General features: G+C 73.3%; 56 protein-coding genes, 1 rRNA gene and 1 riboswitch (1 of these 58 cut by a window edge). Of the genes, 39 read left to right on the top strand and 18 right to left on the bottom strand.

Annotation, left to right across the window (positions count from 1 at the left end; genetic code table 11):
- The 8 genes from ligD to ribH all read left to right on the top strand — a co-directional run.
- Positions 1 to 864 carry the 3' portion of a non-homologous end-joining DNA ligase gene (gene ligD / locus QWY29_RS09305; RefSeq protein ID WP_300960451.1) on the top strand. 114 nt of this gene lie to the left of the window's left edge, so 864 of the gene's 978 nt are visible here — the last part of the coding sequence; its start codon lies off the left edge, out of view; its stop codon occupies positions 862 to 864.
- Positions 865 to 920: 56 nt separating this feature from the next.
- Positions 921 to 2540 (top strand): RecQ family ATP-dependent DNA helicase, encoded by a 1620-nt coding sequence (locus QWY29_RS09300; protein ID WP_300960450.1) that lies wholly within the window; start codon positions 921 to 923, stop codon positions 2538 to 2540.
- A 22-nt stretch (positions 2541 to 2562) separates the two neighbouring features.
- Positions 2563 to 3234, top strand: a complete 672-nt coding sequence (gene rpe / locus QWY29_RS09295; RefSeq protein ID WP_300960449.1) for a ribulose-phosphate 3-epimerase — start codon at positions 2563 to 2565, stop codon at positions 3232 to 3234.
- A gap of 207 nt (positions 3235 to 3441) precedes the next feature.
- A riboswitch (FMN riboswitch) is annotated at positions 3442 to 3585 on the top strand.
- A gap of 82 nt (positions 3586 to 3667) precedes the next feature.
- Positions 3668 to 4741, top strand: coding sequence for a bifunctional diaminohydroxyphosphoribosylaminopyrimidine deaminase/5-amino-6-(5-phosphoribosylamino)uracil reductase RibD (ribD, locus tag QWY29_RS09290; RefSeq protein WP_300960448.1), 1074 nt, complete (start codon positions 3668 to 3670; stop codon positions 4739 to 4741).
- Positions 4742 to 4744: 3 nt separating this feature from the next.
- Positions 4745 to 5362 (top strand): riboflavin synthase, encoded by a 618-nt coding sequence (locus QWY29_RS09285; RefSeq protein WP_300960447.1) that lies wholly within the window; start codon positions 4745 to 4747, stop codon positions 5360 to 5362.
- Positions 5362 to 6045 (top strand): nicotinamide mononucleotide transporter family protein, encoded by a 684-nt coding sequence (locus tag QWY29_RS09280; protein WP_300960446.1) that lies wholly within the window; start codon positions 5362 to 5364, stop codon positions 6043 to 6045. The genes QWY29_RS09285 and QWY29_RS09280 overlap by 1 nt, the downstream gene beginning before the upstream one ends.
- Positions 6042 to 7427 carry a bifunctional 3,4-dihydroxy-2-butanone-4-phosphate synthase/GTP cyclohydrolase II gene (locus QWY29_RS09275; protein WP_300960445.1) on the top strand — a complete coding sequence of 462 codons (1386 nt, stop codon included), beginning with the start codon at positions 6042 to 6044 and terminating at the stop codon, positions 7425 to 7427. Before QWY29_RS09280 ends, QWY29_RS09275 begins: the two co-directional genes overlap by 4 nt.
- Entirely contained in the window at positions 7424 to 7903 is a 480-nt protein-coding gene (gene ribH, locus QWY29_RS09270) for a 6,7-dimethyl-8-ribityllumazine synthase (protein ID WP_300960444.1), read from the top strand. The genes QWY29_RS09275 and ribH overlap by 4 nt, the downstream gene beginning before the upstream one ends.
- Here ribH and QWY29_RS09265 read toward each other — a convergent pair whose 3' ends face one another.
- Genes QWY29_RS09265 through QWY29_RS09250 form a run of 4 tightly spaced genes read right to left on the bottom strand, consistent with a single transcriptional unit; the run spans position 7904 to position 11598 of the window.
- On the bottom strand, positions 7904 to 8275 hold the full coding sequence (locus QWY29_RS09265) for a response regulator (RefSeq protein ID WP_300960443.1): 372 nt from the start codon (positions 8273 to 8275) through the stop codon (positions 7904 to 7906).
- Positions 8275 to 8850: a hypothetical protein gene (locus QWY29_RS09260; protein WP_300960442.1), complete on the bottom strand. Its 576-nt coding sequence runs from the start codon at positions 8848 to 8850 to the stop codon at positions 8275 to 8277. The genes QWY29_RS09265 and QWY29_RS09260 overlap by 1 nt, the downstream gene beginning before the upstream one ends.
- Positions 8843 to 9352, bottom strand: a complete 510-nt coding sequence (locus tag QWY29_RS09255; protein WP_300960441.1) for a pyruvoyl-dependent arginine decarboxylase — start codon at positions 9350 to 9352, stop codon at positions 8843 to 8845. Before QWY29_RS09255 ends, QWY29_RS09260 begins: the two co-directional genes overlap by 8 nt.
- Positions 9349 to 11598 carry a sensor histidine kinase gene (locus tag QWY29_RS09250; protein ID WP_300960440.1) on the bottom strand — a complete coding sequence of 750 codons (2250 nt, stop codon included), beginning with the start codon at positions 11596 to 11598 and terminating at the stop codon, positions 9349 to 9351. Before QWY29_RS09250 ends, QWY29_RS09255 begins: the two co-directional genes overlap by 4 nt.
- Positions 11599 to 11685: 87 nt before the next feature.
- Between QWY29_RS09250 and QWY29_RS09245 the strand changes: the two genes are divergently transcribed.
- Genes QWY29_RS09245 through QWY29_RS09235 form a run of 3 tightly spaced genes read left to right on the top strand, consistent with a single transcriptional unit; the run spans position 11686 to position 13271 of the window.
- Entirely contained in the window at positions 11686 to 11949 is a 264-nt protein-coding gene (locus QWY29_RS09245) for a phosphoribosyl-ATP diphosphatase (protein ID WP_300960439.1), read from the top strand.
- A gap of 16 nt (positions 11950 to 11965) precedes the next feature.
- Complete coding sequence (gene hisG, locus QWY29_RS09240) at positions 11966 to 12817, top strand: ATP phosphoribosyltransferase (RefSeq protein WP_300960438.1); 852 nt, start codon at positions 11966 to 11968, stop codon at positions 12815 to 12817.
- A complete protein-coding gene (locus tag QWY29_RS09235) occupies positions 12801 to 13271 on the top strand; it encodes a PH domain-containing protein (protein WP_300960437.1) in 471 nt (156 codons plus the stop codon). Before hisG ends, QWY29_RS09235 begins: the two co-directional genes overlap by 17 nt.
- Positions 13272 to 13407: 136 nt before the next feature.
- Here the strand turns inward: QWY29_RS09235 and QWY29_RS09230 are convergent, their stop codons facing one another.
- Genes QWY29_RS09230 through QWY29_RS09195 form a run of 8 tightly spaced genes read right to left on the bottom strand, consistent with a single transcriptional unit; the run spans position 13408 to position 20585 of the window.
- Positions 13408 to 14325 (bottom strand): aldose 1-epimerase family protein, encoded by a 918-nt coding sequence (locus QWY29_RS09230; RefSeq protein WP_300960436.1) that lies wholly within the window; start codon positions 14323 to 14325, stop codon positions 13408 to 13410.
- A gap of 4 nt (positions 14326 to 14329) precedes the next feature.
- Positions 14330 to 14911: a uridine kinase family protein gene (locus QWY29_RS09225; RefSeq protein WP_300960435.1), complete on the bottom strand. Its 582-nt coding sequence runs from the start codon at positions 14909 to 14911 to the stop codon at positions 14330 to 14332.
- Complete coding sequence (locus tag QWY29_RS09220) at positions 14889 to 16109, bottom strand: amino acid deaminase/aldolase (protein WP_300960434.1); 1221 nt, start codon at positions 16107 to 16109, stop codon at positions 14889 to 14891. Before QWY29_RS09220 ends, QWY29_RS09225 begins: the two co-directional genes overlap by 23 nt.
- A gap of 54 nt (positions 16110 to 16163) precedes the next feature.
- Positions 16164 to 16628 (bottom strand): hypothetical protein, encoded by a 465-nt coding sequence (locus QWY29_RS09215; protein ID WP_300960433.1) that lies wholly within the window; start codon positions 16626 to 16628, stop codon positions 16164 to 16166.
- A 30-nt stretch (positions 16629 to 16658) separates the two neighbouring features.
- Positions 16659 to 17852: an LLM class flavin-dependent oxidoreductase gene (locus tag QWY29_RS09210; RefSeq protein ID WP_300960432.1), complete on the bottom strand. Its 1194-nt coding sequence runs from the start codon at positions 17850 to 17852 to the stop codon at positions 16659 to 16661.
- Entirely contained in the window at positions 17849 to 18901 is a 1053-nt protein-coding gene (locus QWY29_RS09205) for an ABC transporter substrate-binding protein (protein WP_300960431.1), read from the bottom strand. The genes QWY29_RS09210 and QWY29_RS09205 overlap by 4 nt, the downstream gene beginning before the upstream one ends.
- On the bottom strand, positions 18898 to 19746 hold the full coding sequence (locus QWY29_RS09200) for an ABC transporter ATP-binding protein (protein WP_300960430.1): 849 nt from the start codon (positions 19744 to 19746) through the stop codon (positions 18898 to 18900). The genes QWY29_RS09205 and QWY29_RS09200 overlap by 4 nt, the downstream gene beginning before the upstream one ends.
- Complete coding sequence (locus tag QWY29_RS09195; RefSeq protein WP_300960429.1) at positions 19734 to 20585, bottom strand: ABC transporter permease; 852 nt, start codon at positions 20583 to 20585, stop codon at positions 19734 to 19736. The genes QWY29_RS09200 and QWY29_RS09195 overlap by 13 nt, the downstream gene beginning before the upstream one ends.
- Before the next feature lie 99 nt (positions 20586 to 20684).
- Between QWY29_RS09195 and QWY29_RS09190 the strand changes: the two genes are divergently transcribed.
- From QWY29_RS09190 to QWY29_RS09170, 5 genes are all read left to right on the top strand, one after another.
- On the top strand, positions 20685 to 21221 hold the full coding sequence (locus tag QWY29_RS09190) for an SseB family protein (RefSeq protein ID WP_300960428.1): 537 nt from the start codon (positions 20685 to 20687) through the stop codon (positions 21219 to 21221).
- Between the two features lie 290 nt (positions 21222 to 21511).
- On the top strand, positions 21512 to 22195 hold the full coding sequence (gene infC, locus QWY29_RS09185; RefSeq protein WP_336621839.1) for a translation initiation factor IF-3: 684 nt from the start codon (positions 21512 to 21514) through the stop codon (positions 22193 to 22195).
- 94 nt (positions 22196 to 22289) lie between these two features.
- Positions 22290 to 22484 carry a 50S ribosomal protein L35 gene (gene rpmI / locus QWY29_RS09180; RefSeq protein ID WP_166195813.1) on the top strand — a complete coding sequence of 65 codons (195 nt, stop codon included), beginning with the start codon at positions 22290 to 22292 and terminating at the stop codon, positions 22482 to 22484.
- An 83-nt stretch (positions 22485 to 22567) separates the two neighbouring features.
- Entirely contained in the window at positions 22568 to 22960 is a 393-nt protein-coding gene (gene rplT, locus QWY29_RS09175; RefSeq protein ID WP_300960427.1) for a 50S ribosomal protein L20, read from the top strand.
- On the top strand, positions 22957 to 23775 hold the full coding sequence (locus QWY29_RS09170) for a TrmH family RNA methyltransferase (protein ID WP_300960775.1): 819 nt from the start codon (positions 22957 to 22959) through the stop codon (positions 23773 to 23775). Before rplT ends, QWY29_RS09170 begins: the two co-directional genes overlap by 4 nt.
- 99 nt (positions 23776 to 23874) lie before the next feature.
- Here QWY29_RS09170 and QWY29_RS09165 read toward each other — a convergent pair whose 3' ends face one another.
- Positions 23875 to 25509 carry a hypothetical protein gene (locus QWY29_RS09165; protein ID WP_300960426.1) on the bottom strand — a complete coding sequence of 545 codons (1635 nt, stop codon included), beginning with the start codon at positions 25507 to 25509 and terminating at the stop codon, positions 23875 to 23877.
- Positions 25510 to 25615: 106 nt separating this feature from the next.
- Between QWY29_RS09165 and QWY29_RS09160 the strand changes: the two genes are divergently transcribed.
- Genes QWY29_RS09160 through QWY29_RS09150 form a run of 3 tightly spaced genes read left to right on the top strand, consistent with a single transcriptional unit; the run spans position 25616 to position 28106 of the window.
- Positions 25616 to 26689, top strand: a complete 1074-nt coding sequence (locus QWY29_RS09160; protein WP_300960425.1) for a hypothetical protein — start codon at positions 25616 to 25618, stop codon at positions 26687 to 26689.
- 51 nt (positions 26690 to 26740) lie between these two features.
- Complete coding sequence (locus tag QWY29_RS09155; protein ID WP_300960424.1) at positions 26741 to 27025, top strand: hypothetical protein; 285 nt, start codon at positions 26741 to 26743, stop codon at positions 27023 to 27025.
- Positions 27026 to 27053: 28 nt separating this feature from the next.
- Complete coding sequence (locus tag QWY29_RS09150) at positions 27054 to 28106, top strand: ATP-binding protein (RefSeq protein ID WP_300960423.1); 1053 nt, start codon at positions 27054 to 27056, stop codon at positions 28104 to 28106.
- Positions 28107 to 28131: 25 nt separating this feature from the next.
- On the opposite strand, the gene QWY29_RS09145 is transcribed toward QWY29_RS09150, so the two are convergent.
- Positions 28132 to 29052 carry an aldose 1-epimerase family protein gene (locus tag QWY29_RS09145; RefSeq protein WP_300960422.1) on the bottom strand — a complete coding sequence of 307 codons (921 nt, stop codon included), beginning with the start codon at positions 29050 to 29052 and terminating at the stop codon, positions 28132 to 28134.
- A complete protein-coding gene (locus tag QWY29_RS09140; protein WP_300960421.1) occupies positions 29049 to 29873 on the bottom strand; it encodes a DeoR/GlpR family DNA-binding transcription regulator in 825 nt (274 codons plus the stop codon). The genes QWY29_RS09145 and QWY29_RS09140 overlap by 4 nt, the downstream gene beginning before the upstream one ends.
- A gap of 315 nt (positions 29874 to 30188) precedes the next feature.
- Between QWY29_RS09140 and QWY29_RS09135 the strand changes: the two genes are divergently transcribed.
- The 6 genes from QWY29_RS09135 (at position 30189) to QWY29_RS09110 (ending at position 37136) form a co-directional block, all read left to right on the top strand.
- A complete protein-coding gene (locus tag QWY29_RS09135; protein WP_300960420.1) occupies positions 30189 to 31268 on the top strand; it encodes an ABC transporter substrate-binding protein in 1080 nt (359 codons plus the stop codon).
- A 7-nt stretch (positions 31269 to 31275) separates the two neighbouring features.
- Positions 31276 to 32871 (top strand): sugar ABC transporter ATP-binding protein, encoded by a 1596-nt coding sequence (locus QWY29_RS09130; RefSeq protein ID WP_300960419.1) that lies wholly within the window; start codon positions 31276 to 31278, stop codon positions 32869 to 32871.
- The gene (locus tag QWY29_RS09125) at positions 32868 to 33857 is read left to right on the top strand and encodes an ABC transporter permease (protein ID WP_300960418.1); all 990 of its coding nucleotides are present in this window, start codon (positions 32868 to 32870) and stop codon (positions 33855 to 33857) included. The genes QWY29_RS09130 and QWY29_RS09125 overlap by 4 nt, the downstream gene beginning before the upstream one ends.
- On the top strand, positions 33854 to 34861 hold the full coding sequence (locus tag QWY29_RS09120; RefSeq protein WP_300960417.1) for an ABC transporter permease: 1008 nt from the start codon (positions 33854 to 33856) through the stop codon (positions 34859 to 34861). Before QWY29_RS09125 ends, QWY29_RS09120 begins: the two co-directional genes overlap by 4 nt.
- A 104-nt stretch (positions 34862 to 34965) precedes the next feature.
- On the top strand, positions 34966 to 35931 hold the full coding sequence (locus tag QWY29_RS09115; protein WP_300960416.1) for a TolB family protein: 966 nt from the start codon (positions 34966 to 34968) through the stop codon (positions 35929 to 35931).
- Entirely contained in the window at positions 35928 to 37136 is a 1209-nt protein-coding gene (locus tag QWY29_RS09110) for a hypothetical protein (RefSeq protein ID WP_300960415.1), read from the top strand. The genes QWY29_RS09115 and QWY29_RS09110 overlap by 4 nt, the downstream gene beginning before the upstream one ends.
- Before the next feature lie 160 nt (positions 37137 to 37296).
- Here QWY29_RS09110 and QWY29_RS09105 read toward each other — a convergent pair whose 3' ends face one another.
- A complete protein-coding gene (locus QWY29_RS09105) occupies positions 37297 to 38130 on the bottom strand; it encodes a phytanoyl-CoA dioxygenase family protein (RefSeq protein WP_300960414.1) in 834 nt (277 codons plus the stop codon).
- A 136-nt stretch (positions 38131 to 38266) separates the two neighbouring features.
- Here QWY29_RS09105 and QWY29_RS09100 point away from each other — a divergent pair, with 136 nt between their 5' ends.
- The 3 genes from QWY29_RS09100 to pheT all read left to right on the top strand — a co-directional run bounded on the left by QWY29_RS09100 (position 38267) and on the right by pheT (position 42997).
- Positions 38267 to 39274 (top strand): LacI family DNA-binding transcriptional regulator, encoded by a 1008-nt coding sequence (locus QWY29_RS09100; protein ID WP_300960413.1) that lies wholly within the window; start codon positions 38267 to 38269, stop codon positions 39272 to 39274.
- A 125-nt stretch (positions 39275 to 39399) separates the two neighbouring features.
- The gene (gene pheS / locus QWY29_RS09095) at positions 39400 to 40506 is read left to right on the top strand and encodes a phenylalanine--tRNA ligase subunit alpha (RefSeq protein ID WP_300960412.1); all 1107 of its coding nucleotides are present in this window, start codon (positions 39400 to 39402) and stop codon (positions 40504 to 40506) included.
- A gap of 7 nt (positions 40507 to 40513) precedes the next feature.
- Entirely contained in the window at positions 40514 to 42997 is a 2484-nt protein-coding gene (pheT, locus tag QWY29_RS09090; protein ID WP_300960411.1) for a phenylalanine--tRNA ligase subunit beta, read from the top strand.
- Between the two features lie 221 nt (positions 42998 to 43218).
- On the opposite strand, the gene QWY29_RS09085 is transcribed toward pheT, so the two are convergent.
- Together QWY29_RS09085 and QWY29_RS09080 are read right to left on the bottom strand one after the other, a co-directional pair.
- The gene (locus tag QWY29_RS09085) at positions 43219 to 44379 is read right to left on the bottom strand and encodes an HNH endonuclease signature motif containing protein (RefSeq protein WP_300960410.1); all 1161 of its coding nucleotides are present in this window, start codon (positions 44377 to 44379) and stop codon (positions 43219 to 43221) included.
- A 351-nt stretch (positions 44380 to 44730) separates the two neighbouring features.
- Positions 44731 to 45540, bottom strand: coding sequence for a maleylpyruvate isomerase family mycothiol-dependent enzyme (locus QWY29_RS09080; RefSeq protein WP_300960409.1), 810 nt, complete (start codon positions 45538 to 45540; stop codon positions 44731 to 44733).
- A gap of 169 nt (positions 45541 to 45709) precedes the next feature.
- Between QWY29_RS09080 and argC the strand changes: the two genes are divergently transcribed.
- The 11 genes from argC to QWY29_RS09025 all read left to right on the top strand — a co-directional run.
- Positions 45710 to 46768 (top strand): N-acetyl-gamma-glutamyl-phosphate reductase, encoded by a 1059-nt coding sequence (argC, locus tag QWY29_RS09075; protein WP_439117415.1) that lies wholly within the window; start codon positions 45710 to 45712, stop codon positions 46766 to 46768.
- On the top strand, positions 46765 to 47916 hold the full coding sequence (gene argJ, locus QWY29_RS09070) for a bifunctional glutamate N-acetyltransferase/amino-acid acetyltransferase ArgJ (protein ID WP_300960407.1): 1152 nt from the start codon (positions 46765 to 46767) through the stop codon (positions 47914 to 47916). The genes argC and argJ overlap by 4 nt, the downstream gene beginning before the upstream one ends.
- Positions 47913 to 48857 (top strand): acetylglutamate kinase, encoded by a 945-nt coding sequence (gene argB / locus QWY29_RS09065; RefSeq protein ID WP_300960406.1) that lies wholly within the window; start codon positions 47913 to 47915, stop codon positions 48855 to 48857. The genes argJ and argB overlap by 4 nt, the downstream gene beginning before the upstream one ends.
- Positions 48854 to 50080 carry an acetylornithine transaminase gene (locus QWY29_RS09060; protein ID WP_300960405.1) on the top strand — a complete coding sequence of 409 codons (1227 nt, stop codon included), beginning with the start codon at positions 48854 to 48856 and terminating at the stop codon, positions 50078 to 50080. Before argB ends, QWY29_RS09060 begins: the two co-directional genes overlap by 4 nt.
- Positions 50077 to 51015 (top strand): ornithine carbamoyltransferase, encoded by a 939-nt coding sequence (gene argF / locus QWY29_RS09055; RefSeq protein ID WP_300960774.1) that lies wholly within the window; start codon positions 50077 to 50079, stop codon positions 51013 to 51015. Before QWY29_RS09060 ends, argF begins: the two co-directional genes overlap by 4 nt.
- Entirely contained in the window at positions 51015 to 51554 is a 540-nt protein-coding gene (locus QWY29_RS09050) for an arginine repressor (RefSeq protein ID WP_186345075.1), read from the top strand. The genes argF and QWY29_RS09050 overlap by 1 nt, the downstream gene beginning before the upstream one ends.
- 3 nt (positions 51555 to 51557) lie before the next feature.
- Positions 51558 to 52991: an argininosuccinate synthase gene (gene argG, locus QWY29_RS09045; protein WP_300960404.1), complete on the top strand. Its 1434-nt coding sequence runs from the start codon at positions 51558 to 51560 to the stop codon at positions 52989 to 52991.
- On the top strand, positions 52991 to 53503 hold the full coding sequence (locus QWY29_RS09040; RefSeq protein ID WP_300960403.1) for an NUDIX hydrolase: 513 nt from the start codon (positions 52991 to 52993) through the stop codon (positions 53501 to 53503). Before argG ends, QWY29_RS09040 begins: the two co-directional genes overlap by 1 nt.
- Positions 53504 to 54928 (top strand): argininosuccinate lyase, encoded by a 1425-nt coding sequence (gene argH / locus QWY29_RS09035; protein ID WP_300960402.1) that lies wholly within the window; start codon positions 53504 to 53506, stop codon positions 54926 to 54928.
- Positions 54912 to 55508, top strand: coding sequence for a DNA-3-methyladenine glycosylase (locus tag QWY29_RS09030; protein ID WP_300960401.1), 597 nt, complete (start codon positions 54912 to 54914; stop codon positions 55506 to 55508). The genes argH and QWY29_RS09030 overlap by 17 nt, the downstream gene beginning before the upstream one ends.
- Positions 55509 to 55942: 434 nt before the next feature.
- Positions 55943 to 56035, top strand: a 16S ribosomal RNA gene (locus QWY29_RS09025); the annotation flags it as partial.

The following is a 56035-nucleotide window of genomic DNA, read 5'->3' as shown; positions in this document are numbered from 1 at the left end:
GTCGAGTACTACCTCGCCGTCGGCCCGGGCATCGTCACCGCGCTGGAGGAGCGGCCGTGCATGCTGCACCGCTTCCCCAAGGGCCTGGCCGGCGACAAGGTCCACCAGAAGCGGCTGCCCCAGGGTGCGCCGCCGTGGGTGGAGACCGTGCGGCTGCACTTCCCGCGGTGGGACCGCACCGCCGACGAGCTCTGCGTCACCGAGCTGGCCAGCGTCATCTGGGCGGTGCAGATGTCGACGGTCGAGTTCCACCCCTGGAACAGCCGCCGCGCCGACACCGAGAAGCCCGACGAGTGGCGCATCGACCTCGACCCGGGGCCGGACTGCGACTTCGACCGCGTACGCCGCGTGGCCGGCGTCGTCCACGAGGTGCTCGACGAGCTCGGCGTGACCGGCTACCCGAAGACGAGCGGCAGCAAGGGCATCCACGTCTACGTGCGGATCCGTCCCGACCACGGATTCAAGGAGGTGCGCAGGGCCGCGCTGGCGTTCGCCCGCGAGGTCGAGCGGCGCGCGCCCGACGAGGTCGACCTGACGTGGTGGCGCAAGGACCGCGACCCGGCCACGGTCTTCGTCGACTACAACCAGAACGCGCGCGACCACACCATCGCCGCGGCGTACTCCGTGCGCGGCCTGCCCGACGCCCGCGTCTCCACCCCGATCCGCTGGGACGAGGTCGCCGACGTCGACCCGCGCGACTTCACGATCTTCACCGTCCCGCAGCGCTTCGCCGAGCTCGGTGACCTGCACGCCGACATCGACGCCGACCCGTGGGACATCGCGCCGCTGCTGGAGTGGGCCGAGCGCGACGAGGCCGAGGGCGCCGAGGGCCCGGCGGACCCCGACGACGCACCGGAGGCGTGACGAGCGTCCCCCGGAGGGGTGAGGTCCCGGCCGGGACGGCTGGGTAACGGCTCGCGGTGACCTCGCGCGAGCAGCTCCTGACCAGGGTCGAGAAGGCCGCCCGTGGGGTCTTCGGCCACGAGCACCTGCTGGGTGGGCAGGCCGAGGCGATGACCGCGCTGCTCGACGGGCACGACGTGCTGCTGGTCTCGCCGACCGGCTCGGGCAAGTCGCTGGTCTACCAGGTGGCCGGGGTGCTGACCGAGGGCTGCACGCTCGTGATCTCGCCGCTGCTCGCGCTCCAGCAGGACCAGGTCGAGAGCATCCGTTCGGCGCCGGGCGGCCTCACCGCGTGCCGGATCAGCTCCGCGGAGTCCGACGCGGAGAAGCGCGAGGTCGTCGAGCGGGCCACCGCCGGCGAGGTCGACTTCCTCTTCTGCTCGCCCGAGCAGCTGGCCAACGACGAGGTCCGCGCGGCCATCGGCGCCGCCGGCATCCGGCTGGTGGCGGTCGACGAGGCGCACTGCGTCTCGGCCTGGGGCCACGACTTCCGCCCCGACTACTTCCGCCTCGGCGACCTGCTCGCCGACCTGGCCGACGAGCAGGGCGCCGCGCCGCGGGTGGTCGCGATGACCGCGACCGCAGCGCCGCCGGTGCAGGAGGACATCGTCGACCGCCTCGACCTGCGCGAGCCGCGCACGGTGCTGACCGGCTTCGCCCGCGACAACCTCGCCCTCGACGTGGTCCGCGTCAACGAGGAGCCCGACCAGCACCTCACGGTCGTCGAGCTGGTCGCCGCTGAGCAGGGCTCGGGCATCGTCTACTGTCGCACCCGCCCCAAGGCCGAGGAGTACGCCGCCGCGCTGGCCGAGGCGGGTCGGCGCACCGCGGTCTACCACGCGGGCCTGTCCCACCGCCGCCGCGAGCAGACCCACGAGGCGTTCATGGCCGACGAGGTCGACGTGGTCGTGGCGACCTCCGCCTTCGGCATGGGGATCGACAAGCCCGACGTGCGCTTCGTGGTGCACGCGCAGATCCCCGAGTCGCCGGACACCTACTACCAGGAGGTCGGCCGCGCCGGCCGCGACGGCGAGCCCGCCACGGCGACCCTGGTCTACCGGCCCGAGGACCTCGCGTTGGGTAAGTTCTTCTCCGGCGGCATCCCGAAGAAGAAGGACGTGCACGCCGTGCTCCGGGCCGCCGGCGAGGTGGGCACCGAGCCCAAGGACGTCGCCGGGGCGGCCGGTTTCGGGCCGCGCAAGACCGGCCGGATCCTCAACCTGCTGGCGCTGGTCCACGAGACCCGGCCCGAGGCCAACGAGGCCGGCGCCGCGGTCGACGCGGTGGTGGAGGTGGCCGAGTCGCACCGCCAGCTGGAGCGGTCGCGCGTGGACATGATGCGCGGCTACGCCGAGACCGACCGGTGCCGCGCGGCGTACCTCCAGGGCTACTTCGGCGAGCAGGCCGAGCACCGCTGCGGCCGGTGCGACAACTGCCGCGACGGGCTCGCGGAGGACCCGGCGGTCGAGCAGGACGCGGCGTACCCGGTGCAGTCCGACGTCGTCCACGTCGAGTTCGGCCCGGGCGTCGTCACCGACGTCGAGGACGACCGGGTGACGGTGCTCTTCGAGTCGGTGGGCTACCGGACGCTGTCGCTGGTCGTGGTCGAGGAGCAGGACCTGCTCGCGCTCACCTGAGGCGTCCCTAGACTGACGGCCCGTGGGCCACCTCCAGATCACGCCGAGCATCCTCAACGCCGACTTCGCGAACCTCGGGGCGGAGGTGGCGCGCATCCCGGGCGCGGACTGGGTCCACGTCGACGTGATGGACAACCACTTCGTCCCCAACCTCACCTTCGGCCCGACGATGGTCGAGGCGCTCGCCCGCAGCACCGACACCCCGCTCGACGCGCACCTGATGATCGAGGACCCCGACCGCAACGCCGTGACGTACGTCGAGGCCGGCTGCGGCTCGGTCACCTTCCACGCCGAGGCCGCTCGGGCACCGGTGCGGCTCGCCCGCGAGATCCGCTCGCACGGCGCCCGCGCGTCGATGGCGCTGCGCCCGGCGACGCCGATCGAGCCCTACGCCGACCTGCTGCCCGAGCTCGACATGGTGCTGCTGATGACCGTCGAGCCGGGCTTCGGCGGCCAGAAGTTCCTCGACCTCGTGCTGCCCAAGATCCGTCGCACCCGCGCCCTCCTCGACGCCCACGGCGTCGAGACCTGGCTCCAGGTCGACGGCGGCGTCTCGCTGGAGACCATCGGCCGCTGCGCCGAGGCCGGAGCCGACGTCTTCGTCGCCGGGTCGGCCGTCTACTCCGCCGACGACCCCGACGCCATGGTCGCCTCACTGCGGGAGGCCGCAGCAGCTGCCGGGGGCCGTGACTGATCCACCGGTCAACCGGTGAACCCGTCGGCTTGACCGACGGAACTCGCACGTGACCGACGAAGGTTCGTCGGTCAAGCAGGAGGTTCATCGGTCACGTCGTGTCCGGTGGCCACCGGCCGGCCGCCGACGACCGTCCCACCCTGTGGGCCGCCTCACGGCGCCCGCGGGGTGCCCCTGTGGCAGACTCGGCCGCAGACGAGCAGATGCTCGCGTGCTCTGGGGTCGGTGTAATTCCGAGCCGGCGGTGACTGGAGGAATCCAGAAGTCCGCGACCCGGTCACAGCCAGTGACCGGTTGACCAGGTGAGAGTCCTGGACCGACGGTGAAAGTCCGGATGGGAAGCGCACGCAGGCGGCTCGGCACGCCACGCACGTGCCCGCGCCGCCGTCAGGCCCCGGAGTCCGCGACGACAACGGACACGAGGGGCCGAGCGATGAGCACCACCGACGCGGAACGGCGCGCGATGCGCCGCGCGCTCGAGCTCGCCGCGAGCCCCGGCGTACCGCTCGGGCCGAACCCGCGCGTCGGGTGCGTGCTGCTGGCCGACGACGGCACCACCGTGGCCGAGGGGTTCCACCGCGGCGCTGGCACCGCCCACGCCGAGGCCGACGCGCTGGCGCAGGCGGGGGAGCGGGCCCGCGGCACGACCGCGGTCGTCACCCTCGAGCCCTGCAACCACACCGGCCGGACCGGCCCGTGCGTCCGCGCCCTCCTCGAGGCGGGGGTACGCCGCGTGGTGTTCGCCCAGTCCGACACCAACCCGGTGGCCGTCGGCGGCGCGCAGACGCTCCGCGAGGCCGGGGTCGAGGTGGAGCCCGGGCTGCTGGTCGACGAGGCCCGCGAGCTGAACCGGACCTGGACCTTCGCCGTCGAGCACGGCCGGCCGTTCGTCACCTGGAAGCTCGCCACCACCCTCGACGGGCGCAGCGCGGCGGCTGACGGCACGAGCCGCTGGGTCTCCAGCCGCGCCGCCCGGCTCGACACCCACCGCCTGCGCGGGCTGGCCGACACGATGCTCGTCGGCACCGGCACGGTGGCCGTCGACGACCCGGCGCTGACCGTCCGCGACGAGCACGACGTGCCGCTGCCCCGGCAGCCGCTGCGGGCGGTCATGGGCCTGCGCGACCTCGACCCCGGCCGCCGCGTGCTCGACGACCGGGCCGAGACCGTGCTGCTGCGCACGCGCGACCCGCACGAGGCGCTCGCCGAGCTGCGGGCACGCGACCGGCAGCACGTCTTCCTCGAGGGCGGACCGACGCTGGCGGCGGCGTTCCTGCGCGCGGGCGTGGTCGACGAGGTCGTCGCCTACGTCGCCCCCATGTTCCTCGGTGCCGGCCTCGCAGCCGTCGCCGACCTCGGAATCACCACGATCGCCGACGCGTTCCGGCCCACGGTCACCGACGTGGCCGTGCTCGACCCGGTCGAGGCCGGTGAGCAGCCCAACGTGCGGCTGACCATGACCCCGGCGCCCACCACGGCAACGGTGCAGCACAACGAGGAGAGCTGAGGAATGTTCACAGGGATCGTCGAGGAGCTCGGCACCGTCGCGGCCGTCGAGGACCAGGGCGACGCCATCCGGCTCACCATCCGCGCCGCGACCGTGCTGGAGGACGCCGCGCTCGGTGACTCGATCGCCGTCAACGGCTGCTGCCTGACCGTCGCCGCGCGCCAGGACGACACCTGGACCGCCGACGTCATGCAGGAGACGCTCGACAAGACCAGCCTGCGCGGCGTGCAGCCGGGCGACGTGGTCAACCTCGAGCGCGCGGTCACCGCGGCGACCCGGCTCGGCGGCCACATCGTCCAGGGCCACGTCGACGGCGTCGGCGAGGTGCTCGGCCGCACGCCGAGCGAGCACTGGGAGGTCGTCGAGGTCTCGCTGCCGGCCGAGCTGGCGCGCTACCTCGTCGACAAGGGCTCGATCACCGTCGACGGGGTCAGCCTGACCGTCGTGGAGGCGGGGGAGACCTCGTTCACCGTCAGCCTCATCCCCGAGACCCTCGCCCGCACCACGCTCGGCACCCGCCAAGTGGGCGACCGGGTCAACCTCGAGGCCGACGTCATCGCCAAGCACGTGGAGAAGCTGCTCGCCGGCCACCTGCCGAGCAGCACCGGCGGGGAGGCCTGATGCTCGACTGGCTCCTGCACGGCACGATCGCCGTCGGTGACGGCTCGCTGGCGGTCCGCGAGGTCGTCGGCAACGGCTTCGGCCTGGCGAGCGCGCTGCTCGGCATGCGCCGGCTGGTGTGGGCGTGGCCGATCGGCCTGGTCGGCAACGTCCTGCTCTTCACGGTCTTCGTCAGCGGCGAGCTCAGCGGCGCCACGTCCGAACCGCTGTGGGGCCAGGCCGGCCGGCAGATCATGTTCGCCACGGTCGGCCTCTACGGCTGGTGGCGCTGGCGCGCGGCCGGCCGCACGCCCGACGCCGAGCCGGTCACGCCACGCTGGGCGACCGGCCGGGAACGGCTGGCGCTGCTCGCCCTGGCCGCGGTCGGGTACGCCGCGGCGTACGCGCTGCTCGTCCGGATCGGCTCGTGGGGCCCCGCCACCGAGGCCTGGATCCTCGCCGGCTCGCTCATCGCGACCTACGGCATGGCGCGCGGCTGGGTGGAGTTCTGGCTGGTGTGGATCGCCGTCGACGTCGTCGGCGTGACCACCCTGGTGCGGGCGGGCTACTACCCGACCGCCGGCATGTACCTGTTCTACGGCGCGTTCTGCGTCCTCGGCCTGATCACCTGGTGGCGCGTCGAGCGCGCCTCCCACCAGCCGGCGGCGGCCCCGCTGCCGGTCGACGAAGGAGTCCCCGCATGAGCGCCCCGCGCCCGCCCGCCCAGCAGCCCGCCGGCCAGCCAGCCGGCCGGCCCGGCAGCCAGCACGACAAGGTCCGCCTCGACGACGTCGAGCGCGCGATCGCCGACATCGCGGCGGGCAAGGCCGTCATCGTCGTCGACGACGAGGACCGCGAGAACGAGGGCGACATCATCTTCGCCGCCAGCAGGGCGACCCCGGAGCTGATGGCCTGGACGATCCGGCACAGCAGCGGGGTGATCTGCGTGCCGATGCCGGCCGACATGCTCGACCGGCTCGAGATCCCGCTGATGACGCCGCACAACAAGGACAAGCTGCGCACGGCGTACACGATCTCCGTCGACGCCCGCGACGGCGTCAGCACCGGCATCTCCGCCGCCGACCGGGCCCACACCGTCCGCGTCCTGGCCGACTCCGCGACCGAGCCGTGGGAGGTCACCCGGCCCGGCCACGTCTTCCCGCTGCGCTACCGCGAGGGCGGGGTGCTCGTGCGTCGCGGCCACACCGAGGCCGCCGTCGACCTGGCCCGGCTCGCCGGGCTCACCCCGGCCGGCGTGCTCGTGGAGGTCGTCAACGACGACGGCACGATGAAGCGGGCGCCCGAGCTGCGCGCGTTCGCCGACGAGCACGGCCTGGCGATGATCTCGATCGAGCAGCTGGTCAAGCACCGCCGCCGCCACGAGACGCTCGTCGAGCGGGTCGCGGAGACCCGGCTGCCGACCCGGCACGGGGACTTCACCGCCTACGGCTACCGGATCACCGTCGACGGCTCCGAGCACATCGCCCTCGTCCACGGCGACCCGGCGACCCTCTCCGACGAGGAGCCGGTGCTGACCCGCGTGCACTCCGAGTGCCTCACCGGCGACGTCTTCGGCAGCCACCGCTGCGACTGCGGCCCGCAGCTCGACGAGGCGCTCGAGCGGATCGTCGCCGAGGGGCGCGGCGTGGTCGTCTACCTGCGCGGCCACGAGGGCCGGGGCATCGGCCTGGTCGCCAAGCTGCAGGCCTACCAGCTCCAGGACGGCGGCCGCGACACCGTCGACGCCAACCTCGACCTGGGCCTGCCCGCCGACGCCCGCCACTACGGGACGGCCACCCAGGTCCTGCGCGACCTCGGCGTCCGCAGCGTCCGGCTGCTCACCAACAACCCCGAGAAGGTCAGCAGCCTCGAGGACTTCGGCGTCCCTGTCGCCGAGCGGGTCCCGCTCACCCCGCACCCCAACGACCACAACCTGGCCTACCTGCGCACCAAGCGCGACCGGATGGGCCACGTCCTCCCCGGGCTGACCTCGGTCGAGCCGGCCCCGAGCACGGCCGTCACCGACCCGAGCACGGCCGTCACCGACCCGAGCCAGACCACCGACCAGCAGGAGATCGACGCATGAGCGGACACGGCGCCCCCACCCTCCAGCCCGTCGACTGCAGCGACCTGCGGGTCGCCGTGGTCGCGGCCAGCTGGCACACCGAGGTCATGGACGGCCTGCTCGCCGGCACCGAGCGCGCGCTGGACGACCACCGCGTGGGTGAGTCGACGGTGGTCCGCGTGCCCGGCACGTTCGAGCTGCCGGTCGTCGCCGCGGCCCTGGCCGAGGAGGGGTACGACGCCGTGGTCGCCCTCGGCGTCGTGGTGCGGGGCGGCACGCCGCACTTCGAGTACGTCTGCTCCGCTGCCACAGACGGCCTGACCCGCGTCGCGCTGGACCACCGCACGCCGGTCGGCTTCGGCGTCCTGACCTGCGACACCGACGAGCAGGCGCTCGACCGCGCCGGTCTGCCGGGGTCGAAGGAGGACAAGGGCTACGAGGCGACCGCCGCCGCCCTGCAGACCGCCCGCACGCTGCGCGGCATCACCGGCCGCTGATCAGTCCCAGCCGAGCATCGTCGAGATCTCGCCGGCGAGCGTCATCGGGTCGAACGGCTTGGAGATGACGCCGGCGACGGCCATCTCGTCCCACAGCTGACGGTCACCGACCTGCACCTTCGCGGTCAGGAGCACGACGGGGATTCCGGCGGTGGACTCCTGCGCCTGCAGGTGCTGGAAGGTCGTGAGGCCGTCCATCTCCGGCATCATCAGGTCCAGCACGACGACGTCGGGCTGGTGCAGGGCGGCGAGGTCGATGGCTTGCGCGCCGCTCTCGGCGGTGACGACCTCCCACCCGGCGACGACCTCCAGGGCGATCTGGGTGATCTCGCGGATGGAGTCGTCGTCGTCGACGACGAGGGCGCGCGGCATCAGCTCTGCCGCGGTCCGGCGAAGAGCGCGCGGTAGTACGTCTGCGTGTCCGCGGCGACCACCTCCACGTCGGCGATCCGGTGCAGCAGGGCCTCGGTGCCCGGGCCGAGGCCGAGCACCTGGTCGTTGTACAGGCAGTAGTCGTACCCGCAGACCGCCCGCTCCTCCACGAGCATCTCCACGATGGTGGAGATCATGGACCACATCACGTTGGTCTGTCGTTGGTCGTGGCGCACCAGGGTGAAGCCGAGGTAGTAGACCGCGTCGCGGGCGGTGTGCTCGGGGTAGTGGTGCGCCCACCAGCCGGGGCTGATCCAGGGCACGGTCACCAGGTCGCGGGTCAGCGTGGACAGGCCGACCACCTCGCCGTCGGCGTTGCGGGCGACGTACTTCATCACCCGCTCGTCCTTCATCTCCTCCACGAACTCGTGCTCGTGCAGGAGGTGGCGCGCCATGGCGCGGACCTCGAGCTCGGCGAAGGTCGCGCGATAGAGGTCCCAGTAGTCCGCGATCGTCGCGTCGTCGAGCTCGCGCTCGACCGTGATCGCCAGTGCCGGCGTCGAGGTCTCAGCCACGGTGGGGCTCCTTCGGCGACCAGTCCTCCACCGAGTACGCCGCCACGACGAGCGCGCAGACCGGCCGGTCGGTGCAGTGGGCCGACGCGGTCGCGGACTCCACGGGCCCGTAGCCGCCGCCGCGGTTCTCGTCCATGTCGTGCAGGCTCAGCGTGATCTGCTCCAGCAGTGACTCCTCACTGCCGCCGTGGTGCTCGACGAAGAGCCCGCCGGTGGTGTGGTCGCGGGTCCAGCCCAGGCCGGCCCAGACCGTCTCGCCGCTGTGCTCGGCGAAGACCGCCGACTCCACGCAGTAGAGCTTGTCGCCGTGCCCGCCGGCCAGCACCTCCGCCGCGCCGTCCTCCAGCACCCGGACGGTGCTGTGCGGCGGGATCACCGAGGAGAGCTTGATCAGGTTCAGGTTGCCGATCCCGGCGTTGAGCAGGGCGTGGTCGTACGCCGCCAGCTTCGTGCGTCCGACGCCCGTGGCTGCTCGGACGGTGATGTCGAGGCGGGTGGTCAACGTTCCTCCTGGGAAGGGGTGGGTGCCGGTGTGGTCACGGGCGTGGTGGTCGGCGGTGTGGTCACGGACTGGTCTGTCGACGGGGTGGTCGGCGGGGAGATCAGGTCGGGGGCGGGCCGCGCGGCCGCGGTCGCGCCGGCGGGGCGGGCGCGGTGCGCGACGGGCAGCGTGAACTGGACGGTCGTCCCCTCGCCGGGCTGGCTCTCGGCCCAGATGCGGCCGCCGTGCCGCTCGACGATCCCGCGGCTGATCGCGAGGCCGAGCCCGGTGCCGCCCTTCTGGCGGGCGTCGGAGGAGTCGACCTGGTGGAACCGGTCGAAGATGGTGGCGATCTGGTCCTCGGGGATGCCGCGGCCCTCGTCGCGCACCCGGAACAGGACGGCCTTGCCGTTGGGCTGCAGGACGGCGTCGAGGACGACCCGGCCACCGGCGGGGGAGAACTTGATCGCGTTGTTGAGCAGGTTGGTGAGTGTCTGGACGATGCGGTCGGCGTCGACGAGCACCTCGCCGGCGGCGTCCCCGACCTCGAGGCGCACGTCGGCGCCGCGGGCCATCGCGTCCATCTCGGCGGCCGCCGCCTCGACGACGGTCCGGGCCTCGGCGGGCGCGAGCTCCATCGGGCGCGTGCCCGACTCGATCCGCTCCAGGTCGAGGATGTCGTTGATGAGCCGGGTCAGCCGCTCGCTGCTCTCCAGCGCGATCCGGGCCATCGAGGTCGCCCGCGGGGTGAGCTCGCCCAGCTGGCCGCCGGCGAGCAGGCCCAGCGACCCGCGGATCGAGGTGAGCGGCGTCCGCAGCTCGTGGCTGACCACGGAGAGGAACTCGTTCTTCATCCGGTCGACCTCGCGGCGCTGCGTGACGTCGCGGAAGACGACCACGGCACCGGTGACGGTCTCGTCGTCGACCAGCGGGCTGGCGGTGATCTCGACGGGGAACGTGTCGCCGTCGGCGCGGACGTAGACGTCCTCCTCCGCGCTGGTCACCGTGCGGGACGAGATCGCCTCGGCGATGTAGCAGCCCTCGTAGGGGAAGGCCGTCCCGTCCACCCCCGGGGCGTGGAAGAGGTCGTGCGCGCGCTGGCCGACCAGCTCGTCGAGGGGGTGGCCCAGAGCCCGGGCGCCGGAGGGATTGACCCAGGTGATGCGACCGGCGGGGTCCACGCCGTAGATGCCGTCCCCGACGGAGGTCAACAGGGTCTCGGTACGCCGCGCCATGCGCCGCAGGTCGGCCGTCTGCTCCTCGACCCGCAGCTCCAGGCCCCGGCGCAGCTGGGTGTTGTCCAGGGTCAGCAGCACCTGGCGGAGACCGGCGGCGAGGCCGAGGACCAGCCAGAGCACCACCTGGGCGCGCTGCATGCCCCCACCGGAGCTGAACGCGGTCTGCACGACGACCGCCACGCCCACCGCGCCGAACACCAGGATCGTGTCGCGGGCGTCCGCGACGGCGCGGCTGCCCTCGACCTCCTCGAAGTCGGGTCGGGCGGGGTACCACGCGGCGACGCCGATGATGAGGTAGCCGGCGATCCAGCCGAGGTCGGGGACGTCGCCCCAGGCGAAGGTGCCCTGGCTGACCCGCACCGCGTAGGTGAGGTCGGCGACGGCGTACAGCAGGAAGCCGAGCGCGACCAGCGCCAGCGCCGGACGGCCCTCGCCGCGGCTGCGCAGGACGAGGAAGAGACCGACGGTCACCAGCGCGACGTCGAGGAACGGGATGAGCACGTTGCTGACCAGCGGCTGCCCGAAGGAGCTGTCGACCGACCCGAGCAGCTCGTCGTAGACCAGCACCGTGGCGATGATGACCACCGCCGTGCCGCCGACGATGCCGTCCAGGGCCAGGAGCACGAGGTCGCGCCCCCGTCGCCGGGCGGTCGGGAACGAGAGCAGGCCGATGATCGAGAGCGCGAGCGCCACGGAGATGCTGAGGTCGACGACGGCGCTGGGCTCGGTGACCGGGTCGTTGCCGACGATCGTGCCCCAGACGTTGCCGAGCACCGCGACCGTCGAGGCGGCGGTCAACCAGCACCAGGCCATCCGCCGGCGGCCGGTCGACGAACGGGCGCGGACGGCGAGCGCGAGCGTCGTGGTGGTTCCGGCCATCATCAGGCCCAGCCCGCTTGCCGCCTCGCGAGTGGCCCGGGAAAGGATCGGCGCGAGCAGCACGGCGTAGACCGCCAGGAAGGCGACCGCTGCGGGGACCGCGGCACGGAAGCGACGTCGCTGCGCGCCGAGCGACAGCGATGTGCTCATACCCGGCACGGTATCAGCAGGTCACGGGCGTCCGAGGATCGCTCCCGACAGGCGTCAACTGCCCGCCGTCACCTAGGCTGGTCGCTCGTGAAGACGTTCGACGAGCTGTGGGCCGAGCTGCAGGAGAAGGCGCGCACGCGTCCGGCGGGCTCCGGCACCGTCGCCGAGCTCGACGCGGGTGTCCATGCGATCGGCAAGAAGCTGGTCGAGGAGGCCGCCGAGTCCTGGATGGCCGCCGAGCACGAGGGCAAGGACCGCACGGCCGAGGAGATCAGCCAGCTGCTCTACCACGCCCAGTGCCTCATGCTCGCCAGCGGCATCGAGCTCGACGACGTCTACGCCCACCTCTGACCCGAACAGGACTCCTGTGTCCCTCCTCCGCGTCGCCGTCCCCAACAAGGGGTCCCTCTCCTCCTCCGCCTCGGAGATCCTGCGCGAGTCCGGCTACCGCCAGCGCGACGACAGCAAGCAGCTGACGCTGATCGACGACGAGAACGGCGTCGAGTTCTTCTACCTCCGGCCGCGCGACATCGCGCTGTACGTCGGCGAGGGCACCCTCGACGTCGGCATCACCGGCCGCGACCTGCTCCGCGACTCCGGCGCGCAGGCCGACGAGGTCCGCTCGCTCGGCTTCGGGCGCAGCCGCTTCCGGTTCGCCGGGCCCGCCGGGCGCTACACCGACCTGTCCGAGCTGGAGGGGCTGCGGATCGCGACGTCGTACGTCGGGGTCGTGCGCGCCTTCCTGGCCGAGCGTGGCATCGAGGCCTCGGTCGTGCGGCTCGACGGCGCGGTCGAGACCAGCATCCAGCTCGGTGTCGCCGACGTCGTCGCCGACGTCGTCGAGACCGGCAGCACGCTGCGCCAGGCCGGCCTGGAGGTCTTCGGCGAGACGATCCTCGACTCCGAGGCGGTCCTCATCCGCCGCGCGACCGGCGACCCGCCCAGCGGCTTCGAGGTCTTCAAGCGTCGCCTTGACGGGGTCCTGGTCGCGCGCAGCTACGTGATGATGGACTACGACATCGAGAGCCAGCACGTCTCCGCGGCCGTCGCGCTGACGCCCGGCATCGAGAGCCCGACGGTCTCCCCGCTCCACAAGGACGGCTGGGTCGCGGTGCGCGCGATGGTGCCGCGCCAGGGCGCCCAGCGGCTGATGGACGAGCTGTGGGAGCTCGGTGCGCGCGGCATCCTGCTCACCGAGATCAATGCCTGCCGGCTCTGAGCCCGCGCCCGCCCCGCGGGTGCCGGAGCTGCCGCGGACCTGGCGACCGCTGGGCCCGCGGATCGTCGCGACCGTCCTGAGCAGCGGGATGCTCGTCATCCTCGCCACGGCGTGGATCTCCCTCGGCGCGGAGACCCGCGCGAAGTTCACGCCGTTCCAGATCGGCACGATCGTCTGCTTCATCATCCTCGGCGGCGTCGTCCTGCACGCGCTGACCCGCTCCCGGGTCACCGCGACGCGCGACGGCCTCACCGTCGTCAACGGCTACCGCGCCCGCACCTTCGCCTGGGCCGAGGTCGTCGCCGTCCACCTCCCGCCGGGTGCCCCCTGGGTCACCCTCGACCTCTCCGACGGTCGCACCGTCTCGGCCATGGGCATCCAGGGCTCCGACGGCGAGCGCTCCCGCGCCGCCGCCCGCGACCTGCGCCGCCTCGCCGACGAGCTCACCCGCTGACCGACCCCTGCCTGACCACACCCCCGCCACTCGCCGAGTCGCCACTTCTGACGTGTCGAGTGGTCACTTCTGGTCGACTGCGGAGACCAGAAGCGACCACTCGAGGGACCCGAAGTGGCGACTCGGCGGGCGGGGGTCAGTCCTCGAGCGCGCGGATGCCCCAGACGACGGAGACGGTCTCGTCGGGGGCGAGGGTGAAGAGGTCCTCGCCGGAGCGCAGCGCGTCCGGGGGAGCGGTCATCGGCTCGACGGCCAGCGAGCGCCGGGCGGTCGCCGCGACGTCGTCGGCGGTGTAGAGCAGCAGCCACGGGTGGTGGCCGTCGACCCACAGCGTGACGCCGTCGCCGCTGGCGGGGTCGCGCAGCACGGCGGTCGTGTTGCCCTCGGGGTCGCGCCCGAGGTCGGTGAAGCAGTCGTTGAGCGCGAGGTCGCGCAGCGGCCGCGCGACCCGGAAGTCGTACGGCGTGCCCTCCACCGCCTCCCGTCCCCCGGGCAGCAGCCGCTCGTCGTCGACGAGCAGGCGGGTGGCGGCGGGCAGCGTGAGCTCCCAGCCGTCGACCGGGCCCTCGCCGACGCGGAGGTAGGGGTGCGCGCCCGAGGCGTACGGCGCCGGGCGGCCCGAGTCGTTGGTCGCGGTCTGGGTGACGGTCAGCCCGTCGGCGGAGAGGTCGTAGGCGACGTGCAGGTCGAGGGTCCAGGGGTAGCCGGTCTGCGCCATGAGGCGGTACTGCAGCGACACCGAGTGCCCGGTGTGCTCCTCGACGCTCCAGGCGACCCAGCGGGCGAGGCCGTGGGAGGAGTTGTGCCGCGCCGGCTCGGTCAGCGGCAGCTGCAGGTCGCGCCCCTCGAAGGTGTACCGCCCGTCGCGGACCCGGTTGGGCCACGGCACGAGCAGCTGCCCGCGGCCGCCCGACGACATCTCGTCCTCGCCGAACCCGTCCACGAGGTCGCGTCCGCGGAAGGACAGCGCGCGCAGCGCTGCGCCGCTCTCGGTCACGACGGCCTGGTAGCCGCCGCCCTCGATCTCGAACTGTTCGCCGCTCGGAGGTAGCACCGGTTCACCCTAGGTGCAGCGGTGGACGTCGCCCGGTGCCGTCCACGAGCAGGTCGGCCCGCTCGCGGGTGCGGTCGACGGCGAAGTGCTCGGCCTCCGCGACCGTCCAGCGGCGCCAGTGCGGCTCGACCGCGGCGCCGTCGCGGGCGAGCCCGCGCTCCAGCCGCAGCGCGGCCGGTGCCTCGACCCAGACCAGCACCCCCACCAGCGAGGAGTACGCCGCCAGGCCGGCCCCGACGCCCTCGAGCACCAGCAGCGGGGCGGGCGCCACGGTGACCGTGCCGGCGTACGCCCCCGCGTCCCAGTCGTAGCGCCGGTAGGTGCCGGCCTCCCCGCGGGCGAGCGGGGTCAGCAGGGTGGCGAGCTGGTCGCCGACGCGGGGGAGCCCGTCCCACCCGTCGTAGAGGTCGTCCAGGTGCACGACCGGCGCGTCGGCGAGGGCGCCGATCCGACCGGCGAGCGTGGTCTTGCCGGAGCCGGCGGGCCCGTCGACGCAGAGCAGCCGGCCCTCGCCGAGCGTCGGCCGTCGCGAGCGCACGAGCGCCAGGGCGGCCTCGGCCGGGTCAGGAGACGAGGCCGTGGCCACGGTAGGTCGGGACCTCCTCGACGAACCGCTCGCCCTGCAGCAGGTGCACCCGGTCGGTGTGCTCGAAGAGCTCGCCGGACTTGGCGTGGCGGAACCACACCAGGTCGCCGACCGCGAGCCGCCCCGCGGCGGGGCCGGTGAGCGGGGTCTGCACCTCGCCGGCGCCCTCGAGCGAGGTCAGCCGAAGCCCGGCGGGGGCCCAGGGGGTGGGGAGCCGGTCGGGGCCGGCGGCGCCGGACGCCACGAAGCCGCCGCCGTGGACGGTCGCGACGTCGGGGGAGGGCCGGCGGACGACCGGCACGCCGAAGAAGGCCGCCGGTCGAGCGTCGAAGGAGCGGTAGTGGTCGAAGAGCGTGGGGACCAGCAGGCCGGAGCCGGCGGCGACCTCGGTGACGACGGGGTCGGCGACGGTGGTCTCGATCGAGCCGGAGCCGCCGCCGTTCCACAGCTCGAGGTCGACCAGGGGGCGCAGGGCGTCGGCGACGGCCCGTCGGCGCTGGGAGAGCTGGCTGAGCGAGGCCGCCTTGAGCCCCCGCACGACCGCCGAGCGCGCACGCTGGGTCGGCACGGCGTCGGGCAGGCCGGCGACCTGCCCCTCGTAGGTCATCACGCCGACCAGCCGGAAGCCGGGGCGGCCGAGGACCTCGCGGGCCAGCGCGGCCACGCGGTCGGGCTCGTGCAGCGGGCTGCGCTTGGGGCCGACGTGCTGGCCCCGCACCCGCAGGCCGGCGTCGACCTCGAGGGCCACCCGCACCGGGACGGCCGCGGAGGACCGGACGGAGTCGACCACGTCGAGGTGGGCGACGTCGTCGACCATGAGCGTCACGTGGGCGGCGGCCGAGGGCGAGGCGACGAGGCGGGCCAGCGCCGCCCGGTCGACGGTGGGGTAGGCGACCAGTACGTCGTCAGTGACGCCCTGCTCCTCCAGCCACAGCGCCTCGCGCAGCGTGTAGCCCAGCACCCCCGCGAACCCGGGGGTGGCCAGCGCCCGCCGCAGCAGCGCGGGGACCCGGATCGACTTCGACGCGACGCGCACCGGCTTACCGCCGGCACGACGCACCAGGTCGGCGGCGTTGGCGTCGAAGGCGTCGAGGTCGACCACCGCCACGGGCGTGGGCAGGTCGCCGCCGGCGGCCGCGACGGCACCGCTCAGTCGCGTCCAGAGGCGGTTGCGGGCGACGTCGTCGTGGTGGGGCACGCCAGGACTCTAGGAGACGCGGGCTCCGCGGTCAGGCGGACGCCCGGGGAGGTCTCAGGTGATGCCGCGCTTGCGCAGCAGCGCCTCGATGTCGGCGAGGTCGTCGTCGCCGTCCGCGCCGCCGATGGCGGGTTCCCCCTTGCGCTCGCCCTTGCGTTCGCCGCGGCCGCTGCTTACGGCCCGGTCGGGCGCGGCCGGCGTGCCGTCGACCGCACGCGCGCGCTCGCGGTCCCGCAGGATGCCGGAGACCACCAGCAGCACGGCCGCGACGCCGGCGACGGCGATCCCCGCCCACACCGAGGGGCTGAGCACCAGGCCGGAGACCCAGTCGCCGACCGCGGTGCCGATGCGGGTGAACATCCGCAGGGTGTCGGTGAGGTACGCCGCGACCGGCAGCAGGGTGAGCCCCGCACCGCGCAGGCCGGAGGCCACGCCCCGCTTGCGGAACGCGTGCCAGGTCCACACCGCCCCGAGCACGGTCAGGGTGAGTGCGAGGGCGGCCCACGTCGCGTCGTCCACGGGGTCCAGCCTGCCACGCCGCCGGGCGGCTCAGGCCGAGGCGCGCGCCGGCTCGGGCAGGTCGTCGAGCAGCCCGCGTCGCCGCAGGTGCGGCATCACGCCCTCGGCGAACCACGACGCCTCCTCGACGTGCGGGTAGCCCGAGAGCACCAGCTCGTCGATGCCGACCCGGTGGTAGGCCTCGATGAGGTCGGCGACCTCCTCGTGGCTGCCGACCAGCGAGGTGCCGGCGCCGCCGCGGACCAGGCCGACGCCGGACCACAGGCCGGGGGAGACCTCCAGCTCGCGGGCGGAGGAGTACGCCGTCCCGGCGCGGCGCAGCGCGTTCATCCGCTGCTGGCCGGTCGACTCGCTGCGCGCCTGGGCGGCCTGCGCCGCCTCGACCGTGGCGGGGTCGACCCCGTCGAGCAGCCACTGCGCGTGCCGCCACGCCTCCTCGGAGGTGTCCCGCGACAGGGTGTGCACGCGCAGGCCGAACCGGAGGGTGCGCCCCTGCTCGGCGGCCAGGCCGCGGATCCAGGCGACCTTCTCGGCCACCTGCTCCGGCGGCTCGCCCCAGGTCAGGTAGACGTCGGCGTGACGCGCCGCCACCGGACCGGCCGCTGCGGACGAGCCGCCGAAGTAGATCGGGGGCAGCGGGTCGATGCCGCCGCTCACGAGCGCGCCCTCGGCGCGGTAATGGGTGCCGTCGAAGTCGAAGGGGGCCTGCCCCCACGTGCCACGGACGACCTCGAGGAACTCGTCGGTGCGGGCGTACCGCTCGTCCTTGGGCGCGGTGTCGCCGAAGCGCGCCTGCTCGACCGGCTCGCCGCCGGTGACGACGTTGAGCATCAGGCGTCCGTCGGAGATCCGCTGGTAGGTCGCGGCCATCTGCGCCGCGAGCACCGGGTTGACCACGCCGGGCCGGAAGGCGACGAGGAACCTCAGCCGCGTCGTCTCCCGGACCAGCGCGGCGGTGGTCAGCCAGGCGTCCTCGCAGAAGGTCCCGGTCGGCGTCAGCACCCCGGTGAAGCCCAGCCGCTCGGCGGTCCGGGCGACCTCGGCGAGGTAGTCGATCGTCGGCGGCCGGAACAGCTCCCGCACCGATCCCTCGCCCCTCCCCGGGCCGAGAGTCTCGGCGAGCCCGCTGGTGACGTCCTTCGGGACGCCCTGTCCGGCCCCCACCAACCCCCGGCTGTCGCCGGAGGTCGGCAGGAACCAGTGCAGGGTGAGCGGGGCGGTCACCGGACGGCGTCCCCGGTGGTGGCCTCGGCGAACTGGTCACTGAAGAAGTCGGTCACGTCGACCTCCTCGGGGATCAGCCCGTTGGCGGTGAACGTGTCGGCCATCTGCTGCTCGGAGGCGACGACCTCGTCGTTGATGGGCTGCGGGGTCACCGGGCGGTTCCCGGCGGCCGCGAGCGTGACCTCCTCGGACAGGCCGGTCTGCTCGGCCCACACCTTCGCCCAGTCCTCCCGGTTCTCCGCGGACCACATCTGCGCCTTGGTGATGCGGGTCAGGTAGTCCTCGAGCGCGGCCGTGGTGGCCTCGTCCTCGAGCGCGGACTGCGAGGCGACCTGGAAGTTCAGGCCGTTGACCAGGCCGTCGCCGTCGACGAGCACGCGGGCGCCCTCGTCCACGACGGCCTGCGACGTGTAGGGGTCCCAGACCGCCCACGCGTCGACGTGGCCGTTGGCGAAGGCGGCGAGCGCGTCGGCCGGCTGCAGGTTCTGCACCTCGATGTCGTCGTAGGTGAGGCCGGCCTCCTCGAGCTGCGCGAGCAGGTTGTAGTTGGCCGAGCTGCCCTCGGCGACCGCGACCTTCTTCCCCTTCAGCTCCGCCACGCTCTGCACCGGGGAGCCCTTCGGCACGAGGATCGTGTCGCCCTTCCCGGTGTACGACGCGGTCGCCACCATCTTGAACGTCCCGCCCGCGGCCGCCGCGAAGATCGGCGGGGTGTTGCCGACCATGCCGACGTGGATGGCGTCGGAGTTGAGCGCCTCGAGGATCGGCGGACCAGAGGTGAACTCCTTCCACTCGATCGTGTACTCGGTGTCCGCCAGGCCGGCGGCGGTCAGCAGGGCCTTGGCGCTGGTGCCCTTCTGGTCGCCGACGATGAGCGTGACCTTCGAGAGGTCGACCTCGCCGTCGTCGCCGACCGCGCCCTCGTTGCCGGTGGCGGACCCGCCGCAGGCGGCGAGCGCGAGCAGGCTGGTCGCGAGCACGGCGCCGAGGGTGGCGCGCAGGCCTCGGCGGCCGGACCGCGGGGACGTCGGGTTGGTGGGGCGGCTCATGCTGCTCCTCGCTTCGTGGGCTGGTGGTGGGTGGGACCGAGCTCGCCGGTGACCGGGTCGCGTCGGGGGTTGCGGGGCGTGGGCCGCACGCCGAGGGCGGCGAGCACCTCGGCGCGCGTCCGGGCGATGTCGGGCTGGGAGGGCGCGCGCTCCGAGCGCGGCAGGGTGATCTCCCAGGTCCGGCCGATGCGGCCGGCGTCCATCACCACGAGACGGTCGGCGAGGGCCAGTGCCTCGTCGACGTCGTGGGTGACGAGCAGGATCGCCATCGAGTGGCGCCGCCACAGCTCGATCACCAGCTGGTGCATCTCGATGCGGGTCAGCGCGTCCAGCGCGCTGAACGGCTCGTCGAGCAGGAGCAGCGCGGGGTTGCTCACCAGCGCCCGGGCCAGCGAGACGCGCTGGGCCTGGCCGCCGGAGAGCTCGAGGGGCCAGGCGTCGAGCTTCTCGCCCAGGCCGACCTCGGCGAGCGCGGCCTCGGCGAGGCCGAGCCGCTGCTTGCGCTCGGGGCTGTTGAGCAGGGCCAGCGCGACGTTCTGGTGGACGGTGCGCCAGTTGAGCAGCCGCGGCTCCTGGAAGGCGACGCCGGTGCGTCCGGAGACCTCGACCTCGCCGGCCGGCACCGGGTCGAGGGCGGCCAGGCTGCGCAGCAGCGTCGACTTGCCGCAGCCGCTGCGGCCGAGCAGGGCGACGATCTCGCCGTGCCGGACGTCGAGGTCGATGGCCCGCAGCACGTGGGTGTCGCCGAAGGAGCGGTGGTGGCCGCGGACACGGGCGACGTGCTCGCCGGTGGGGCGCGAGGCGTCGTCGCGGTCGGTGGTGGACTGGGGGGTCAGGAGCGCCATGCGAGGGCCTTCCTCTCGAGGTGACGGACGACGGCGTCGGTCGCGAGACCGAGCAGGCTGTAGACCGCGAGGCCGACGACGATCACGTCGGTCTGGAGGAAGTCCTTGGCGTGGTTGATCATGTGGCCGAGGCCGGACTGCGACGCGATGGTCTCCGCGACGATCAGCGACAGCCAGGCGATGCCCAGGCTCTGCCGCAGGCCGACGAGCGTCTGGGGCAGCGCGCCAGGGATGACGACGTGGCGGATGCGCTGGGCCCAGGTCAGGTGCAGGGCCTTGGCTGCCTCAAGGGTCTTGCGCTCGATGCCGCGGATCCCGCCGAGGGTGTTGAGGTAGAGCGGGAAGGTGGCGCCCAGCGCGATGAGCGCGACCTTGGGCGTCTCGCCGATGCCGAACCAGATGATGAAGAGCGTCACCAGACCGAAGTGCGGCAGCGTGCGCAGCATCTGCATCGGCGGGTCGATCGCGTCCTCGCCGATGCGCGAGAGGCCGGCCACGACGGCGAGCGCGAGGCCGATGCTCGCGCCGATCGCGAAGCCGAGGCCGACCCGCTGCAGCGAGATGAGGGTCTGGGTGCCGAGCGTCCCGGCCTGCACCAGGTCGACCGCGGTGGCGGCGACCTGGGCAGGGGAGGCGAGCTTGCGCTCGTCCAGCACCCCGGTGGAGGAGGCGAGCTGCCAGAGCCCCACGAGGGCCACGGGGGAGACCCAGCGGCGCAGCAGGTGGACGGGCGGTCGCCGGCGGCGTACGGCGGGTGGCCGGCCGAGCGGCGCGGCGTCGGTCCCGACGCCGACGCCGGTGCCGACGCCGACCGGGGCGGGTGCGGTGGTCGTGTCCATGGGGCGTATGTCTACGGATCTTGGGCACTTAAATCAAGTGACTCGCTCGACTTTGGGCGTGTCGCGGGTCGGCCGCATCCGTCTGAGATCATCGCCCGCGTGAGCGAACGTCCCGAGCGACCCGACCAGAAGCGCCTGCTCGGCCCGGGTTTTCCCGACGACACCGGCGAGGCGCCGCCCGGCCTGGTCGCGGCGGCGACGGCGTACGCCTCCGACCGCCGGCGGTACGTCGACGTGCTGGCCGCCCTGGCCGAGTGCCGCCTGCTCGTGCCCGTCGTCGCGGTGCTCGGCGAGGTCGAGGTCGACGAGCAGGGCCTGGCGCACGACAAGACCTCCGACATGGCGGCGGTGCTGCTGACCGGCGCCGACGGTCGCCTGGCGCTCCTGGCCTTCTCGGGCACGAGCGCGATGGCCGCGTGGGACCCCGCGGCCCGGCCCGTGCCCGTCCCGGCCCGGGTCGCCGCCCAGTCGACGGTCCAGGAGGGCGCTGCCGCCCTCCTGGTCGACGTGGCCGGCCCCGTCCGGCTCGTCGTCGAGGGCGAGGACCTCCACGCGCTGGCCGCGGGCTGGACCCTCGCGCGCGTGGGGGAGCAGCGGGCGTGGATCCGGCCCGGGGATTCGGCCGACCCGGAATGATCGGCTAGTCTCCTGTGTTGACCGATCAGTGAACTGGCCCGGGCGTGTCCTGGGGCAGGGATCAGATCCACAAGCGGGGACCAGCACCATCCGTCTCCCACCCGCATCGACCGCGAGGTCGTCGGGTCCGGTCCTGCATGGCTCCGGCCGTGGCGTGCACGTTCGTCGTGCGTGCCGTGGCGACAGGTAGTGACAGGCCTCCGCTTGCGTCAGCGGAGGCCTTTCGTCTTTCCCGGGACCGATCCGGTGCAGGCGGTGGGACTCCGGCCACGTAGCCACCAGGAGGACACATCAGCACCGAGCTTCGTATCAACGACCGGATCCGGGTTTCCGAGGTCCGCCTCGTTGGACCCAATGGCGAGACCGTCGGCATCGTCCCGACGGCGGACGCCCTTCGCCTCGCGCAGGAGGCCGACCTCGACCTGGTCGAGGTCGCCCCGATGGCGCGCCCGCCGGTCTGCAAGCTCATGGACTACGGCAAGTTCAAGTACGAGAACGCCCAGAAGGCCCGCGAGGCCCGTCGGAACCAGACGAACGTGATCATCAAGGAGATGAAGCTTCGTCCGAAGATCGACGCGCACGACTACGAGACCAAGAAGGGTCACGTCGTGCGGTTCCTCAAGGCCGGGGACAAGGTCAAGATCACGATCATGTTCCGTGGTCGTGAGCAGCACCGGCCCGAGCTCGGTTTCCGCCTGCTGCAGCGCCTGGCCGAGGACGTCACCGACCTCGGGTTCGTCGAGTCCTCGCCCAAGCAGGACGGCCGCAACATGGTCATGGTCCTGGGCCCGCACAAGAAGAAGGCCGACGCCAAGGTCGACGTGCAGGCGGCCAAGGACGCCCGCACCGCCGAGCGCGCCGCGGCCGAGGCCGAGGAGCAGGCCGAGCGCGAGGCCGCGCACGCCGCAGGTCCGGTCGCGCAGAAGAAGGAGCGCGGCCGCTCCGAGAACCTCGACCCCGAGATCGACGCCTGACGCCACGCGGACGGGGGCCCCGCCCCCGCTCGCCCGACAGACTTCCGCCGCAGCACCACCGTGCCGTCGGCAGGACGACGAGAGAGAGACAGAGATGCCGAAGAACAAGACGCACTCCGGTGCCAGCAAGCGCTTCAAGGTGACCGGCTCCGGCAAGATCCTTCGCGAGAAGGCCGGCAAGCGCCACAACCTCGAGAAGAAGCCCTCGAAGGTCACCCGCCGGATGACCGGCACGGTCGAGCTGGCCAAGGCCGACGTCAAGCGCGCGAAGAAGATGCTGGGTCTCTGACCTCGCCCCACCCCGATCCACGGTGGGTCGTCGGCAGCAGCCGATGAGCCCGTCGAGACCCTGAGCACCAAGGAGCAACACAGATGGCACGCGTCAAGCGGGCGGTCAACGCCCAGAAGAAGCGCCGTACGACCCTCGAGCGCGCCAGCGGCTACCGCGGCCAGCGCTCGCGCCTGTACCGCAAGGCCAAGGAGCAGGTCACCCACTCGCTGGTCTACAGCTACAACGACCGGCGCAAGAACAAGGGCAACTTCCGCAAGCTGTGGATCCAGCGCATCAACGCTGCGGCCCGCGCCCAGGGGATGACCTACAACCGCTTCATCCAGGGCCTCAACCTGGCCGGTGTCGAGGTCGACCGCAAGATCCTCGCGGACCTCGCCGTCAACGACATCGCCGCGTTCAACGCGATCGTCGAGGTCGCCAAGGCGGCCCTGCCGGCGGACGTCAACGCCCCCAAGGCGGAGGCCTCGGCCTGACGACCACCCCGCCCCTCGCCGCGAGCAACGCTCGCGTCAAGGACGCACGCAGGCTCAGCCGCCGCTCGGTCCGTTCCGAGCGGCGGCTGTTCCTCGCTGACGGCCCGAAGGCCGTCGAGGGCGCCCTCGCCTCGCCCGGCACCGTCGTCGAGGTCTTCGCGACGGTCGCCGCCACCGGGTCGTACGCCGCGCTGGCGGCCGCCGCGGACGCCGCCGGGGTCCGCTGGTCCCTGGTCGAGGACAAGGCGCTCGCCTCGCTGAGCGACTCGGTCACCCCGGCCGGCGTGGTCGCGGTCTGCCGCCACCTCGACCGGCCGCTGGACGACCTGCTCTCGCCCGAGCGCAGCCACCGGTTGGTGGCGATCTGCGCCGACGTGCGCGACCCCGGCAACGCCGGCACGGTCGTGCGCTGCGCCGACGCCGCAGGCGCCGACCTCGTGGTGCTCGCCGGCAGCTCCGTCGACGCCCACAACCCCAAGACCGTGCGCGCCAGCGTCGGCAGCGTCTTCCACCTGCCGCTGGCCGTCGAGGACGACGCCGCGGCGGCCGTCCGGGCCGCGCAGGCAGCCGGCCTCGTCGTGCTCGCCGCCGACGGTGCCGGCGAGGTCGACCTCCACGACCCGTCGGCGGAGCCGCTCCTGGCCCGCCCCACGGCCTGGCTGTTCGGCAACGAGGCCTGGGGCCTCCCGCCCGAGCTCGCCGCCCTGGCCGACCACCGGGTGCGCATCCCCATCCACGGCCGCGCCGAGAGCCTCAACCTCTCCACCGCCGCCGCCCTCTGCCTCTACGCCTCGGCGCGCGCCCAGCGCGCCTGACCCCGCCCCTCCGGTCGAGCAGGGAGGCGCCGCAGCGCCGACCGTCGACGAGACCCGGTGACGGACGCAGGGGCCCGGCCGCGGCCCGGGCCGCCCCGGTCAGCCGAGGCGACCGGTGATCAGGTCGAGCACGGTCGCTCCCGAGGTGTCGGCCGTGTCGTACTCGTCGGCGGTGCGCCCCAGGCCGGTCGACGCCCCGGTCGCGGCGTCCACGCCTGCGTCGAGGGCCAGTCCGGTCCTGTCGACCTCGGTCGTGACGGCGGTGGCGAACGGGTCCGCGGCCGGCACCTCGCCCAGCAGCCGGGCGGGGAGCTCCAGCCGGCGTACTGCTCCGGTGATGCGCTCCAGCGAGTCGGTGGCGCGGGCGAACTCCCGCTGCGCCTCCCGCAGCGTGGGCGGCTCGACGTCCACCTCCCCGGTCACCAGCCCGGCGGGCAGCGAGAGCAGGTGGGTCTGCGCCCACAGGTCCTCGGGGTCCTTCGTGCCGTCGTCGAGCGGGGAGTAGGGCTGGGCGCCGGACTCGTTGAGCGCGTAGATCCGGCCGTCGAGCAGGTGGATCTCCTCGACCAGGTTGCCGACGTCGAAGGTGTTGACCTCGTTGCCGTCGCGGTCGGTGGTGACGAGCTGCGACTCCTCGTGCCGGCCGTTGTTGACCGCGAAGACCAGCCGGTCGCCCTGCACGACCACCCCGTTGGACCCCTCGGGTGCGGGGAGGTGGTCCGGCGGGTCGGGCCGCGACCCGTTCGCGGCCGACCGCACGTCGGAGAGGTCGTAGGGGTAGAGCTCGCCGTTCTTCCAGTTGCCGAGCCAGAGCTTGCCCTCGGCCACCGTGGCGTACGACGACCCGGCCACCGCGATCTTGGCGTCGGCGTCGACCTGCTGGCCCGGCCGGGCGTCGCGCAGGGTCTGGAGGTCGTAGCGGTAGACGTAGGACCCGGACTCCTCGCTGGAGACGACGTAGGCCCAACGACCGTCGACGGCGACGCCGCCGGAGTGGTGCGGGGACCCGGACCCGCCGGGGCCGGACAGCCGCACCTCTCCGGTCTTCTCCCCGGTCCGCTCGTCGAGGACGGTGAGCTGGCTCTCGCTGTCGTCGGGCCCGGCGTAGCTGGTCATCAGCCAGCTGCCGCTGCCCGGGTCGTGGGCGAGGCCCTGGGGGGCGAAGCCGTCGTCGTCGCCGCTGAGCAGGACGTCGGGGATGCGGGGACCGCGGCCGGCGCCGGTCCGCACGTAGTACCAGTAGTCCTGGACGGCGCCGTCCTCGAACCAGCGCTCCAGCTCGGGATCGGTGTCGTCGAGGTCGCTGCGGGCGGCCAGCAGGCGCAGGGACCACAGCAGCGTCAGCAGGCGCAGGCTGCGGGAGACCGCGTCGCGCAGCGCGTCGACCTCCTCGGGCGTGAGCGAGCCGTCGCGCCGACGCCAGGGCCGGATCAGCGAGTCGGCCTGCGCGCACACCTGGGCGTACTGGTCGCCGACGGTCGTGACCACGTGGGAGGTGCGGTAGAGCCGCCAGGACGCGGTGCAGGCGGCGAGGAAGGCCTGCTGGCCACGGATGAGGAAGCCGATCCGCGCCAGGCCCGCGTGCCAGACGGGGGTGTGCATCCCGGCTGTCAGCACGGCCGTCGCCGCGTCGACCGCACGCGACTGGTCGCCGAGGTCCGAGCCGAGGGCGACCACCCGCGCCGCGTCGCCGCTCGTCAGACGGCTGTGCAGCTGCTCCGGGTCGTCGCTCACGCAGCCGTGATGCCCCAGCGCACCGGCACGGCAAACCTCGGTCACCGCGCGGTGCGCGCCGGGCCCGGGTGTGTACCGCGTGGTCGCGGCGGGTAGACCGGCAGGCGTGCGACGTACCCGTTCGGCCGCGGCCCTCCTCCTGGCGACCGTGCTGGCCGTCCTGGCGGTGCTGGTGACCGGCTGCGGCCAGGACGGCGGCGGCACGGGCGGGGGCACGGGCGGGGGCACGGGCGGGGCCCAGGACTCCCTGGCTGCGGAGCTGGCCGCGCTCGACGGCGTCGACGACGTCCGGGTGGGCGAGGAGGAGGTCGAGGCGGACCTGTTCGTCCGGCAGGTGGTCGTGGACCTCGCCCCGGACGCCAGCACCGCTCAGGTGGCCGAGGTCCTGCGCGCCCTCGCGGGCGCCGACACCGATCGCGCGGAGGTGCACCTGGGGTCCGGGACGACCGAGTCGCTGCCCGGCCCGAGCGGCGCCGAGGTCGACGGCATCTGGGACGTGCCGGAGCCCGAGGCGGCCGACCGGTGGGCCGGGCTGCTCGTCGCGGGGGCCGCCGCCGTCGAGGACGGCGCGGTCGCCGTCACGACAGCCGACGACCCGGGTGCAGCCACGTCCGGGCCGCGGCTGGTGGTGTCGCTGGGCGACCCGGCCCCCGACCCCGAGGCGGTCGGGCGGGTGCTCGACGCGCTGGCGGCCGACCCGGTGCTCGCGGACGTCGACCAGGTCTCGGTCCGCGCCTCCGACGGCGGGTTGCTCCCTGCCGAGGACGGCGGCCCGGGCCGGCTCGAGGTGACCCTCGCCGACGGCATCGACGCCGCCGCGACGGAGGCATGGGACGCGCTCGCGGACGCGGTCGACGCCTGGCCGCGGACGGGGGCCGTGCTCCCGTCCGGGCTCGCCCTCACCCGGGACGACGGTCCTCCGCGCGTCGTGCTGGACCTCGCGCTGTCCCCGCACCCGGCCCCCCGGCGGCTCACCACGCAGGCCTGGGGTGACCGCGTCTGGCCGCTGGTGCGCCCGGTGCTCGACGCGGTCCGCGACCTGCCGGACGGCACCCGGGTGGCCGTCACGGACGGCCGCGGGGACGACCTCGTGGCGGTCGCGGTCGGTGGCCGCGCGCCCGGCCCGGACCGGCTGGGGCGCACGTGGTCGGCCGAGTCCGCGGCGTACCTCGCGCGGTGAGGTGAGCCGCTCGGCGGTATGCCGCCGCCGCGGCCCGGGCACCCGCCGGTCATGCGCACGATGGTGGCGGCGACGGACTCCTGGACCGATCCCGACGGCTTCCGCACGCCCGCCGGCGAGGTGCACGCGTGGCTTCTGGGCACCAACCAGACGCTGTGCGGCGTGCCGGTCGAGAAGGCCCGGCTCGGCCGGTTCTCCCACGTGGAGTGGGCCGACGTGCAGCCGGCGACCGGTCGCGACGCCGACCGGGTGACCTCGGTGTGCCGCCGCTGCCTGGCCGCCACCGGGCACCGGCGGGACGAGAAGCGCTGGACGCGGACCGACCCGCGGCCCTGATCCGCTGCGCGGGCCTAGGGTGGCGGGCGTGGACGCCCAGGAGCTCGCCGACTCCCTGCCCGACGGCGTCGTGGTCGCCGACGCCGACCAGCGCGTGGTGCTCGTCTCCGCGCCGGCCGGTCGGATGCTCGGCGTCGCGCCCGACGACGCGGTGGGGCGCCCGCTCGCCGAGGTGCTCGCGCTGCGCGACCAGGACGGCCGGGCGTGGGCGGCCTGCACGACGCCGTACGCCGGCATCGCCACGCGCAGCGCGGTGCCCGAGCAGTCCTGGCTGCTCCCGGACGGCACGGAGGTGCTCGTCGCCGCCCGGCTGCACCGTGACGTGCGCTCGGGGCCGGTGCGTCGGGTGGCGGTCACGCTGCGGTCCGGTCGCGGCCGCGCCCGGCTCGACCGGGAGCGGTCCGACCTGGTCGCGACCGTCGCCCACGAGCTGCGCTCGCCGCTGACCGGCGTCAAGGGCTTCGTCCAGGCCCTGCTGAACCGCTGGGACAAGCTCACCGACGAGCAGAAGAAGCTGATGCTGACCACCGTCAGCGCCGACTCCGACCGGCTGACCCGGCTCATCGCCGAGCTGCTGGACGTGGCCCGGATCGACACCGGCCGGCTCCAGCTCTACCCGCGTCCCTCGGACGCCGCCGTGCTGGTCACCCGGATCGTGGAGTCGGTGCGTGCCGGCACCGCCCGCACGATCGAGCTCGACCTCGGGGCCGACGGTGGGGCCGCCCTGCCACCGGTGCTCGTCGACCCCGACAAGTTCACCCAGGTCGTCACCAACCTGGTCGAGAACGGTGTGCGCCACGGCGACGGCACCGTCCGGGTGCTCCTCGAGGCGGTCCCCGAGGGGCACGAGACCGACCCGCCGGGGGTGCGGATCACCGTCGAGGACGAGGGCACGGGCATCCCCGAGGAGATGCGCCGGCGGGTGTTCACGAAGTTCTGGAAGGGCGGCGCCCGCGGCGGCTCCGGGCTCGGGCTCTACCTCGTCCACGGGCTGGTCCGCGCCCACGGCGGCACCGTCACCATCGGCGACGCCCCGGGCGGCGGCGCGTGCCTGGTCACCACCTGGCCCGGCGAGGGCTGAGACCAGGAGCGGCGCCAGGGCGCGACTACCCGGTGAGGGCGCCGATCGTCCACGCGGCGACGTGCTCCTCGCCGGGCGCGAGCACCACGAGGTCCTCGCCGCTGTTGAACGCGTCGGGCGGGCAGGTCATCGGCTCGACGGCGAGGCCGCGGCGGTGGTTGTCCGGCTCGAGCGGCAGGTCCCCGGTGTGTACCTGCAGCCACGGCAGGACGGCCGGGTCCCAGGTGCACACGACGCCCGCGCCGGCGTCGTCGTGCAGCTCGACCCGCGCGCGGCCGTCGTCGTCGGCGACGACGCCGGTGAAGGCGTGGTCGAGCTCGGTGCCGGCGATCGGCCGGGCGGTGCGGAAGTCGCGGTCGGTCCCGACGACGGGGGAGCGGTCCAGCGGCAGCAGCCGGTCGGGGGTCACCTCCAGCACCTCGGCGACGGGCAGCCGCAGCGTCCAGCCGTCCACCGGGCCGGGCCCGGCGACGAGGTACGGGTGCGGCGCGACGCCGTACGGCGCGTCCGTCGCCCCGGTGTTCCGCGTGGTGACGGTGGTCGTCAGGCCGTCGTCGGCGAGCGCGTGGCGGACCCGCACGTCGAGCTCGAACGGGTAGCCCTGCTGGGGCACGAGCGCGTGGGCGAAGGTGATCGACGAGGGGGACTGCTCGACGACCTCGAAGCGGACCCAACAGACCAGCCCGTGCAGGGCGTTCCCGCGCTCGGGCTCGGTGAGCGGCAGCTGGTGCTCCTCGCCGCCGGAGCGGTAGCGGCCGTCGGCGACCCGGTTGGGCCAGGGGAGCAGCACCGAGCCGCGGAAGCGCGGGCGCACCTCGTCCGCGGCGTACGGCCGGACCAGGTCGCGGTCGTGGTGGCGCAGCGTGCGCAGCCCGCCGCCGATCGTGGTCGCGACGGCGCGGTAGTCGCCGTGGCTCAGGACGTGCTCCGCCCCACCCCGGCTCACGAGACGCCCGCCGCGTCGCGGGCCCGGCCCGGCTCGACGCCGGTGACCGGGGCGACGACGAGCTCGACCCCGAGCTCGCGGACCGTGGCGCGCCCGTCCTCGTGGAGCCCGTCGTCGGTCACGACGACGTCGGCCCGGTCCAGCGGGGCGATGGTGCTGATCCCGATCATCCCCCACTTGGTGTGGTCGGCCAGCACCACGAGCCGCTGGCCCGCGGCGACCAGCGCCTGGTCGGTGTCGGCCTCGAGGAGGTTCGGCGTGGTGAAGCCCGCCCGCGGGTGGATCCCGTGCACGCCGAGGAAGACGAGGTCGAGGTGGAGCAGCCGCAGCGACGAGACGGCGACCGGGCCGACGAGGGCGTCGGAGGGGGTGCGCACCCCGCCGGTGAGCACGACGTTCGGTGCGCCGCCGGGCGTCTTGTGCAGGACGTCGGCGACCCGCATGGAGTTGGTGACGACCGTGAGCCCCGGGATCGAGCGCAGGTGGTGGGCCAGCGTCCAGGTGGTGGTGCCGGCGGAGAGCCCCACCGCGGAGCCCGGGCGCACCATCGCGGCGGCCGCGGCGGCGATCGCCTCCTTCTCGGCCGTCTCCTGCGCCCACTTCGCCTCGAACCCGGGCTCGTCGGTGCTCGGCCGGGTGCCGCCCGCGACCGTGGCGCCGCCGTGGACCTTCTCGATGCTGCCCTTGGCGGCCAGGTTGTCCAGGTCGCGGCGGATGGTCATCTCGGAGACCTCGAGGAGCCGCGCCAGCTGGCTCACGCGGACGGCCCCGAGGTGCTCGACCTCCTGCAGGATGCGCGCTTGGCGCTCGGCGGCAAGCATGGAGCCCCTCTCGAGCCGTCCCGGGTGCTGCGGACGGCGGGTCGGCAGTTTGGATGTCGCGATGTTCGAATGTGGTGTGCGTTCGCACGTGTGCGGATCACCGGTGTGCTGGTGTGTCGCAGCCCACTTTCCAGGCGGGACGTTACGCCATGACGCACGATCGCGTCGAGCGGTGCGGCGCGTTCGGTGTGCGTTCGGGTGAACTTGGCTCAGGCCGTTGCGCTTTCGTGTGCGGTCATGTTTGCTTGTCCGAGGCTGTGACGGCGATCTCACGCGATCCCGCGCAGGCCGCACCGACCACTTCGAGGAGCAGTTATGACGAGCAAGAAGTCCACCGCCGCGTGGAGGTCCCTCGCTGCGGTCGCCGCAGCCGGCCTGGCGCTGTCGGGGTGCACCAACTCCGGCGACGACACCGCCTCGGACCCGGGCAGCGGCAACGACGAGCAGGTCGTCAAGGAGACCGAGAACTCGGGTCCCGGCTGCACGCTGGAGAAGTACGGCGCCGAGAAGCTGGACCTGAAGAACGCCGTCGTCGGCTTCTCCCAGTCCGAGCCGGACACTGCCGCCTTCCGCGCCGCGGAGACCGAGTCGATCAAGGCCGCCGCGCAGGAGGTGGGCGTCAAGAAGCTCATCACCACCAACGCCAACGCCGAGCTGCCCAAGCAGATCGCCGACATCCAGGACATGCTCAACCAGGGCGCCCAGTTCCTCATCGTCGCGCCGGTCAACTCCGACGGCCTCGACCCGGCGCTCGCCGCGGCGAAGAAGAAGGGCGTCCCGGTCCTCACCATCGACCGCAAGGTCACCAACGAGCCCTGCTCGGACTACGTCGCCTTCCTCGGCTCGGACTTCTACGACCAGGGCCAGCGCGCGGCCGACGAGCTCGCCACCGCCACGGACGGCGAGGCCAAGGTCGCGGTCCTGCTCGGCTCCTCGGGCAACAACGTCACCGACGAGCGCAACGCGGGCTTCAAGGACCGGGTCGAGGAGAAGTACCCCGACCTCGAGATCATCGCCGAGCAGACCGCGAACTTCGCCCGCGACGAGGGCCAGTCGGTCACCGAGCAGCTGCTGCAGTCCAACCCGGAGATCACCGCCATCTACGCCCACAACGACGAGATGGCGCTCGGCGCGGTCACGGCCGTCCGGGCCGCGGGCAAGGACCCGGGCGAGGACATCAAGATCGTCTCCATCGACGGCACCCGCAACGCGGTCCAGGCGATCGTCGACGGCGACATCAACGCCGTCATCGAGTCCAACCCGCGCTTCGGCCCGCTGGCCTTCCAGACCGCCGAGGACTTCTTCGCCGGTGAGGAGATCCCCGAGGACGTCATCATCGAGGACGACTCCTACACCACCGAGAACGCCGAGCAGGACCTCGGCAAGGCGTTCTGAGCGACTCGTGACCCAGCACTCCAGCGCGGCCCCCGCGGCCGCCGTGGGCGTCGGTGACCCCGTCCTGCAGACGGTCGGGGTCACCAAGTCCTTCGGCGGCGTCCACGCCCTCAAGGGCGTCGACTTCGAGCTCCGGGCCGGCGAGATCCACACGCTCGTCGGCGAGAACGGCGCGGGCAAGTCGACCCTCATCAAGGTCCTCACCGGCGTCTACACCCCCGACGGGGGCGAGGTCCGGTACGCCGGCGAGACGGTGCACTTCCGCCGTCCTTCCGACGCCCAGCACGTCGGCATCTCGACGATCTACCAGGAGGTCAACCTCGTCCCGCTGCTCAGCGTGGCGCGCAACATCTTCCTGGGTCGCGAGCCGCGGCGGTTCGGCCTGATCGACGTCGGCGCGATGAACAGGCGCGCCCGCGAGCTGATGGCCGAGCTGGGCATCGACATCGACGTGACCGCCGAGCTGGGCCGGCTGGGCCTGGGCGCGCAGCAGATGGTCGCGCTGGCCCGCGCGATGTCGGTCGACAGCCGCGTGGTGATCATGGACGAGCCGACGTCCTCGCTGGAGTCCGCGGAGGTCGACACGCTCTTCCGCGTCGCCCGCGGCCTGCGTGACCGCGGTGTCGGCCTGGTCTTCGTCTCCCACCGGCTCGACGAGCTGTGGGAGCTGTGCGACCGGGTCACGATCCTGCGTGACGGCGAGTGGGTCCACACCGGTCCCATGACCGAGATGACCCGCCTCGACCTGGTCGCGAAGATGCTGGGCCGCGACATCGAGGAGGTGCGCGCCGAGGGCGCCACCGAGTTCGGGTCGTCCCACCTTCAGGGCGGCGAGCCGGCCCTGCTGGTCTCCGGGCTGGAGGTCGCCAACCGCCTGCACGGCGTCGACCTGACCGTGCGTCCCGGCGAGGTCGTCGGCCTGGCGGGCCTGCTCGGCTCGGGCCGCAGCGAGACGGTCAAGGCGGTGTACGGCGCGCTCAAGGCCCGCTCGGGCGAGGTCACGGTCGCGGGGCGCAAGGTGCGGACCGGTTCCGTGCGCGGTGCGCTCGCCTCGGGCATCGCGCTGCTCTCGGAGGACCGCAAGGCCGAGGGGATCGTCCCGGACCTCTCGGTCCGCGACAACATCGCCCTGGCCGTCCTGCCGCGCATGTCGCGGGCGGGCGTCGTCTCCGAGGCGCGCATCGACGCGCTCGTCGACACCTTCATGAAGCGCCTGCGGATCAAGGCCTCGAGCCCGGACCAGAAGGTCCGCGAGCTCTCCGGCGGCAACCAGCAGAAGGTCCTCATCGCCCGGTGGCTGGCCACCGAGCCGACGGTCTTCCTGCTCGACGAGCCGACCCGGGGCATCGACGTCGGCGCCAAGGCCGAGGTCCAGGGGCTCATCGACGAGCTGGCCGAGCAGGGCCTCGCGGTCGTGCTCATCTCCAGCGAGATGGACGAGCTCGTCGAGGGCGCCGACCGGATCGTCGTGCTGCACGACGGCCACGTCCAGGCCGAGCTCGACAGCACCGACCTCAGCAGCAGCGAGCTGCTGGCGGCTCTCGCGGGCGACCGCGAGACCGACTCCCAGACATCCACCCAGGCAGAGGGGCAGCACGCGTGAGTGACGGCACCGCGACGGCCACCGTGGCCGACCGCTCCGAGCGGTCCGGGACGAGGTTCGACATCGACTGGGTGCGCCGCAACGGCGTGTTCGTCGCCCTCGGCCTCCTCCTGCTCGCCAACGTCTTCCTGACCGAGAACTTCGTCAGCACCGGCACCCTGCGGCTGCAGCTGGTGCAGGTCGCCCCGGTCGTCATCGTGGCGCTCGGCATGGCGCTCGTGATCGGCACCGAGGGCATCGACCTCTCGGTCGGCGCCGTGATGGCCCTGGCCGCCGCGCTGATCCCGCTGTACGTCGGCTACGGCTCGGTCGGAGCCATCGCCATCGGCCTGGTCGCCGGCGTCGTGGTGGGCCTCATCGCCGGGGTGCTCGTCGGGGTGGTGGGTGTCCAACCCATCGTCGCGACGCTCGGCCTGATGGTGGCGATCCGCGGCGTGGCCAACCTGTTCGGCGGCGAGATCAAGAGCATCCGCGAGCCCGGGCTGGTCTCGCTCGGCACCGGCGACGTCGCGGGCGTGCCCTACGTCGTGGTCATCGCCGCCGTCGTCTCGCTGGTGGTCTGGCTCGTCGTGCGGCGCTCGACCTACGGGCGCCAGCTCGTGGCGATCGGCGGCAACAAGCTGGCCGCGCGCCTGGCCGGGCTGCCGGTGCGACGCGTGCTCGTGACGACGTACGTCGTCTCCGGGCTGCTCGCCGCGATGGCCGGCATCCTGCTGGCCGCCCGGTCGCAGGCCAGCGACCCGACCAAGCTCGGCCAGCTCATGGAGCTCTCCGCCATCACCGCCGTGGTCATCGGCGGCACCCCGCTCTCCGGCGGGCAGGTGCGGATCCTCGGCACGATCGCGGGTGCGCTGCTGATGCAGCTGATCACCGCGACGCTCATCTTCCACGACATCCCCGACTCGACCGCGCAGATCGTCCAGGCGGTCATCGTCATCGGCGCGGTCTACGTCCAGCTCGGGCGAGGAAAGGCACGGCGCTCATGAGCACGACCATGGTCGACCCCGCGACCTCCAACGCGCCCGAGTCGGCGCTGGCCAACCGCGCCCGCTTCGCGTCGCTCGTCCAGCGGCAGGGGGCCCTGGCGATCTTCGTGGTCGTCGTCGCGGTCGCGAGCGTCAGCTTCGACAGCTTCGCCAGCCAGGGCAACATCACCGGCATCGCGGTCCAGGCGTCGTTCCTGGCCATGCTCGCGCTCGGCATGACCTTCGTGATCATGACCGGCGGCATCGACCTCTCGGTCGGCAGCGTCTTCGCGCTCGGCGGGGTGCTCGCCGCGTGGGGCGCCCAGCACGGCACGCTCGTCGCGTTCGTCCTGCCGCTCGCGGTCTGCGGCGCGATCGGGCTCGTCCAGGGCCTGGTCATCGCCCGCGGCGCGCTGCCGCCGTTCATCGTGACCTTGGCCGGCCTGCTGTTCGCCCGCGGCCTCCTCCTGCTGCTCAGCGACGAGGGCGCGACGACGTACAAGGTCCCGCGCGGCTCCTCGTTCCGCGAGCTCGCGCAGGGCGAGCTGCTCGGCATCCCGTACCCGGTGATCCTGGTCGTGGTGTTCTTCGCGATCGGGGGACTGGTGCTGCACCGCACCTCCTACGGCGCGTCGGTGCTCGCCATCGGCGGCCAGGAGGACGCGGCGGACCTGATGGGCCTGCCGGTCGTGCGCACCAAGGTGCTGACGTACGTCGCCTCCGCGCTGCTCGCCGGATTCGGCGGCGTGATGATCGCCAGCTACACCTCCTCGGGCGTCACCATCCTGGGCGTCGGCACCGAGCTCGAGGCGATCGCCGCGGTCGTGCTCGGCGGCACCCTGCTCACCGGCGGCGCCGGCACCGTGCTCGGCACGCTGGTCGGCGTCCTGCTGCTGCAGGTCATCAAGAACGTCATCAACCAGATCGGCTCGCTCGACTCCGACTGGCAGTCGGTCGTCAGCGGCACGATCCTGCTGCTCGTCGTCACCCTGCAGCGGGTGCTCACGCGCGGCGACCGCACCTAGCGCTGCCCACCGCCCCGCGACCGCCCCGCGACCGCCGCCGGCGCCCGGAGGTTCACCACTATCGGTGACGCCGGACGCCGGTGGCGTTCCCTAGCGTCGCGGCCATGAGCACCGGTCGGCGGGCATGCGTGGCGTTCCTCGTGGTCGGGGCGGCGGTGGTCGGCTCCGGTCCGGCGGTCGCCGACCCGCCGGCGGTCCACCCGTCGGCCGGGGCCGAGGGCCCCGCGGCGCCGGCGGTCAAGAACGGTGACCTCGTCTTCGTCAGCAACGGCGCGACGGTGGCGACCCAGGCACCTCGCGCCGCGACGTACGACCGGCTCACCGACGGCGAGGTGCCGGCGTACTCCCCGGACGGTCGCTGGATCGCCTTCGTCCGGGACGGCGTCCGGGTCCGCTCGGTCGCGGACGGCACCGAGCGCCTGGTCAGCGAGCTGGACCCGCCGGGGATGCCGGCAGGGCTGACCTGGTCCCCGGACGCGAGCCGGATCGCCGTCGCCGCCGGAGCCGACCTCGTCGAGGTCGACGTCGCGACCGGTGCGACCCGCGTCATCCACACCTCCACCGACGGGCCGGTGCAGGAGCCGGCCTGGTCACCGGACGGCACCCGCATCGCCTACAGCACCGGCTCGGTGATCCGCCTGGTGCGGCCCGACGGCACGGGCCTGCGGAAGCTCACGAAGGGCGGTGCGATCAACAGCGACCCTGACTGGTCCCCGGACTCCCGTCGCGTCGCCTTCATCACCAACCGGTACGCCGCGCCGGACGCGCACCCGCGCGCCGCCACCGAATTGGTCGTCCTGCCGCGGAGCGGCCAGGGGGAGCCCGTGCGGGTCAGCCACCTCGCCCGGCCGCAGGGCATCTTCTTCATCGACGTCGCCTGGTCGCCGGACGGCCGCAAGATCGCCGCGCTGCAGTTCAACGCCGACCACCTGCCGACCCCCGAGGACACCGACGAGCGGTTCAAGGTGCGCGCCTACCTGCCCGACGGGTCGCACAGCTACTCCCTGACCGGTCCGATCGTCGGCGACGACGGGCCCGAGGGGCTGGACTGGGCGCCGCTGCTCCGGTGAGCCGGACCTCCGGTCGGGTGGTCCTGGGGTGCCTGGCGGTGCTCGTGCTCGCGACGGTCCTCCAGGCCGTCGCCCTCCTCGCCGGCGCGGGGCCGTCCACGGCGACGTCCGCGGCGACCGCGGTCGACGGCCACCCGCAGCGGATCGGGTTCGTCCGGCCCGCGCCGACGCTGCCGGACCGGCCCGGACCGCTGGCCGGCACCTTCTACGACAACGACTTCGGCAACCGTCGCAACCTGGGCCTCGGGCCGGAGGGGCAGGTGTGGGCGCTGCCGGCCGGCGGCGAACCGTCCCTCTCGCCCGACGGTCGGCTGCTGCTCACGGCCACCGCCGGCGAGCCGAGCGGACGGCTGCAGCTCCACGACCTGGTCACCGGCGTGCGGGTGGCCTTCGACCACATCGGGGTCTCGCCGGACAGGCGGGAGCTGCGCGGCGCGGCGTACCGCCTCGGCTCGCGGGGTGTGCGCTGGTCCGCCGACGGCCGCGCGGTCCTGGCGCTGCTCGGCGCACGACCGCGCTTCGGTCGGGACGTCCCGGCCGCCATCGACCTCGACACGGGCCGGGTCCGCCTCGTCGCCGACGGGGCGGCGGCGGGCTTCGACCGTGCGGGACGTGCGGTGACGGTCCAGGTCGGGCGGGGAGCCGTGTCGGAGCAGGACTGGACGGCGACGTCGACCGACGTCCGCACCGGTGAGGCCGAGCGCCTCGTCCTCCGCCCGCACGGGCCCTGGCGCGGGCTCTCCGAGCCGCAGCCCGGAGCGAGCGTGTCGCCCGACGGCGGGACCCTGCTGCTGGTCGAGGCCGGCCTCGGGAGCACGCCGGACGTCACGGTGCGGCGCTTCTCGCTCGACGACGGTCGCGAGCTGGACGCCCGGGAGGTGGCGGACTGGGACCACTGCGAGCCCACCTGGTCCGGCGTCGATCCGGTCGTGCCGACGAGGACCGACACGGCCCACAGCGTCCTGCTCACCGCGGACGGCCCGCGCTCGCTGGTCGCCGTGCACCACCGGATGCAGTCGTTCTGCCTCGTCCTGGCCGCCGACGCCGTCGCGGCCGGCCCGCACCCGTCGTTCCTCGGCACCCGCGACGCCCTGTGGACCTGGTACTGGCGCGAGCTGCTGCTCGGCCTCACCGTCGCCGCGGCCGTCGCGGTCCTCGTCGGGCTGCGGCTCCTGCGCCGCCGCCGGCCGGACATCTCGGGGTAGTCCTGCACATCTCGGGGGAGATCTGCCCCGAGATGTGCAGGGGTCACCGGTGAACCGGTGACTCCTGCACCCGCCCGTACCCAACCGCACCAACGACGAACGGCCCGGCACCCGAGGAACGGGGAGCCGGGCCGTCGTACGGACCGAGAGCGGGGGAGGCTCAGGCCTCACCCATCACCAGGCCCTCGATCGTGTGCTTCTGGGTGATCGGGGTGAGCTCGTCGACGACCGGGCACGACAGGTGGTCGCGGACCCGCTGGGGGAGGTTCTCCCAGTAGGTGCGAGTCACCGCGAGGTCGTGGTGCTCGTCGTTGCCGGCGCCGGGGGCGTCGACGCCGAGGACCAGCACGGGGCGGGACTTGGTCGACTCGTTCTTGGTGCCGCGGTGGACGGTGAGCGCGGAGCGGGCGGAGATGTCACCCATCTGCGGGTACTTCCGCACGGCGCGCTCCTCGAAGCGGCCGTACTCCTTCTTCAGCGGGAACATCCCGTGGTTGAACTCCTCGCCCTTGTCCCAGTGCGTGCCGGGGGCGACCTCGAAGGGACCCATGTCCTCCTCGGTGTCGACGCAGGTCACGTTGAAGGCGAGCGAGGTCAGGCGGCCCTCCTCGGTGGTCTCCTTCGGGCTGGGGAAGTCCCGGTGCCAGGGCTGGTTCTTCGCGCCCTCGAAGGGGATGTCGAAGCCGACCTCGACGATCTTGTAGTCGGGGCCGAGGATCGCCTCGCACGTGGCGCGGACCCACGGGTGGTCGACGAGGTCGACGAAGCCGCGCAGCGCCTCGGGGTGGATCTCCACGTAGTAGCGGTTCGGGCCGCGACCGACCGAGCCACCCTCGCGGGACTGGGCCTCCTCGAAGGCCGCCTCGACGTCCTCGCGCAGCTGCTCGACCCACTCACGGGAGAAGGCGCCCTTGCAGCCGATGATCCCGTCCTCGTGGATCGTCTTGCGGATCGTCTCGGTGTCGATCGGTACGTCGAGTGCTGCGGTGGTCATGGGTCCTCCCGGGATGGCGGTGGTCGGTCGTCGTGCTCGGCGGTGTGATCTCCGGTACCCAGTTTGCAACGTTGCAATGCCACGTTGCAATACCCTGCACCGAAGAACTTCGCGAACCACCCGGAAGGAGGAGCGCATGAGCCGGGCCAACCTGCGCGACGTCGCCGAGCGGGCGGGCGTCAGCGTGCGCACGGTCTCCAACGTGGTGAACACCCCTGACGTCGTCGCGACCACGACGCGGGAGCGCGTCCAGCGGGCCATCGAGGAGCTCGGCTACCGGCCCAACATCGCGGCCCGCCAGCTGCGCCGGGGGCGTGGCGACGTCATCGGGCTGGTCGTGCCCGAGATCGACTCGCCCTACTTCGCCGAGCTGGCCGCACACGTCGTCCGGGCGGCCGAGGAGCTCGGCTGGACGGTCCTGGTCGAGCAGACCGACGGCGATCCTGCCCGCGAGCGCGACCTGCTCGACGGGGCGCGGGGGCACGGCGTCGACGGTGTGGTCTTCAGCCCGTGGTCGCTGACCCCGGCCGAGGTGTCGCGACGCGCCGGCGCGCCCCCGGTGGTGATGCTGGGGGAGCAGGCCGGTTTCGGCCACGTGGACCGCGTCGCCATCGACAACCAGGCCGCCGCCCGCGAAGCGACCACCCACCTGGTCGCGTCCGGCCGCCGCAGGATCGCCGCCGTCGGACTGCAACCCCACCTGAGCAACGAGACGGCCCGCCACCGCCGGGCCGGCTACCGGGAGGCCCTCGCGGCCGGCGGCCTGGCCGTGGACACCGCCCTCGAGGTGCCGGTCGACCGGCTGCACCACGCCGACGGGGTGCGCGCCATGGAGGCGCTGCTCGACCTCGCCGAGCCCCCCGACGCGGTCTTCTGCTTCACCGACCAGCTCGCGCTCGGGGCGCTGCGCGCGTGCGCCACCCGGGGCCTGCGGGTGCCCGAGGACGTCGCGCTCGTCGGCTTCGACGACATCGAGGCCGGGCGCTACTCCGTGCCGGCCCTCACCACGGTCGCGCCGGACAAGCAGCGGCTCGCCGAGCTCGCGCTGGCCACCCTGGCCGAGCGGATCGCCGACCGGTCGCTGCCCGGTCGCGACCTGGTCGTCCCGCACACCTTGGTCGTGCGGGAGAGCGCCCCCGCGTGAGCGCCGGCACCGGTCGGCGCGCGACGCCGGAACCGGTTCGCGGGCGGCGTACGCCCCTTCCTAGACTGACCGCTTGACCGGGCCAGCCCGTCGACACCCCGGCCACCAGCTTCGAGAGGCGCCCCATGTCCGGACCCAACACCGACTACGACCCCGTGGAGGTCACTCCCTTGAAGCCCGAGGAGGTCGAGTCGGCGCGTGACGCCGCGCTCGCCGCCATCGCCGCCGCGACCGACCTCGCCGAGCTCAAGCAGGTCCGCATCGACCACACGGGCGACCGGTCGCCGCTGGCGCTGGCCAACCGCGAGATCGGCGCGCTGCCGCCGCAGGCCCGCAAGGAGGCCGGCCAGCGCATCGGCCAGGCGCGCGGCGCGGTCGCGAAGGCGCTGGGGGAGCGGCAGGCCGTGCTCGAGGTCGAGCACGAGGAGCGGATGCTGGTCGAGGAGACCGTCGACGTCACGCTGCCCACCGACCGCGTGCCCGCCGGTGCGCGGCACCCGCTGACGACCGGCGCCGAGCTGATCGCCGACATCTTCGTGGCGATGGGCTGGGAGGTCGCCGAGGGGCCGGTCATCGAGGCGGAGTGGCTAAACTTCGACGCGCTCAACCTCGGCCCGGACCACCCGGCGCGCACCATGCAGGACACGTTCTGGACCGACCCGCAGGACAACGGCGTCGTCCTGCGCACCCACACCTCCCCGGTCCAGGCGCGCACGATGCTGACCCGCACGCCCCCGATCTACGTCGTCTGCCCCGGCCGCGTCTTCCGCACCGACGAGTACGACGCCACGCACAGCCCGATGTTCCACCAGGTCGAGGGCCTCGCCATCGACGAGGGCATCACGATGGCGCACCTCAAGGGCACCCTGGACCACTTCGCCACCGCCATGTTCGGCGAGGGCATCACGACGCGCTTCCGCCCGTCGTTCTTCCCCTTCACCGAGCCCTCGGCCGAGGTCGACCTGCTCTGCTTCGTGTGCCGCGGCGCCGGCGAGCTCGACGGCGCGCGCTGCCGCACCTGCCGGGGCGAGGGTTGGATCGAGTGGGGCGGCTGCGGCGTCGTCAACCCCCGCGTGCTGACCGCCTGCGGCGTCGACGCGGAGCGCTACACCGGCTTCGCGTTCGGCATGGGCATCGACCGCACCCTGATGTTCCGCCACGGCGTGGAGGACCTCCGCGGGTTCTTCGAGGGCGACGTCCGGTTCACCACCGCTTTCGGAAGCGAGCTCTGAGCACCCGATGAAGACCCCTGTCTCCTGGATCCGCGAGTACGTCGACCTCCCGACCGACCTCACCACCGAGGCCCTCGCCGCCGAGCTGACCGACCTCGGCCTGAAGCTCGAGGCGATCGAGAAGCCCGGCGACCAGATCACCGGCCCGCTCGTCGTCGGCCGCGTGCTCACGATGGACCCCGAGCCGCAGAAGAACGGCAAGACGATCAACTGGTGCACCGTCGACGTCGGCGACGCCAACGGCACCGGCGAGCCCCAGGGGATCGTCTGCGGCGCGCACAACTTCGCGCCCGGCGACCTCGTCGTGGTGGTCCTGCCCGGTGGCGTGCTGCCCGGCGGCTTCGCGATCTCCGCGCGCAAGACCTACGGCCATGTCTCGGCCGGCATGATCTGCTCGGCCCGCGAGCTCGGCCTCGGCGAGGACCACGACGGGATCATCGTGCTCCCGCAGGACGCCGGAAAGCCGGGGGAGAGCGCCTTCGGCGTGCTCGGCCTCGACGAGGAGGTCATCGAGTTCGAGATCAACCCCGACCGGGCCTATGCGCTGTCGCTGCGCGGCGTCGCCCGCGAGGCGGCCCTGGCGTACGACGCGTGGTACACCGACCCGACGCAGCGCGACGTCCCGCCCGCCGATGACCAGGGGTACCCGGTCGTCGTCGAGGACCCGGCCGGCTGCCCGGTGTTCGTCGCGCGCACCGTCTCCGGCTTCGACCCGGCCGCGCCGACCCCGGACTGGATGGTCCAGCGGATCCAGCTGGCCGGCATGCGGCCGATCTCGTTGGCGGTCGACGTCACCAACTACGTGATGCTCGAGACCGGCCGGCCGATCCACGGCTACGACGCCGACAAGCTGCAGGGCACGGTCCGCGTGCGTCGTGCCCGTGAGGGCGAGCGGCTGACCACGCTGGACGGCACCGACCGGGCGCTGTCGACCGAGGACCTGGTCGTCACCGACGACTCGGGGATCATCGGTCTCGGCGGCGTCATGGGCGGCGAGGCGACCGAGATGTCGGCGACCACCACCCGGGTGCTGGTCGAGGCTGCGCACTGGGACGCGGTCGCGATGTTCCGCACCGGCAAGCGCCACAAGATCTCCTCCGAGGCCGGCAAGCGCAACGAGCGCGGCGTCGACCCGACGATCTGCGAGGCCGCGGCCGACCGGGTGGTCGAGCTGCTGACGACGTACGGCGGCGGGATGGCCGAGCCCGGCGTCACCGTCGTCGGCACGCCGCCGGAGCCGACCACGATCACGATCGAGGCCGACCTCCCCGCCCGGGTGACCGGCATGGAGATCGACCCGGCCACGACGATCCGCCACCTGCGCGCCGTCGGCTGCGAGGTGGCCGAGGACGGCACCCGTCTGACCGCGACCGTCCCGCCGTGGCGGCCCGACCTCGTGGACCCCTTCGACCTGGTCGAGGAGGTCGCGCGGGTCGTCGGCTACGGCAACGTCCCCTCGGTCCTGCCGACGCCGGGCGCCGGTCGCGGCCTGACCCGCGCACAGCGGCTGCGCCGCCGCGTGGGCCGCACGCTCGCCGGCGCGGGCTGCGTGGAGGTCGTGAGCTTCCCCTTCGTTGGCGAGGCCGCCTTCGACCAGCTCGGCCTGCCGGCCGACGACCCGCTGCGCCACACCGTGCGGCTGGCCAACCCGCTCTCGAACGAGGAGCCGGCCTACACCACGACCCTCCTCCCCGGCCTGCTCAAGGCCGCCGCGCGCAACGTCGGGCGGGGCGCGACCGGGGTCGCGCTCTTCGAGACCGGCACCGTCGCGTTCCCCTCCGACCGGGGAGCGGCGCCGATCTACGGCGTCGACCGCCGCCCGACGGTCGAGGAGCTGGCCGCGCTGCTCGACGCGCTGCCGGCGCAGCCGCTGCACCTCGCGGTCGTCCTCGCCGGTGAGCGTGAGCGCGCCGGCTGGTGGGGCGAGGGCCGCGAGGCCGGCTGGGCCGACGCGATCGCGGTCGTCCGCCGCCTCGCCGCCGACCTCGGTGTCGCGGTGACGGTCGAGGCCGATGCCCGGATGCCGTGGCACCCGGGCCGCTGCGCCCGCGTGCTCGTCGACGGCACCGAGATCGGCCGAGCCGGCGAGCTGCACCCGAAGGTCTGTGCGTCCTTCGGCCTGCCGAAGCGCTCCGCCGCCGTCGAGCTCGACCTCGACGCGCTGCTGGCGCGTGCCGTCGACGTCGTCCCCGCGCCGGAGTTCTCCACCTACCCGGTCGCCAAGGAGGACGTCGCGCTCGTCGTCGACGACTCCGTCCGCGCCGCCGACGTGGAGGCCGCCCTGCGCGAGGGCGCCGGTGAGCTGCTCGAGTCGCTGCGGCTCTTCGACGTCTACACCGGCGAGCAGGTCGGTGAGGGACGCACGTCCCTCGCCTTCGCTCTGCGCTTCCGCGCACCGGACCGCACCCTCACCGAGGAGGAGACCGCCGCGGCCCGCGAGGCCGCCGTGGCCCGTGCGGCCGAGCTCACCGGAGCCCAGCAGCGCGCCTGACGGGGCCTGCTGGGCCGTTGGTGAGGGAGGCGCGCCAGCGCCTCCCGGGTGGTTGAGGAGCGCGCGCTGGCGTCTCCCGGCTGGTTGAGGAGCGCGCGCCAGCGTCTCCCGGCTGGTTGAGGAGCGCGCGCCAGCGTCTCCCGGGTGGTTGAGGAGCGCGCGCCAGCGTCTCCCGGGTGGTTGAGGAGCGCGCGCTGGCGCGCGTCTCGAAACCTGCCGGCCTACGTCCGCAGGTGGAAGGTGACCTGGTTGTCCGGGTGGATCGTGGCCTCGAACCGCGGGTCGTGGATGCGGGCGTGATGGCGAGGACACAGCAGCCGGGCGTTGTCCATGTTGGTCTTGCCGCCGGAGAGCCAGCTCTCGTCGTGGTGGGCGTGGCACAGGTGGGCGGGCCAGTCGCAGCCGACAGCAGTGCAGGTCTTCTGGGTGATCGCGAGCCCGCGGCGCTGGGCGCCGGAGAACAACCGGGCGGTGCGGCCGAGGTCGAGGAGCTCTGACGTCCTGCCGAGGACGGCGGGGATGAGGCCGGCTTCGCAGGCCATCCGCCGCGTCATCGAGGCCGAGATCGGCTCCCCGGACTCGAGCGTGGCTCGGCCGACGTCGCTCTCAAGGTCGGTGTAGTCGATGAGGACGACGACGGAGGCGTTGAGGCCGCCGAGCTGGGGGAGCTTGTCGGCGGGGAGGCGTTCGAGGAGCTCGCAGAACGCGTCCCCCATCCCGTCCGGGGACGGCCGTCGCTCGACCTCGGGCTCGCTCTCGTTCTTGGCCGCGGCTTGGTGCTTCGGCGCCGCGAAGGCGAGCAGCATCTTCCTGAGCATCTCTCCGTGCAGGGTCGGGATGGCGAACTTGCCGCGGTAGCTGCCTCGCCCGTCGGGACACATCGTCAACCACGCCGTGGCGCGCGCTTCGCGTTCCTCGCGTTCGAGGGCGCGGGCGTCGTGTTCCTCGCCGATCTCCGGGGCGACGACGGTGAGGACGTGCTTGGCGAGGATGGCCAGTGACTTGGGGTCGCGGTCGAGCGCCTCGTTGAGCAAGTGCTTCTCGGCCCGCTCCGGGATCGTCGGGTCGGGCAGGTCGTCGGGGAGCTTGTCGACGCACTCGGTGATCACCCGGGCGTGGTCAACGCTGATCGCGCCCTCCGCCAGCGCGCTGGCAGTGGGGGCGTGGCGGTCCAATGACTCGGCCAGCCGCATCCGCCGCTTCGCAGCCGGCCGGTCTTGGCGGGTCTCGTGGCCCCACCAGGACGCGGTGTCGGTCGCGCCGACCTTGTCCCCGACCGCGCGACGTTCGGCCTCGGCCGCGAGCCTGAGCTCGAGGGCCTCGACCTGCGCACGGAGGCGAGTCGCCTCCAGCAGCGCGGACGAGACCTCCGTGTCGGACATCTGCCACAGCTGAGAGCTGCACGCCGAACGGGCCTTCTTCCGAGACTTCGCGACCGCGCGGCACACCGGGTGCGCGGTGGGTCGGGAATCCTTGGCCATGGGTCTACTCAAGCAGCGACCACCGACAGTCACGGCGCTGTTTCCCCAGGTCAGACCACCATTTGGACAACAATCTGAGGAAATTCTCGGCGGGTTTCGAGACGGGCCTGGCGGCCCTCCTAACCAGCCGGTACACCCACCGCGAGCCGGGAAGCAGCCGCGACCCACGGCGCCCCTCTCCCGCATAATTGCGCCTACCCCAGCCACCACGGCCCGCAAGCCGGAGGTCGGCTGCAGGCGCTCCCGCAGCGCTCAGTCGAGCGGCTGGGACACCGCCGCCCGGAAGGCGTCGTACGCCGCGGGGTCACCGGAGACGGTGACCCCGGTGACGTCGCGGCGGTTCCACAGCCAGGCGTCGAGGTCGGCGGCGGTGCCGGCGACGACGGCCGACGGGTCGGTGCCGGGGTCGTCGACGACCTGCAGGTGTGGCCCGTCGTGCTTCGTCCCGGTCTCCGGGTCGGTGCCGAGCAGCGTCCCGGGGCGGACCCAGATCGAGGCGTCGCGGTCGACCAGGTCGACCCGCACCGCGTGCCCCGAGGCGTCGAAGCGTCCCCAGGGCGGCGCGTCACCGCCGTACATCACGTCGAGCAGCTCGAGCACGCCGTCGGCCGCGAGCGCAGGATCGAGCGGCGTCACACAACGGGCGGTCTGCTCGGCGTCGAGACGGTGGACGAGCGCCTCGTGCGCCTGGCGGCGGTAGCTCGTGCCGACCGTCTGCACGGGCGCCCAGTGCCACGCCTCGGCGTCGGGCCCGGCCGCCTCGAGCTCGGCGACCAGCGACGCGGAGTGCTCGTCGAACGCCGCCAGCAGCCCGTCGTACGTCGCCGGGCGCTCCGGCTCGAGGGCGGACTCGCTCGGCGGGGCCGGCCGGGTGCGCACCGTCCGCGCCCAGAACCACTGGACCCCGGCGAGGTGCCAGAGCAGGTCCGCCGCGGTCCAGTCGGGGCACGCAGGCACCCGTGCGTCCGGGTCGCACGTGGCCAGCACCTCACGGAACCGGCGCGACTCGATGCGGATGTGGTCGAGGTAGACCGGGTACGGAAGGGCCAGTGAGAGCGTCATGCCCGCACGCTAGGCACGGGCACCGACGGTCCGCGACGTAGTTGGCGGGGCAGTTCGCGGCAGCAGCTCGCACCACCAGACCGCAGGGCGGGAACAGCGGGCCCGTGACCGACGCCACGCCGCCGGCCCGGACCCGCCGTCGTATATTCATCCGGAGTTCGGTATGGTCATGCACATGACCAGGAAGCGCGTCGCTGTCGCCGGAGCCAGCGGGTACGCCGGCGGGGAGCTGCTGAGGCACCTCCTCGCCCACCCGGACGTCGAGATCGGTGCCCTGACGGGCGCCTCCAACGCGGGGGAGCGCCTCGGTGTGCTCCAACCGCACCTGGTGCCACTCGCCGACCGGGTGCTCGACGAGACCAACCTCGGGACTCTCGGCGGCCACGACGTCGTCTTCCTCGCCCTCCCGCACGGCCAGTCCGGCGCGCTCGCCAACGAGCTCCAGGCGCAGGACGCCAGCACCGTCGTCATCGACTGCGGCGCCGACTTCCGCCTCGAGGACGCCGAGGAGTGGACCAAGTTCTACGGCGGCGACCACGCCGGCACCTGGCCCTACGGCCTCCCCGAGCTCCCCGGCCAGCGCGAGGTGCTGCGCGGCGCGACCCGGGTCGCGGTGCCCGGCTGCTACCCGACGGTCTCCACCCTGACGCTGGCCCCGGCGGTCGCCGCCGGCATCGTCGAGCCCGACGTCGTCGTGGTCGCCGCCTCGGGCACCAGCGGCGCCGGCAAGGCCGCCAAGCCGCACCTGCTCGGCAGCGAGGTGATGGGCAACGCCAGCGCCTACGGCGTCGGCGGCACCCACCGCCACACCCCCGAGATCACCCAGAACCTCACCGGCGTCCTCGCCGAGGCGACCGGGCGGAAGGTGACGGTCAGCTTCACCCCGCTGCTGGTCCCGATGCCGCGCGGCATCCTCGCGACCTGCTCGGCCCGCGTGGTCGACGGCGTCACCGCCGAGGACGTGCGCGAGACCTACGTCAAGGCCTACGCCGACGAGCCGTTCGTCCACGTGCTGCCCGAGGGTCTGTGGCCGCAGACGAAGTCGGTCATCGGCTCGAACGCCGTGCACGTGCAGGCCACGCTCGACGAGGCGGCCGGCCGGCTGGTCGCGGTCGGCGCGGTCGACAACCTCGCCAAGGGCACGGCCGGCGCCGCCGTCCAGTGCATGAACCTCGCCCTCGGGCTCGACGAGTCCACCGGCCTCACCACGATCGGAGTCGCGCCGTGAGTGTGACCACCCCCCAGGGCTTCCGCGCCGCCGGTGTCGAGGCCGGGCTGAAGAACAGCGGCGGCAAGGACGTCGCGCTCGTCGTCAATGACGGCCCCACCTACGACTCCGCCACGGTCTTCACCGCCAACCGCTGCAAGGCCAACCCGGTGCTGTGGAGCCAGGAGGTCGTCAAGGACGGCACCGTCCGCGCGGTCGTCCTCAACTCCGGTGGAGCCAACTGCTACACCGGCCCCGAGGGCTTCCAGACCACCCACGCGGTCGCCGAGCAGGTCGCCGGCCACCTCGGCTTCGGCGCTGTCGACGTCGTCGTCTGCTCGACCGGCCTGATCGGTCTCACCAACGACCGCCAGCAGCTGCTCGACGGTGTCGACGCGGCGTACGCCGGGTTGTCGGCCGACGGCGGACAGGACGCCGCCGAGGCGATCATGACCACCGACTCGGTCAGCAAGCAGGTCGTGGTCGAGGGCGCCGGGTGGTCGATCGGCGGGATGGCCAAGGGCGCCGGCATGCTCGCGCCGCAGCTGGCCACGATGCTGGTCGTGCTGACGACCGACGCGGTCGTGCCGGCCGCCGACCTCGACACCGCGCTGCGTGCCGCGACCCGCGTCTCGTTCGACCGGCTCGACTCCGACGGCTGCATGTCGACCAACGACACCGTGACGGTGATGGCCAGCGGTGCCAGCGGGATCACCCCGAGCCTGGACGACTTCACCCAGGCCCTGACCCAGGCGTGCACCGACCTCGCGATGCAGCTGCTCAAGGACGCCGAGGGCGCCGACCACGAGATCGCGATCACGACGCTCAACGCCGCCACCGAGGACGAGGCCGTCGAGGTCAGCCGGAGCGTGGCGCGCAGCAACCTGTTCAAGGCCGCGATCTTCGGCAACGACCCCAACTGGGGCCGCGTGCTGGCCAGCATCGGCACGACCACCGCCCAATTCGACCCCGCGGACCTCGACGTCGCGATGAACGGCGTCTGGGTCTGCAAGCAGTCCACGCCGCACGCCGACCCGACCGCCGTCGACCTGACGGCCCGCGAGGTCAGCGTCACGATCGACCTCAAGACCGGGTCCGAGCGGGCGACCGTCTGGACCAACGACCTCACCCACGCCTACGTCCACGAGAACAGCGCCTACTCCTCATGAACGACTCCAGCAGCCCGACGGGCGCCTTCGACACCAGCAAGCCCGACCAGGCCAAGGCCCGCACGCTCGCGGCCGCGCTGCCGTGGCTGAAGCAGTACCACGGCAAGATCGTGGTGGTGAAGTACGGCGGCAACGCCATGACCGACGACAGCCTCAAGCGCGCGTTCGCCGAGGACATCGCGTTCCTCCGCTTCGCCGGCTTCAAGCCCGTCGTCGTGCACGGCGGCGGCCCGCAGATCTCCGCGATGCTCGACAAGCTCGGGATCGAGTCGGAGTTCCGCGGCGGTCTCCGCGTCACCACCCCCGAGGCGATGGACGTGGTCCGGATGGTCCTCGTCGGCCAGGTCCAGCGCGAGCTGGTCGGCCTGATCAACGAGCACGGCCCGCTCGCGGTCGGCTGCTCGGGCGAGGACGCCGGCCTGTTCACCGCCGTCCCGGCCAGCACGGTCGTCGAGGGCGAGGAGGTCGACCTCGGCCTCGTCGGCGAGGTCACCAAGGTGCGGCCGGAGTCGGTGCTCGACCTGATCGAGGCCGGCCGGATCCCGGTCGTCTCCAGCGTCGCGCCCGACGTCCACGGCACCGTGCACAACGTCAACGCCGACACCGCGGCCGCCGCGCTCGCGGTCGCGCTCGGCGCCGAGAAGCTCCTCGTCCTCACCGACGTCGAGGGGCTCTACCTCGACTGGCCCGACCCCACCGACGTCATCGGCGAGATCGGCCCCGACGCGCTCGAGGAGATGATGCCGAGCCTCGCGTCCGGCATGGTCCCGAAGATGGGCGCCTGCCTCAAGGCGGTGCGCGGCGGCGTGCCCCGCGCCACCGTCGTCGACGGCCGCGAGCCGCACGCCGTCATCCTCGAGCTCTTCACCAAGGAGGGCGTCGGCACCCAGGTCCTCCCGGGTGTCGAGACCAAGACCCGGAAGGTGAGGGACGCCCAGTGAGCACCCTGGACCAGGCCCAGCAGCGGTACGCCGCCAGCCTGATGAACACCTTCGGCCCGCCCAAGCTGCAGCTGGTCCGCGGCGCGGGCGCCCACGTGTGGGACGCCGACGGCAACGAGTACGTCGACTACCTCGGTGGCATCGCCGTCAACGCCCTCGGCCACGCCCACCCGGCGCTGGTCGAGGCGGTCACCACCCAGCTGCAGACCCTCGGTCACGTGTCGAACTTCTTCACCACGGAGCCGCAGGTCGAGCTCGCCGAGAAGCTGCTCGAGCTGGTCGGCGGCGGCACCGCTGCCGACGGCCGGGTCTTCTTCACCAGCTCCGGCACCGAGGCCAACGAGGCGGCGTTCAAGCTGACCCGCCGCACCGGCCGCACCCACGTCGTCGCCACCGAGGGCGGCTTCCACGGCCGCACGATGGGCGCGCTCGCGCTGACCTCCAAGGAGGCCTACCGCACGCCGTTCGCGCCGCTGCCCGGCGACGTCACCTTCGTGCCGTACGGCGACGCCGACGCGCTCGCCGCGGCCGTCACCGACGAGACCGCCGCCGTCCTGGTCGAGCCGATCCAGGGCGAGGCCGGCGTCGTGGTGCCGCCCGCGGGCTACCTGGCCGCGGCCCGGAGCATCGCCGACGAGCACGGCGCCCTGCTGTGGATCGACGAGGTGCAGACCGGCATGGGCCGCACCGGTCGCTGGTTCGCCAGCGAGGGCGTGCGTCCGGACGTCCTCACCGTGGCCAAGGGCCTCGGCGGCGGCTTCCCGATCGGCGCCTGCATCGGTCTCGGCGAGGCCGGCGCGCTGCTCCAGCCCGGCAACCACGGCACGACCTTCGGCGGCAACCCGGTGGCCTGCGCGGCCGGCCTGGCCGTCATCCGCACCATCGAGGCCGAGGGGCTGCTCGAGCGCGCGACCGTGCTCGGCGAGCGCCTCCGGTCCGGCCTGGCCGCCGACGACCGCGTCACCGAGGTGCGCGGCGCCGGCCTGATGATCGGGCTCGACCTGTCCGCCGACGCCGCCGCCGAGGTGGTCGCCGCCGGCCTGCGCCACGGCTTCGTGCTCAACAACACCACCCCGGCACGGATCCGCCTGGTCCCGCCGCTCGTGCTCACCGACGCCGACGTCGACGCGCTGCTGGCCGCCTGGCCGGCGATCCTCGACGACGCGTACGCCGCCTCCGACGCCTCCGACGCCTCCGACATAGCAGCAGGGAAGGACTCCTGATGCGCCACCTCCTGCGCGACGACGACCTCACCCCGGCCGAGCAGGCCGAGGTGCTCGAGCTCGCCGCGACCATGAAGGCCGCGCCGTTCGAGCACCGCCCGCTCGGGGGCCCGCAGACCGTCGCGATGGTCTTCGACAAGCCCACGCTGCGCACCCAGGCCTCCTTCGCGGCCGGGGTCGCCGAGCTGGGCGGCTTCCCGATGGTCGTCGACGGCCGCCTGGCCGGCATCGGCGAGCGCGAGTCGGTCGCCGACGTCGCCCGCATCCTGGGGCGCCAGGCCTCGGTGGTCGCCTGGCGCACCTTCGCCCAGACCGACCTGGAGGACATGGCCGAGCACGCCGGCGTACCCGTCGTCAACGCGCTCACCGACGACTTCCACCCCTGCCAGCTGCTGGCCGACCTGATGACGATCCGCGAGCACAAGCCGGAGCTCGCCGGGCTGACCGCGACGTTCTTCGGCGACGGTGCCTGCAACATGGGCAACTCGTGGCTGCTCGCGGGCACCACCGCCGGGATGCACGTGCGGATCAGCGCACCGGAGGGCTACACCCCGCCGCAGGACATCTTCGACCGGGCCCGCGAGATCGGTGAGCAGACCGGCGGCACCGCGACCTGGGTCGAGGACCCCCGCGAGGCCGCCGAGGGCAGCGACGTGGTCATCACCGACACGTGGGTCTCGATGGGCAAGGAGGAGGAGGCCGCGGCGCGCACCGAGGTGTTCGCGCCCTACTCCGTCACCCAGGCGCTCTTCGAGACCGCCAAGCCTGACGCGATCGCGATGCACTGCCTGCCGGCCTACCGCGGCAAGGAGATCGCCGCCGAGGTCCTCGACGGCATCCAGAGCGTCGTGTGGGACGAGGCGGAGAACCGCCGCCACGCCCAGAAGGCCGTCCTCGCCTGGCTGCTCGAGAAGGCCGCGGCGGGGGAGCGGTGATGACCGAGCACGCGCTGCGCCCGGCCACCAAGAACGCCCGGCACCGCCGGATCGTCGAGCTGGTCACGCACCGCGAGATCCGCTCGCAGTCCGAGCTGGCCGAGGCGCTGGCCGAGAGCGGCATGCGCGTCACCCAGGCGACGCTCTCGCGCGACCTGGTCGAGCTCGACGCGGTCAAGGTGCGTGCCTCCTCCGGCGCGCTCGTGTACGCCGTGCCCGCGGAGGGTGGCGACCGGCGACCGGCCGCCCCCACCGACACCGCCGCCGCCTCCCAGCGCCTGGCCCGCCTCCTCGGCGAGCTGCTGGTCTCGGCGGAGGCCAGCGCCAACCTGGTCGTCCTGCGCACCCCGCCGGGCGCCGCCCAGTTCCTCGGCTCCGCCTTCGACGGCGCCGGCCTGCCCGAGATCCTCGGCACCATCGCCGGGGACGACACGATCCTCGTCATCGGGCGCGACCCGGCCGGGGGCGACGCGCTCGCGCAGCGCTTCCTCGCCCTGGCCGACTCGTCCGCCCCCACCAGCCCCCTCAAGGAGTTCTGAACCGTGAGCAAGGTCCTCACCACCCTGCCGAAGGGCGAGCGCGTCGGCATCGCGTTCTCCGGCGGCCTCGACACGTCCGTCGCCGTCGCCTGGATGCGCGACAAGGGCGCCGTGCCCTGCACCTACACCGCCGACATCGGGCAGTACGACGAGCCCGACATCTCCGGCGTCCCCGACCGGGCGATGCAGTACGGCGCCGAGCTCGCGCGCGCCGTCGACTGCCGCGGCCCGTTGGTCGAGGAGGGCCTGGCCGCCCTCGCGTGCGGCGCGTTCCACATCCGCTCCGGCGGCCGCGCCTACTTCAACACCACCCCGCTGGGCCGCGCCGTCACCGGCACGATGCTGGTCCGCGCGATGCAGGCCGACGGCGTCGACATCTGGGGCGACGGCTCGACCTTCAAGGGCAACGACATCGAGCGGTTCTACCGCTACGGCCTGCTGGCCAACCCCGACCTGCGCATCTACAAGCCGTGGCTCGACCACGAGTTCGTCACCGAGCTCGGCGGCCGCGCGGAGATGAGCCAGTGGCTCACCGAGCACGGCCTGCCCTACCGCGACAGCAAGGAGAAGGCCTACTCCACCGACGCTAACATCTGGGGCGCGACGCACGAGGCCAAGACCCTCGAGCACCTCGACGTCTCGCTGGAGACCGTCGAGCCGATCATGGGCGTGAAGTTCTGGGACCCCACGGTCGACATCGCGACCGAGGACGTCTCGATCCGCTTCGAGGCGGGCCGTCCGGTGGCGATCAACGGCACGACGTACGACGACGCGGTGGCGCTGGTCCACGAGGCCAACACCATCGGCGGCCGCCACGGCCTCGGCATGTCGGACCAGATCGAGAACCGGATCATCGAGGCCAAGTCGCGCGGCATCTACGAGGCGCCGGGCATGGCGCTGCTGTGGATCGCCTACGAGCGGCTGGTCAACGCCGTCCACAACGAGGACACCATCGCCAGCTACCACAGCGAGGGCCGCCGCCTCGGCCGGCTGCTCTACGAGGGCCGGTGGCTGGACCCGCAGGCGCTGATGATCCGCGAGTCCATCCAGCGCTGGATCGCCTCGCTGGTCACCGGCGAGGTCGTCGTCCGGCTGCGCCGCGGCGAGGACTACACCGTGCTGAGCACCGACGGCCCGGCGTTCTCCTACCACCCCGACAAGCTGTCGATGGAGCGCACCGAGAACGCCGCGTTCGGCCCGACCGACCGGATCGGCCAGCTGACGATGCGCAACCTCGACATCGCCGACTCCCGCGCCAAGCTCGAGCAGTACGCCGGGCAGCCGCTCGACCAGGGCCAGGTGCTCGTCGAGAACGGCACGCTCTTCGGCGAGCTGCCCGCGGGCGGCTACGACCGGATCACCGACAACCCGGCGTACGCCACCGGCACCGAGGAGGACGCGCTCGACGCGGCGGCGATGGAGTTCGGCACCGACTGATGGAGCGGCCTGACGCGACGACGGGGGCGGCCTCGACCCGGCCGGTCCGCGAGCGCACCTGCGCCCGCGTGCTGCCGGTCAACGCCGCCGGCGAGGTCCTGCTGCTGCACGGGTGGGACCCCGTCGACCCCGGCTCGCCGTACTGGTTCTCCATCGGTGGCGGGGCCGACCCGGGCGAGCCCCTGGTCGAGGCCGCCGCGCGCGAGATGCACGAGGAGACCGGGCTGGTCGTGGCCGCGTCCGACCTGGTCGGGCCGGTCCACCACGAGGTCGTCGCGTTCGACTGGGGGCTGTGGCACCTGGTGCAGGACCAGACCTACTTCGCCGTCCGGCTCGACCTCGCGCCGGGGGAGGAGGTCCACTTCGGCGGCCTGGAGCCGCTCGAGGTGGGCACGATCGACCGGGCCGCGTGGTGGACGCCCGAGGCGCTGGACGAGGATGGCACCGCCGTGAGCGAGGACCTCACGACGATCATGCGGGCCGCGGTCGACGCGGTCGGAGGAGGCAGGTAAGTGAGCACCACCAACGAGGGCAAGCTCTGGGGCGGACGGTTCGCCGGCGGTCCCTCGCCCGAGCTCGACGCGCTCTCGCGCTCGACGCACTTCGACTGGCGGCTCACCCCCTACGACCTGGCCGGGTCCCGCGCGCACGCCAACGCGCTGCACCGCGCGGGCCTGCTCTCCGACGCCGACCTGGCCGAGCTCCAGCGCGGGCTCGACGTGCTGGGGGAGCGGTACGCCGCCGGCGAGCTCCACCCGGACCACTCCGACGAGGACGTCCACGGCGCGCTCGAGCGGCTCCTCCTCGAGGAGGTCGGCCCCGAGGTCGGCGGGCGCCTGCGCGCCGGCCGCAGCCGCAACGACCAGATCGCCACCCTGTTCAAGGTCTTCCTGCGCGACCACGCCCGCGTCGTCGCCGGCCAGGTCCTCGACCTCGTCGACGTGCTGGCCGGGCAGGCCCGGGAGCACCTCGAGCCGGAGCCGACGATCATGCCCGGCCGCACCCACCTCCAGCACGCCCAGCCGGTGCTGCTGTCCCACCACCTGATGGCGCACGCGTGGCCGCTGCTGCGCGACGTCGACCGGCTGCTCGACTGGGACGCGCGGGTCGCCGCCGACTCGCCGTACGGCTCCGGGGCGCTGGCCGGCCAGTCCCTCGGCCTCGACCCGACCGGGGTGGCCGCCGAGCTCGGCTTCACCGGCTCCACCGCCAACTCCATCGACGGCACCGCCTCGCGCGACTTCGTCGCCGAGCTCGCCTTCGTGGCCGCCCAGGTCGGCGTGGACGTCAGCCGGATGGCCGAGGAGGTCATCCTCTGGGCCACCAAGGAGTTCGGCTTCGTCACGCTGCACGACTCCTGGTCGACGGGGTCGAGCATCATGCCGCAGAAGAAGAACCCCGACATCGCCGAGCTCGCCCGCGGCAAGGCCGGCCGCGTCATCGGCAACCTGTCCGGGCTGATGGCCACGCTCAAGGCGCTGCCGCTGGCCTACAACCGCGACCTCCAGGAGGACAAGGAGCCGGTCTTCGACTCCGTCGACACCCTCGAGGTGCTCCTGCCCGCCTTCACCGGCATGGTCGCGACGCTCGTCTTCGACCGCGAGCGGCTGGCCGAGCTCGCCCCGCAGGGGTTCTCGCTGGCGACCGACGTCGCGGAGTGGCTGGTCCGCCAGGACGTGCCGTTCCGGGTCGCGCACGAGCTCGCCGGCGCCTGCGTGCGCGAGTGCGAGCAGCACGGCATCGAGCTGCACGAGCTGAGCGACGAGCAGCTCGCCGCCATCTCGCCCCACCTGACCCCGGCGGTGCGCGAGGTGCTGACCGCCGGGGGCTCGGTCGCCTCCCGCGACGGGCGCGGCGGGACCGCTCCGGTGCGGGTGCGCGAGCAGCTGGTCGAGCTCACCGAGCGCGCGGCGTCGTACCGTGCCCGGCTCGCCTGAGGCCCACGACTCACTGGCCGGCTTCCTCGCGGGGCCGGTCGACCAGGTCGCGCCCAGGCTGCTGGGGGCGGTCGTCCGCCACGGCGGGGTCGCCGTCCGGCTCACCGAGGTCGAGGCGTATGCCGGCCCGGCCGATCCCGGCTCGCACGCGTACCGGGGGATGACCCGGCGCAACGCGACGATGTTCGGCCCGCCGGTGCACCTCTACTGCTACTTCACCTACGGCATGCACGTGTGCTGCAACGTGGTCACCGGGCCCGAGGGCGACCCCAGCGCCGTGCTGCTGCGCGCCGGGGAGGTCGTCGAGGGGATCGAGCTCGCCCGCGAGCGACGACCCGGGTCGACCGACCGCGACCTGGCTCGCGGGCCCGCGCGGCTGTGCCGGGCGCTGGGCATCACCCTCGACCACGACGGCACCGACCTGGCCGCCGGGCCGATCCTGCTCGAGCCCGGTACGTCGCCGGCGGAGGTCTCCACCGGACCGCGGGTCGGCCTGCGGGGTGCACCCGAGCGGCCCTGGCGGTTCTGGCAGACCGGGCACCCGACGGTCTCGGCGTACCGTCCCGCGAAGCCCCGCTGACCTGCGCTCGAGCGGGCGCGCGCAGACGATTTGGCGTCCGCCGGGGTCGCATGTAATGTTCTCTCTCGCCGCAGGACGCGGTTCCCGCCCCGGCCGACAGGCTGGTGGCTCACGGGGATCGTTGTTTCCGGCTCGGATCCTCCGGATCGCCCAGCTCTCGGAGTTGCGCAGGAGGATCGGAACCGGTAAGTTTCTGCAGGTTGCCTCCGGGCCGGCCCGCAAGGGTCTGGACGGAGTGTGCGTGATCCTTGAGAACTCAACAGTGTGTCATAGTCGACGAATTAGTTTGTTATGCCCCGTCGACTGCATGTCGCCTTTGGTGGTGTGTGGTTGATGGTTTCTTTGACAATGATTCTGACAATTGATTTGTCAGTGTCGTCTGTCAGGGCATCTCTTTTTCTGACACGCCTGTATGGGTGTGTTGGTGTTGTTTTTCAACGGAGAGTTTGATCCTGGCTCAGGACGAACGCTGGCGGCGTGCTTAACACATGCAAGTCGAGCGGTAAGGCTCCTTCGGGGGTACACGA

Source organism: Nocardioides abyssi (assembly GCF_030412915.1).
Taxonomy (GTDB): domain Bacteria; phylum Actinomycetota; class Actinomycetes; order Propionibacteriales; family Nocardioidaceae; genus Nocardioides; species Nocardioides abyssi.
Note: the sequence above shows the minus strand (reverse complement) of the source record. Positions and strands in the feature narration are given on the sequence as shown.

Excerpts from the sequence above, each read along its gene's own strand:
- QWY29_RS09050 (WP_186345075.1), top strand. The coding sequence starts at position 51,015 with ATGACCGAGCACGCGCTGCGCCCGGCCACCAAGAACGCCCGGCACCGC.
- argB (WP_300960406.1), top strand. The coding sequence starts at position 47,913 with ATGAACGACTCCAGCAGCCCGACGGGCGCCTTCGACACCAGCAAGCCC.
- QWY29_RS09235 (WP_300960437.1), top strand. The coding sequence starts at position 12,801 with ATGCCTGCCGGCTCTGAGCCCGCGCCCGCCCCGCGGGTGCCGGAGCTG.
- QWY29_RS09155 (WP_300960424.1), top strand. The coding sequence starts at position 26,741 with ATGCGCACGATGGTGGCGGCGACGGACTCCTGGACCGATCCCGACGGC.
- QWY29_RS09135 (WP_300960420.1), top strand. The coding sequence starts at position 30,189 with ATGACGAGCAAGAAGTCCACCGCCGCGTGGAGGTCCCTCGCTGCGGTC.
- QWY29_RS09275 (WP_300960445.1), top strand. The coding sequence starts at position 6,042 with ATGAGCGCCCCGCGCCCGCCCGCCCAGCAGCCCGCCGGCCAGCCAGCC.
- argC (WP_439117415.1), top strand. The coding sequence starts at position 45,710 with ATGCACATGACCAGGAAGCGCGTCGCTGTCGCCGGAGCCAGCGGGTAC.
- QWY29_RS09195 (WP_300960429.1), bottom strand. The coding sequence starts at position 20,585 with ATGGACACGACCACCGCACCCGCCCCGGTCGGCGTCGGCACCGGCGTC.
- QWY29_RS09250 (WP_300960440.1), bottom strand. The coding sequence starts at position 11,598 with ATGAGCACATCGCTGTCGCTCGGCGCGCAGCGACGTCGCTTCCGTGCC.
- QWY29_RS09265 (WP_300960443.1), bottom strand. The coding sequence starts at position 8,275 with ATGCCGCGCGCCCTCGTCGTCGACGACGACGACTCCATCCGCGAGATC.
- QWY29_RS09040 (WP_300960403.1), top strand. The coding sequence starts at position 52,991 with ATGGAGCGGCCTGACGCGACGACGGGGGCGGCCTCGACCCGGCCGGTC.
- QWY29_RS09115 (WP_300960416.1), top strand. The coding sequence starts at position 34,966 with ATGAGCACCGGTCGGCGGGCATGCGTGGCGTTCCTCGTGGTCGGGGCG.
- QWY29_RS09140 (WP_300960421.1), bottom strand. The coding sequence starts at position 29,873 with ATGCTTGCCGCCGAGCGCCAAGCGCGCATCCTGCAGGAGGTCGAGCAC.
- QWY29_RS09280 (WP_300960446.1), top strand. The coding sequence starts at position 5,362 with ATGCTCGACTGGCTCCTGCACGGCACGATCGCCGTCGGTGACGGCTCG.
- QWY29_RS09120 (WP_300960417.1), top strand. The coding sequence starts at position 33,854 with ATGAGCACGACCATGGTCGACCCCGCGACCTCCAACGCGCCCGAGTCG.
- ribD (WP_300960448.1), top strand. The coding sequence starts at position 3,668 with ATGAGCACCACCGACGCGGAACGGCGCGCGATGCGCCGCGCGCTCGAG.
- rplT (WP_300960427.1), top strand. The coding sequence starts at position 22,568 with ATGGCACGCGTCAAGCGGGCGGTCAACGCCCAGAAGAAGCGCCGTACG.
- QWY29_RS09105 (WP_300960414.1), bottom strand. The coding sequence starts at position 38,130 with ATGACCACCGCAGCACTCGACGTACCGATCGACACCGAGACGATCCGC.
- QWY29_RS09205 (WP_300960431.1), bottom strand. The coding sequence starts at position 18,901 with ATGAGCCGCCCCACCAACCCGACGTCCCCGCGGTCCGGCCGCCGAGGC.
- QWY29_RS09080 (WP_300960409.1), bottom strand. The coding sequence starts at position 45,540 with ATGACGCTCTCACTGGCCCTTCCGTACCCGGTCTACCTCGACCACATC.
- pheS (WP_300960412.1), top strand. The coding sequence starts at position 39,400 with ATGTCCGGACCCAACACCGACTACGACCCCGTGGAGGTCACTCCCTTG.
- rpmI (WP_166195813.1), top strand. The coding sequence starts at position 22,290 with ATGCCGAAGAACAAGACGCACTCCGGTGCCAGCAAGCGCTTCAAGGTG.
- QWY29_RS09285 (WP_300960447.1), top strand. The coding sequence starts at position 4,745 with ATGTTCACAGGGATCGTCGAGGAGCTCGGCACCGTCGCGGCCGTCGAG.
- pheT (WP_300960411.1), top strand. The coding sequence starts at position 40,514 with ATGAAGACCCCTGTCTCCTGGATCCGCGAGTACGTCGACCTCCCGACC.
- QWY29_RS09100 (WP_300960413.1), top strand. The coding sequence starts at position 38,267 with ATGAGCCGGGCCAACCTGCGCGACGTCGCCGAGCGGGCGGGCGTCAGC.
- ribH (WP_300960444.1), top strand. The coding sequence starts at position 7,424 with ATGAGCGGACACGGCGCCCCCACCCTCCAGCCCGTCGACTGCAGCGAC.
- QWY29_RS09200 (WP_300960430.1), bottom strand. The coding sequence starts at position 19,746 with ATGGCGCTCCTGACCCCCCAGTCCACCACCGACCGCGACGACGCCTCG.
- QWY29_RS09085 (WP_300960410.1), bottom strand. The coding sequence starts at position 44,379 with ATGTCCGACACGGAGGTCTCGTCCGCGCTGCTGGAGGCGACTCGCCTC.